The organism is Conservatibacter flavescens (assembly GCF_002795425.1).
GTDB classification, from domain to species: Bacteria; Pseudomonadota; Gammaproteobacteria; order Enterobacterales; family Pasteurellaceae; genus Conservatibacter; species Conservatibacter flavescens.
Genome location: NZ_PHHA01000002.1, coordinates 230,686 through 288,356, shown reverse-complemented (window position 1 = coordinate 288,356; position 57,671 = coordinate 230,686). Strand labels below are relative to the sequence as shown.

50 protein-coding genes, 4 tRNA genes and 2 other RNA genes (2 of these 56 only partly in view) are annotated in these 57,671 nt (G+C 38.3%); 37 read left to right on the top strand and 19 right to left on the bottom strand.

Going from position 1 to position 57,671, the window contains the following annotated elements:
• Window positions 1–1,973, top strand: the 3' portion of a protein-coding gene (locus CVP05_RS01375) for a copper-translocating P-type ATPase (protein ID WP_100287894.1). The gene continues 508 nt to the left of window position 1, outside the view; the window shows 1,973 of its 2,481 coding nt (coding positions 509–2,481); its start codon lies beyond the left edge, outside the window; its stop codon occupies window positions 1,971–1,973.
• 89 nt (window positions 1,974–2,062) lie between these two features.
• Here CVP05_RS01375 and CVP05_RS01370 read toward each other — a convergent pair whose 3' ends face one another.
• Window positions 2,063–2,605: a KdsC family phosphatase gene (locus tag CVP05_RS01370; RefSeq protein ID WP_100287759.1), complete on the bottom strand. Its 543-nt coding sequence runs from the start codon at window positions 2,603–2,605 to the stop codon at window positions 2,063–2,065.
• On the bottom strand, window positions 2,605–3,540 hold the full coding sequence (locus tag CVP05_RS01365; protein ID WP_100287758.1) for a KpsF/GutQ family sugar isomerase: 936 nt from the start codon (window positions 3,538–3,540) through the stop codon (window positions 2,605–2,607). The genes CVP05_RS01370 and CVP05_RS01365 overlap by 1 nt, the downstream gene beginning before the upstream one ends.
• A 98-nt stretch (window positions 3,541–3,638) precedes the next feature.
• Between CVP05_RS01365 and rnpB the strand changes: the two genes are divergently transcribed.
• The 4 genes from rnpB to CVP05_RS01345 all read left to right on the top strand — a co-directional run bounded on the left by rnpB (window position 3,639) and on the right by CVP05_RS01345 (window position 4,962).
• Window positions 3,639–4,003: RNase P RNA component class A (gene rnpB / locus CVP05_RS01360), an RNA gene on the top strand.
• 114 nt (window positions 4,004–4,117) lie between these two features.
• Window positions 4,118–4,675 (top strand): CDP-diacylglycerol--glycerol-3-phosphate 3-phosphatidyltransferase, encoded by a 558-nt coding sequence (gene pgsA, locus CVP05_RS01355; protein WP_100287757.1) that lies wholly within the window; start codon window positions 4,118–4,120, stop codon window positions 4,673–4,675.
• A gap of 120 nt (window positions 4,676–4,795) precedes the next feature.
• A tRNA-Gly gene (locus tag CVP05_RS01350) sits at window positions 4,796–4,871 on the top strand.
• Between the two features lie 4 nt (window positions 4,872–4,875).
• Window positions 4,876–4,962, top strand: a tRNA-Leu gene (locus CVP05_RS01345).
• A gap of 188 nt (window positions 4,963–5,150) precedes the next feature.
• On the opposite strand, the gene CVP05_RS01340 is transcribed toward CVP05_RS01345, so the two are convergent.
• From CVP05_RS01340 to purE, 5 genes are all read right to left on the bottom strand, one after another.
• Window positions 5,151–6,059 (bottom strand): DMT family transporter, encoded by a 909-nt coding sequence (locus CVP05_RS01340; protein ID WP_243389185.1) that lies wholly within the window; start codon window positions 6,057–6,059, stop codon window positions 5,151–5,153.
• A 37-nt stretch (window positions 6,060–6,096) separates the two neighbouring features.
• Window positions 6,097–6,170 (bottom strand) — tRNA-Cys (locus CVP05_RS01335).
• A gap of 353 nt (window positions 6,171–6,523) precedes the next feature.
• A complete protein-coding gene (locus CVP05_RS01330) occupies window positions 6,524–7,714 on the bottom strand; it encodes an amino acid aminotransferase (protein ID WP_100287755.1) in 1,191 nt (396 codons plus the stop codon).
• Between the two features lie 94 nt (window positions 7,715–7,808).
• The gene (purK, locus tag CVP05_RS01325; RefSeq protein ID WP_100287754.1) at window positions 7,809–8,888 is read right to left on the bottom strand and encodes a 5-(carboxyamino)imidazole ribonucleotide synthase; all 1,080 of its coding nucleotides are present in this window, start codon (window positions 8,886–8,888) and stop codon (window positions 7,809–7,811) included.
• A 2-nt stretch (window positions 8,889–8,890) separates the two neighbouring features.
• The gene (gene purE / locus CVP05_RS01320; RefSeq protein WP_100287753.1) at window positions 8,891–9,388 is read right to left on the bottom strand and encodes a 5-(carboxyamino)imidazole ribonucleotide mutase; all 498 of its coding nucleotides are present in this window, start codon (window positions 9,386–9,388) and stop codon (window positions 8,891–8,893) included.
• A 174-nt stretch (window positions 9,389–9,562) separates the two neighbouring features.
• Between purE and pepN the strand changes: the two genes are divergently transcribed.
• Window positions 9,563–12,172 (top strand): aminopeptidase N, encoded by a 2,610-nt coding sequence (gene pepN / locus CVP05_RS01315; protein ID WP_100287752.1) that lies wholly within the window; start codon window positions 9,563–9,565, stop codon window positions 12,170–12,172.
• A gap of 62 nt (window positions 12,173–12,234) precedes the next feature.
• A complete protein-coding gene (pyrD, locus tag CVP05_RS01310; protein ID WP_100287751.1) occupies window positions 12,235–13,254 on the top strand; it encodes a quinone-dependent dihydroorotate dehydrogenase in 1,020 nt (339 codons plus the stop codon).
• A 118-nt stretch (window positions 13,255–13,372) separates the two neighbouring features.
• Here pyrD and trpA read toward each other — a convergent pair whose 3' ends face one another.
• The 3 genes from trpA to CVP05_RS01295 form a co-directional block, all read right to left on the bottom strand.
• A complete protein-coding gene (gene trpA, locus CVP05_RS01305) occupies window positions 13,373–14,191 on the bottom strand; it encodes a tryptophan synthase subunit alpha (RefSeq protein WP_100287750.1) in 819 nt (272 codons plus the stop codon).
• Window positions 14,191–15,387 carry a tryptophan synthase subunit beta gene (trpB, locus tag CVP05_RS01300; protein WP_100287749.1) on the bottom strand — a complete coding sequence of 399 codons (1,197 nt, stop codon included), beginning with the start codon at window positions 15,385–15,387 and terminating at the stop codon, window positions 14,191–14,193. Before trpB ends, trpA begins: the two co-directional genes overlap by 1 nt.
• A gap of 174 nt (window positions 15,388–15,561) precedes the next feature.
• Window positions 15,562–16,116 (bottom strand): NAD(P)H nitroreductase, encoded by a 555-nt coding sequence (locus CVP05_RS01295; RefSeq protein WP_100287893.1) that lies wholly within the window; start codon window positions 16,114–16,116, stop codon window positions 15,562–15,564.
• 161 nt (window positions 16,117–16,277) lie between these two features.
• Here CVP05_RS01295 and sppA point away from each other — a divergent pair, with 161 nt between their 5' ends.
• The 4 genes from sppA (at window position 16,278) to CVP05_RS01275 (ending at window position 21,265) form a co-directional block, all read left to right on the top strand.
• Window positions 16,278–18,131 (top strand): signal peptide peptidase SppA, encoded by a 1,854-nt coding sequence (gene sppA, locus CVP05_RS01290; protein WP_100287748.1) that lies wholly within the window; start codon window positions 16,278–16,280, stop codon window positions 18,129–18,131.
• Between the two features lie 84 nt (window positions 18,132–18,215).
• Entirely contained in the window at window positions 18,216–19,277 is a 1,062-nt protein-coding gene (locus CVP05_RS01285) for a 3-deoxy-7-phosphoheptulonate synthase (RefSeq protein WP_100287747.1), read from the top strand.
• Window positions 19,278–19,286: 9 nt separating this feature from the next.
• A complete protein-coding gene (gene tyrA / locus CVP05_RS01280) occupies window positions 19,287–20,405 on the top strand; it encodes a bifunctional chorismate mutase/prephenate dehydrogenase (protein ID WP_100287746.1) in 1,119 nt (372 codons plus the stop codon).
• Complete coding sequence (locus tag CVP05_RS01275) at window positions 20,402–21,265, top strand: exodeoxyribonuclease III (protein WP_100287745.1); 864 nt, start codon at window positions 20,402–20,404, stop codon at window positions 21,263–21,265. Before tyrA ends, CVP05_RS01275 begins: the two co-directional genes overlap by 4 nt.
• Window positions 21,266–21,317: 52 nt before the next feature.
• Here the strand turns inward: CVP05_RS01275 and ybaK are convergent, their stop codons facing one another.
• Complete coding sequence (ybaK, locus tag CVP05_RS01270; RefSeq protein WP_100287744.1) at window positions 21,318–21,791, bottom strand: Cys-tRNA(Pro)/Cys-tRNA(Cys) deacylase YbaK; 474 nt, start codon at window positions 21,789–21,791, stop codon at window positions 21,318–21,320.
• A gap of 57 nt (window positions 21,792–21,848) precedes the next feature.
• Here ybaK and CVP05_RS01265 point away from each other — a divergent pair, with 57 nt between their 5' ends.
• From CVP05_RS01265 to recD, 5 genes are all read left to right on the top strand, one after another.
• Window positions 21,849–22,814, top strand: coding sequence for an oxidoreductase (locus CVP05_RS01265; RefSeq protein ID WP_100287743.1), 966 nt, complete (start codon window positions 21,849–21,851; stop codon window positions 22,812–22,814).
• 101 nt (window positions 22,815–22,915) lie between these two features.
• Entirely contained in the window at window positions 22,916–24,226 is a 1,311-nt protein-coding gene (locus CVP05_RS01260) for an NCS2 family permease (RefSeq protein ID WP_100287742.1), read from the top strand.
• Between the two features lies 1 nt (window position 24,227).
• The gene (locus CVP05_RS01255) at window positions 24,228–24,584 is read left to right on the top strand and encodes a DsrE/DsrF/TusD sulfur relay family protein (RefSeq protein WP_100287741.1); all 357 of its coding nucleotides are present in this window, start codon (window positions 24,228–24,230) and stop codon (window positions 24,582–24,584) included.
• Between the two features lie 48 nt (window positions 24,585–24,632).
• Entirely contained in the window at window positions 24,633–28,259 is a 3,627-nt protein-coding gene (gene recB, locus CVP05_RS01250; RefSeq protein ID WP_100287740.1) for an exodeoxyribonuclease V subunit beta, read from the top strand.
• A 10-nt stretch (window positions 28,260–28,269) separates the two neighbouring features.
• Window positions 28,270–30,201, top strand: coding sequence for an exodeoxyribonuclease V subunit alpha (gene recD / locus CVP05_RS01245; RefSeq protein ID WP_100287739.1), 1,932 nt, complete (start codon window positions 28,270–28,272; stop codon window positions 30,199–30,201).
• Window positions 30,202–30,211: 10 nt separating this feature from the next.
• Here the strand turns inward: recD and CVP05_RS01240 are convergent, their stop codons facing one another.
• A complete protein-coding gene (locus CVP05_RS01240) occupies window positions 30,212–30,829 on the bottom strand; it encodes a DedA family protein (RefSeq protein ID WP_100287738.1) in 618 nt (205 codons plus the stop codon).
• A 245-nt stretch (window positions 30,830–31,074) separates the two neighbouring features.
• Between CVP05_RS01240 and rplY the strand changes: the two genes are divergently transcribed.
• Together rplY and truA are read left to right on the top strand one after the other, a co-directional pair.
• Window positions 31,075–31,362, top strand: a complete 288-nt coding sequence (gene rplY, locus CVP05_RS01235; RefSeq protein ID WP_100287737.1) for a 50S ribosomal protein L25 — start codon at window positions 31,075–31,077, stop codon at window positions 31,360–31,362.
• Window positions 31,363–31,447: 85 nt separating this feature from the next.
• Entirely contained in the window at window positions 31,448–32,236 is a 789-nt protein-coding gene (gene truA, locus CVP05_RS01230; RefSeq protein WP_100287736.1) for a tRNA pseudouridine(38-40) synthase TruA, read from the top strand.
• Window positions 32,237–32,263: 27 nt separating this feature from the next.
• Here the strand turns inward: truA and CVP05_RS01225 are convergent, their stop codons facing one another.
• The 3 genes from CVP05_RS01225 to efeO form a co-directional block, all read right to left on the bottom strand.
• Window positions 32,264–33,952, bottom strand: a complete 1,689-nt coding sequence (locus tag CVP05_RS01225; protein WP_100287735.1) for an FTR1 family iron permease — start codon at window positions 33,950–33,952, stop codon at window positions 32,264–32,266.
• Between the two features lie 70 nt (window positions 33,953–34,022).
• Window positions 34,023–35,213 (bottom strand): iron uptake transporter deferrochelatase/peroxidase subunit, encoded by a 1,191-nt coding sequence (efeB, locus tag CVP05_RS01220; RefSeq protein WP_100287892.1) that lies wholly within the window; start codon window positions 35,211–35,213, stop codon window positions 34,023–34,025.
• Window positions 35,214–35,228: 15 nt separating this feature from the next.
• Window positions 35,229–36,041: an iron uptake system protein EfeO gene (efeO, locus tag CVP05_RS01215; protein ID WP_100287891.1), complete on the bottom strand. Its 813-nt coding sequence runs from the start codon at window positions 36,039–36,041 to the stop codon at window positions 35,229–35,231.
• A gap of 269 nt (window positions 36,042–36,310) precedes the next feature.
• Here efeO and accD point away from each other — a divergent pair, with 269 nt between their 5' ends.
• Both accD and folC read left to right on the top strand, forming a co-directional pair.
• Window positions 36,311–37,234 carry an acetyl-CoA carboxylase, carboxyltransferase subunit beta gene (gene accD, locus CVP05_RS01210; protein WP_100287734.1) on the top strand — a complete coding sequence of 308 codons (924 nt, stop codon included), beginning with the start codon at window positions 36,311–36,313 and terminating at the stop codon, window positions 37,232–37,234.
• A gap of 1 nt (window position 37,235) precedes the next feature.
• Window positions 37,236–38,549 carry a bifunctional tetrahydrofolate synthase/dihydrofolate synthase gene (folC, locus tag CVP05_RS01205; RefSeq protein ID WP_100287733.1) on the top strand — a complete coding sequence of 438 codons (1,314 nt, stop codon included), beginning with the start codon at window positions 37,236–37,238 and terminating at the stop codon, window positions 38,547–38,549.
• 53 nt (window positions 38,550–38,602) lie between these two features.
• Here the strand turns inward: folC and CVP05_RS01200 are convergent, their stop codons facing one another.
• Both CVP05_RS01200 and cls read right to left on the bottom strand, forming a co-directional pair.
• Complete coding sequence (locus tag CVP05_RS01200) at window positions 38,603–39,235, bottom strand: histidine phosphatase family protein (RefSeq protein ID WP_100287732.1); 633 nt, start codon at window positions 39,233–39,235, stop codon at window positions 38,603–38,605.
• A gap of 43 nt (window positions 39,236–39,278) precedes the next feature.
• The gene (gene cls / locus CVP05_RS01195) at window positions 39,279–40,745 is read right to left on the bottom strand and encodes a cardiolipin synthase (protein WP_100287731.1); all 1,467 of its coding nucleotides are present in this window, start codon (window positions 40,743–40,745) and stop codon (window positions 39,279–39,281) included.
• 43 nt (window positions 40,746–40,788) lie between these two features.
• Here cls and CVP05_RS01190 point away from each other — a divergent pair, with 43 nt between their 5' ends.
• From CVP05_RS01190 to CVP05_RS01170, 5 genes are all read left to right on the top strand, one after another.
• Complete coding sequence (locus CVP05_RS01190) at window positions 40,789–41,439, top strand: TIGR01621 family pseudouridine synthase (RefSeq protein WP_100287730.1); 651 nt, start codon at window positions 40,789–40,791, stop codon at window positions 41,437–41,439.
• A 234-nt stretch (window positions 41,440–41,673) separates the two neighbouring features.
• Window positions 41,674–42,663 carry a phenylalanine--tRNA ligase subunit alpha gene (gene pheS / locus CVP05_RS01185; RefSeq protein WP_100287729.1) on the top strand — a complete coding sequence of 330 codons (990 nt, stop codon included), beginning with the start codon at window positions 41,674–41,676 and terminating at the stop codon, window positions 42,661–42,663.
• A 54-nt stretch (window positions 42,664–42,717) separates the two neighbouring features.
• On the top strand, window positions 42,718–45,105 hold the full coding sequence (pheT, locus tag CVP05_RS01180; RefSeq protein ID WP_100287728.1) for a phenylalanine--tRNA ligase subunit beta: 2,388 nt from the start codon (window positions 42,718–42,720) through the stop codon (window positions 45,103–45,105).
• Between the two features lie 3 nt (window positions 45,106–45,108).
• Window positions 45,109–45,405: an integration host factor subunit alpha gene (locus CVP05_RS01175; RefSeq protein WP_100287727.1), complete on the top strand. Its 297-nt coding sequence runs from the start codon at window positions 45,109–45,111 to the stop codon at window positions 45,403–45,405.
• 94 nt (window positions 45,406–45,499) lie between these two features.
• A complete protein-coding gene (locus tag CVP05_RS01170) occupies window positions 45,500–45,997 on the top strand; it encodes an NlpC/P60 family protein (protein WP_100287726.1) in 498 nt (165 codons plus the stop codon).
• A gap of 109 nt (window positions 45,998–46,106) precedes the next feature.
• Here CVP05_RS01170 and ycaO read toward each other — a convergent pair whose 3' ends face one another.
• Window positions 46,107–47,867, bottom strand: a complete 1,761-nt coding sequence (gene ycaO, locus CVP05_RS01165; RefSeq protein ID WP_100287725.1) for a 30S ribosomal protein S12 methylthiotransferase accessory factor YcaO — start codon at window positions 47,865–47,867, stop codon at window positions 46,107–46,109.
• A 129-nt stretch (window positions 47,868–47,996) separates the two neighbouring features.
• Here ycaO and CVP05_RS01160 point away from each other — a divergent pair, with 129 nt between their 5' ends.
• Together CVP05_RS01160 and CVP05_RS01155 are read left to right on the top strand one after the other, a co-directional pair.
• Window positions 47,997–48,338 (top strand): YegP family protein, encoded by a 342-nt coding sequence (locus CVP05_RS01160; protein WP_100287724.1) that lies wholly within the window; start codon window positions 47,997–47,999, stop codon window positions 48,336–48,338.
• 26 nt (window positions 48,339–48,364) lie between these two features.
• Complete coding sequence (locus tag CVP05_RS01155; RefSeq protein WP_100287723.1) at window positions 48,365–48,937, top strand: cysteine hydrolase family protein; 573 nt, start codon at window positions 48,365–48,367, stop codon at window positions 48,935–48,937.
• Window positions 48,938–48,992: 55 nt separating this feature from the next.
• Here CVP05_RS01155 and CVP05_RS01150 read toward each other — a convergent pair whose 3' ends face one another.
• Complete coding sequence (locus CVP05_RS01150) at window positions 48,993–49,700, bottom strand: class I SAM-dependent methyltransferase (protein WP_100287722.1); 708 nt, start codon at window positions 49,698–49,700, stop codon at window positions 48,993–48,995.
• Between the two features lie 19 nt (window positions 49,701–49,719).
• Between CVP05_RS01150 and gloB the strand changes: the two genes are divergently transcribed.
• The 10 genes from gloB to CVP05_RS01100 form a co-directional block, all read left to right on the top strand.
• The gene (gene gloB, locus CVP05_RS01145) at window positions 49,720–50,421 is read left to right on the top strand and encodes a hydroxyacylglutathione hydrolase (RefSeq protein ID WP_100287721.1); all 702 of its coding nucleotides are present in this window, start codon (window positions 49,720–49,722) and stop codon (window positions 50,419–50,421) included.
• Window positions 50,422–50,456: 35 nt separating this feature from the next.
• Window positions 50,457–51,677 (top strand): Bcr/CflA family multidrug efflux MFS transporter, encoded by a 1,221-nt coding sequence (locus CVP05_RS01140; RefSeq protein WP_100287720.1) that lies wholly within the window; start codon window positions 50,457–50,459, stop codon window positions 51,675–51,677.
• Between the two features lie 151 nt (window positions 51,678–51,828).
• Window positions 51,829–53,142, top strand: coding sequence for a glutamyl-tRNA reductase (hemA, locus tag CVP05_RS01135; protein WP_100287890.1), 1,314 nt, complete (start codon window positions 51,829–51,831; stop codon window positions 53,140–53,142).
• A 90-nt stretch (window positions 53,143–53,232) separates the two neighbouring features.
• A tRNA-Val gene (locus CVP05_RS01130) sits at window positions 53,233–53,309 on the top strand.
• A 133-nt stretch (window positions 53,310–53,442) separates the two neighbouring features.
• Window positions 53,443–54,387 (top strand): tRNA 2-thiocytidine(32) synthetase TtcA, encoded by a 945-nt coding sequence (ttcA, locus tag CVP05_RS01125; RefSeq protein ID WP_100287719.1) that lies wholly within the window; start codon window positions 53,443–53,445, stop codon window positions 54,385–54,387.
• Between the two features lie 267 nt (window positions 54,388–54,654).
• The gene (locus CVP05_RS01120; RefSeq protein ID WP_100287718.1) at window positions 54,655–54,963 is read left to right on the top strand and encodes a c-type cytochrome; all 309 of its coding nucleotides are present in this window, start codon (window positions 54,655–54,657) and stop codon (window positions 54,961–54,963) included.
• Between the two features lie 47 nt (window positions 54,964–55,010).
• Window positions 55,011–55,377, top strand: a transfer-messenger RNA (tmRNA) gene (gene ssrA / locus CVP05_RS01115).
• Between the two features lie 281 nt (window positions 55,378–55,658).
• Window positions 55,659–56,909, top strand: a complete 1,251-nt coding sequence (locus CVP05_RS01110; RefSeq protein WP_100287717.1) for an integrase arm-type DNA-binding domain-containing protein — start codon at window positions 55,659–55,661, stop codon at window positions 56,907–56,909.
• A 384-nt stretch (window positions 56,910–57,293) separates the two neighbouring features.
• Entirely contained in the window at window positions 57,294–57,626 is a 333-nt protein-coding gene (locus tag CVP05_RS01105; RefSeq protein ID WP_100287716.1) for a toxin, read from the top strand.
• 11 nt (window positions 57,627–57,637) lie between these two features.
• On the top strand, window positions 57,638–57,671 hold the start of the coding sequence (locus CVP05_RS01100) for a helix-turn-helix domain-containing protein (RefSeq protein WP_100287715.1). Its footprint extends 287 nt past the window's final position; the window shows 34 of its 321 coding nt (coding positions 1–34); its start codon is at window positions 57,638–57,640; the stop codon falls past the right edge of the window.

Genomic DNA, 57,671 nt, shown 5'->3' with positions numbered 1-57,671 from the left:
AACAAGTTCAGGTTCAAGCAGAGATTCAGCAACGTAAGCGTCAAGCGGGAGTCGCGCTCATCGTCGGCTTTGGCTTAATGTTTTGGGGATTATTGAGCGGTGAAATGTTTGTCACAGAGGATAACCGTGCTTTTTGGCTCATCGCAGGCATTGTCACTTTTATCACCATGATCTATGCCGGTGGCCATTTTTATCAGCGTGCATGGAAAAGCCTGTTAAATAAAAATTTCACAATGGACAGCCTAGTTGCACTAGGAACGGGCGTTGCTTGGCTATATTCTTTTACCATTGTACTTCAACCTAATTGGTTTCCAGAGGGATTACGTCATTTGTATTTTGAAGCAAGTACGATGATCATTGGCTTAATCAATCTCGGTAAAATGCTAGAGGCAAAAGCTAAACAGCGTTCATCTAAAGCGCTTGAACGTTTATTGGATTTGACGCCAACCATGGCACGTGTCATCGAAAGTGATGGCGAGCGAGAGCTTCCTTTACAACAAGTTATACAAGGCATGAAACTGCGTTTACAGACTGGGGATAGGGTGTCTGTAGATGGCCAGATTACACAAGGAAGCGTGTGGGTTGACGAGTCTATGCTGACTGGCGAGCCTTTGGCTGTACAAAAACATCTGGGGGAGAGTGTAAGTGCAGGGACATTAGTAACAGATGGAACGGCGATTATTGTTGCCCAAGAGGTTGGGCGAAATACGCGTTTAGCCAATATCATTAAATTAGTGCGCCAAGCACAAAGCTCAAAACCCCAAATAGGCCAATTAGCGGATAAAGTGGCCAGTGTATTTGTGCCAGTGGTGATTATGATTGCGCTAATTAGTGCGATCATTTGGTATTTTGTTAATCCAGCCTATACGCTTGTGACCTTTACAACCGTTCTCATTATTGCGTGTCCATGTGCGCTAGGTTTGGCAACACCTATGTCTATTATTGCGGGGATTGGGCGTGCTGCAGAGTTAGGTATTTTAGTCCGAGATGCAGATGCATTACAAAAAGCCGCGAATGTCGATACGATAGTATTTGATAAGACAGGTACATTGACAAAAGGTGAGCCAAAAGTCACCGCACTTTTTCCGTTTAATGGCTATGCTGAAACTGAAGTAACGAAAATAGCAGCAAGTTTAGAACAACATGCAAATCACCCTTTAGCAAAAGCAATATTGGATTGTGCGGCCGAAAAACAAATACCGCTACAAGATGTCACCGCATTTCATACTTTAAAAGGCTTGGGCGTAAAGGCGAAACTTAGCGATCAATCTGTGCTACTAGGCAATATTACATTGTTGCAACAAGAACAAATTGATACTCAATTCGCCCAAGAGATTGCCCATGCAGAACAAGCGAAAGGTGCGACAGTGGTTTATTTGGCAATTGAACAACAGCTAGCCGCCCTGTTTGTGATTCGAGATCCTTTGCGTGAAGATAGTTCTACAGCTTTGCAACGTTTGCATCAGCAAGGCTATCAAGTCATTATGCTAACGGGGGATCAGGAAAAAACCGCGCAAGCAGTAGCAAAAGAAGTTAATATTGATAGGGTCATTGCAGGTGCATTGCCTGAGGGAAAAGCTCAAGCTATTCAACGTTTGCAACAGCAGGGACATAATGTTTTAATGGTTGGAGATGGTATTAATGACGCACCGGCATTAGCGCAAGCAAATGTGGGCACTGCTATGGGAGGTGGAACAGATATTGCAATTGAAACTGCCGAATTAACATTAATGCGCCACAGTATACATAGTGTTGTTGATGCCTTAGCGTTATCAAAAGGCACATTAAAAAACATGAAACAAAACTTATTTGGTGCATTTGTTTATAATTCATTAGGTATTCCAATTGCGGCTGGCGTGCTGTATCCGTTTTGGGGAATACTGCTAAACCCAATGTTTGCGGGTGTGGCAATGGCGTTATCATCAATTACTGTCGCAACAAATGCAAATAGATTGTTACGCTTTAAGCCTTAAAATTAAGGTATAGATTGAGTAAGAGCGGTCAAAAATAAAAAAGTTTTTTGACCGCTCTTTTGTATTATTTCGGGGTATGCATATAATATTTATTGCGCCATGCCTTTTACTGTTTTTAAAAAGCCTTGAGCTGAAGCATAAATATCAGATTTGCCTTGCGCTTGTAAAATCATATCTGATAATTCACGAAATGCTCCCTGTCCTCCCGCAAGCTGTAAAACAAAGTCTGCTTGGGCTTTCACATAATGTGGGGCATCAGAGACAGCGAAAGATAAACCACAGACGGCAAAGGCAGGCAAATCAACGCTATCATCGCCAATATAAACGGTTTCCTCAGGACATACGCCTACGGCTTCCATGAGTGCAAGGCAGGCGCTTTGTTTTTCTAATTTGCCTAAAAGCCCATGTTTAATGCCTAAATCGCTCATCCGTTTGCGTAAAATAGGGGAGTCACGACCAGAAAGTATCGCGACTTCTATGCCGTTTTCAATTAACATTCTGATCCCTAATCCATCGCGCACATGAAAACTTTTGATGGCTTCGCCTTGAGCATTGTAATGTAATAAACCATCGGTTAATACGCCATCAACATCCGTTATGACGAGTTTAATATTGGCTAATTTTTTGTCCATCAACTTGAAAACTCCACTAATCCAACAACTTGATTTTGTTCATTAACAACAATTAACGAATGGATTTTATGTTCTTTCATAAACGCTTCGGCTTTCGATAAAAACTCATTCTGATTAATGGTTTTTGGTGATGCGGTCATTAATTCTTCTGCTGTTCGATTAAAAGTTTCTGCGCCATTCGCTGCTAAGGCTCGGCGAATATCGCCATCTGTAATAATGCCTTTTAATTGTTGTTTATCCATTACAAGGGCAACGCCCATACGCCCTTTATTCATGACCGTTAAGCAATCAGCAAAACTCGCCGCTAAATTAACAATTGGCAATTTGGTTTGCATTTGATCTTTTACTCGAGATAACAACCGACGTCCTAAACTTCCTCCCGGGTGAAATTTGGCAAAATCTTCTGGTTGAAAGTCTCGTGCAGTGATTAAGGAGACAGCTAATGCATCACCTAATGCTAATGTCACTAGGGCTGACGTGGTAGGTGCTAAGTTATTTGGGCAGACTTCGCGCTCTACGCTAATATCTAAAATATAATCAGCATGATGAGCAAGGGTGGAATGAGGATTTGCGGTTAATGCAATGATTTTATTTCCAAAGTTTTTAAGACTTGGTATCAACTTATTAACATCATCGGTCTCTCCACTGTAGGAGATTAACATGACAATATCAATAGGTTTGAGCATACCTAAATCACCATGAAAAGCTTCTGTTGGGTGTAAAAAAAAGCTAGGGGTCCCCGTTGAGGCAAAGGTCGCAACCATTTTTTTACCAATTAATCCCGATTTGCCAATACCTCCAATGACTAAACGTCCCTCGCACCGTAAGATTAACTCAACCACTTCATTAAATTGGTTGTCTAGGTGGCGACTTAAACGTGCAAGAGCCAATTCTTCTACCTGTAAAGTTTGTTGAGCAATATTAAGATAATTCATTGGAATACCTTATAATCAGATAAAAAATGTAGGGGTATTCTAACGGATATTCGGTCTTTTCTCTATATCTTTCAAAAAATTTCCGCTATACTACGTCCTGAGTTGGTCAGACAATCGCTGGTTTATTGAAGCCCTTAAAATGAGTGGGACAAATAGACGAGAGGAAAGTCCGAGCTACATAGGGCAGAGTGCCAGATAACGTCTGGGCGGCGTGAGCCGACGACAAGTGCAACAGAGAGCAGACCGCCAGTTTTACTGGTAAGGGTGAAAGGGTGCGGTAAGAGCGCACCGCATGGCTGGTAACAGTGCATGGCAGGGTAAACTCCACTCGTAGCAAGACCAAATAGGAATCCAACGTGTGGCCCGCATGGGATTCGGGTAGGTTGCTTGAGCGACGGAGTGATTCGTCGCCTAGAGGAATGATTGTCCGCGACAGAACTCGGCTTATCGACCAACTCAATATTTTCCCTATTTGACCGCACTTTTAAAGAAATGTTATTTCTCATTAAATAACGTTTTTCAAATGCAATGATATGTTTTAAAATAAAGCAAGATTGTCAGTCTGCTTAGAGTCATTATGAAATTAAATATCCCCACCTTTTTAACATTATTTCGGGTTGTGTTGATCCCGATTTTTATTGCCTTTTTTTATCTTCCTTTTACGTGGGCTCCTTTTGCAACCGCATTTATTTTTTTCATTGCAGCACTGACAGATTGGTTAGATGGTTATCTTGCTCGAAAATGGAAGCAAACAACGCGCTTTGGTGCATTTTTAGATCCTGTTGCTGATAAAGTGATGGTAGCTGCAGCTTTAGTATTAGTTGTCGAATATCATCATTCTTTTTGGATTACGCTTCCTGCAGCTGTGATGATTGCGCGTGAAATTATAGTATCAGCCTTGCGTGAATGGATGGCTGAAATTGGAAATCGTAGCAAGGTTGCGGTATCGTGGTTAGGAAAAGTAAAAACAACTGCTCAAATGTTAGCGCTAATTGGTTTGTTGTGGCGTTATAGTCCAATGATGGAGATAATTGGTGTTATCGCATTATATATTGCGGCAATTTTAACAATTTGGTCTATGTGGCAATATTTAAAAGCTGCGAAAGGCAGTTTATTGGACGATATTGAGCTATAATATAGCAAATTGAATTATTTTTATGCAGTTAGCATAAAATTGAAAAAAATAATTTGACTGAGATAGATAAATAAGTAAAATTCTTCCTCGTTGACCTGTGACATAAACAGTAAGACTTATGCGGGAATAGCTCAGTTGGTAGAGCACGACCTTGCCAAGGTCGGGGTCGCGAGTTCGAGCCTCGTTTCCCGCTCCACTCAGCCCGAGTGGTGAAATCGGTAGACACAAGGGATTTAAAATCCCTCGACTTTCGAGTCGTGGCGGTTCAAGTCCGCCCTCGGGCACCATTTAAATATGTTGTATATTTAATAAAGCAGTCGCAATTAAGCGGCTTTTTTATCTCTCAAATTTGTCTCTTTTTGATGATGTAATGGACGAAATAGTTGCCAGTCATTCTTTTCTATGGTTATTAGCAACTCTTTTTATTTAATCCATTGTGATTATTTGATTTTCGCTTTAGTTCAATTCTTCCAATCTATTTGTGGTTTACCTCATAGTGTTTTTTTCTCAATGAAACAATACAGCCAAGTATAACGATTAAAGCCCCAAAACCTTGATAAATAGAAATCGTTTCCCCCAAAGTAAAATAACCAATCAAAGATGTGGATAAAGGGACAGTTAACTGAATAATATTAAAGACGATAACACCTTGTTTTTGCACAATATAAAATGCGAATAGCATTCCCGTTAACATGCCATACATTCCTGCAAGGATTAATCCTATTAATAATCCAGAGCTGACATCGTGAAGCTGATAAATAACGCCACTTTGGGTCGCTAAAAATAGGTAAAAAATCCCCGATAGAGTAGCAGTAGAAGCACTAATTACGATTGTATTTAATTTGTTTGAGATTTTTTTGACGAGAAGATTTTGAATAGATTGAATACTGATAGCAGTTCCGAGTAAAAGAGACCCCATGATAAAATCATTACTGCCGCTAGATTTATTGCCATAAATAACAAATATCAAAGAGCCCATTAAGGCTAATGCACTTCCTATGTAGAAGTGTGTTTGCTTGATCTTTTCCCTTTCATCTTTAAAAAAAATGGAAGCCATAAAAACAGCTAAAGGCATTGATATAATGCCAAAAATACTCCCTGCTAAAGCTGAAGTATATTTGAGGCCATTAATAAAAAAATACATATTGCAAGTCATTAAAATGGCTAACAAGATCAGATATAAAACAATAGTTGGTTCTCTTAGCAATTTCACTAACTCATTTCTGTATTTTAAAGCGCAGATAAAAATAAATAAAAAACCACCAGAGAGAAATCGAACCGCGTTATTATTTAAAGTTTCAAAATGAATACTCATATAACGCATAATTGGAAAGCCAAATCCCATTAAAACAACATAGGAAAATCTTATCAGTGAATCATTCATTATAAGAAAACCCATAGATATTAACTGGAGAATATAATGGAGGCGTGTCCCGGAGTCGAACCGAGCTACATGGATTTGCAATCCAGTGCATAACCGCTTTGCTAACACGCCGTTTGATGATTAGAATATAAATTCCGAAATGTGAACAATTAAAACAATAACATTTGGATTTTATTATAGTTTTAATCATGTTTTATTAGATTTATCGCTCTCTAAACGACGGTGGGAATAATACATAAAATAGGATTAAAGCACAAGGGCTTTTTATTAAAAAATCCTCTTTAAGTTTAGTTTAAGCTATCAAGTGAATTAAAATTAACCGTTCAGAGAAAAGGATAGGAGAGTATAGAGCTATAACGTAGTAATGTTTATATGCAATGGGACCAAATCATGTATAAAGTTTCCTTTGTTAGCAGAGAATAATTAAGATTATTTAATCCAACAAAGGAAACTTGAGCGGTCAATTAAAGCACTTTCACAATACTTTCACATAAATAGCGAATATTGTCTTCCGTAATTCCCGCTACATTAATACGACCTGAGCGCACGGCATAAATAGCGAATTCATCTTTTAGGCTATCAACTTGTTCAGGCGTTAACCCACTGAATGAAAACATACCATTTTGTTCAATGATGAAGTTAAAGTCTTGTTGTGCACCATATTCTTTTAATAATTCGACAAAACGGTGACGCATTTGTTTAATACGATCACGCATTTGTGCTAGCTCTTGCTCCCAATCGGCTTTTAGTTGTTTATCACCTAAGACTAAAGCAACAGTGGCTGCGCCATGTGATGCCGGGTTTGAATAGAGAGTGCGAACAATTGATTTCACTTGAGTTAAGGCTTTATTTGCAATATCAGCAGTACCTGCAACTAATGTAAATGCACCGACACGCTCATTGTACAAACCAAAGTTTTTAGAATATGAGCTAGAGACTAACAATTCTTTATGATTTGCAGCAAAGGTACGTAAACCAATAGCATCTTCATCTAAGCCATTAGCAAAACCTTGATAGGCAAAATCAAATAGTGGCAACCATCCTTTTTCGGCTGACATTTTCGCTAAAATTTGCCATTGTTCCGGAGTAGGATCAATCCCTGTTGGGTTGTGACAGCAACCGTGCAATAAAACGACATCACCTTGTTCTGCTAAACTTAAATCTTCTAATAGGTGTTCCCAGTCTAAGCGTTTATTTTCAGCATCATAATAACGATATTCACGAATATTAATTCCAACAGCTTTGAAAATAGCATTATGATTTGGCCAAGTTGGATTGCTGATCCAAACATTTTTAGCATTGGTTTGGCGTTTGATAAATTCTGCGGCAATACGTAATGCACCTGTACCACCTAAGCTTTGTACCGTTTTAGCGCGCTCTTGTTTGAGTATGTCCGAATCTGCTCCAAATAAAAGCTCTTTAGTACGGGCGTTAAACTCTGCGACACCATCAATTGCTAGATAGTTTTTGGTGGTTTCTAATTCAAATAGGCGACGCTCAGCTTCTTTTACCGCTCTCATAATTGGGGTATCGCCTTGATTATTTTTATAAACACCAATACCTAGATTAATTTTGTTTTGACGGGTTTCTGCTTTAAATGCTTCACCTAGCCCTAGAATCGGATCAGCTGGCGCAGCTTCAATATGTTCAAACATAGTTTTCCTCTTTTAGAATGTTGTGTTACGGGTTATTTATACTGCACAAAACTAGATTGTGCAAGTCTTGTGCAAAAATAAAACTGCGGTGGAATTATGTTAATTTTTTTATTGCCCAGTCTAAACCAGATTGGTAGTCTTCAGGCAATTGCTCGCGTAAGTGATTTAACTGTGTAATTAGCACCGCTTTGTCAATATGGGTTAAATTAATATGTCCTACCTTACGGCCTGGACGAATGGCTTTGCCATACCAATGTAATTGGGTAAAAGGCGTATTGAGCCAATTCGCATTATGCTCAGTGCCAATTAAATTTACCATGACACTTGGAGCAAAGGTATGTAAAGGTGGCGTTGGTAAATCCAATAAAGCACGCAAATGTAATTCAAATTGGCTAATGGCGCAGCCTAATTGTGTCCAGTGTCCACTGTTGTGTACGCGTGGCGCTAATTCATTAATCAGGAGCTTATCGCCTACGACGAAGCATTCCATAGCCATGACACCCACATAATTTAACTTATCCATAATTTTGGCTAGCATATTTTCTGCTTGTTGCTGAAATGGATTATCTGTTGGAAAAGCGACACTGTAACGAAGAATGCCATTTTGTTGTAAGTTGTGCGTCGTTGGATAAAAACGGGTATCGCCATTTCTAAATCGAGCGCCAACAATAGAAATTTCATAATCAAAAGGTATGAAAGCTTCAGCAATCGTTTCTCCGAATAGGTCTTCGGTGATAACTGACTGATTTTCTGCATCAACTATCCATTGTCCACGACCGTCATATCCTCCCATACGACGTTTGACAACGACTTTAGGGTTAATTTGGGAAAAAATATCGGAAAAATCTACCGCACTTTCAAGGAGTCGCCAAGGGGACGTGGGTAAGTTTAATTCATCTAGTAATGATTTTTGCGAAAGACGATCAGCCAAAATACCAAATACATTTTTATTCACAAACTTCTCATGTTTGCCTAGCATATTTGTTAATGGAGTGGATTCCCAGCGTTCAATTTCTGCGGTAATTAATGCATTTTCGGGGAGATCAAATAACGGTGCATCAAAAGCAAGGGGTTGAACCTCAATATCTAAGGGCGCACCAGCATAACGAAGCATTCGTCCTAACTGCCCATTGCCGAGTACATAAACTGTTGGGTAAAGAGTACTTTTTTGCATAATTATATTCTCGGATCAGGGTTGTCTAATACGATATCTGTTTGTGCTTGTCTAAAAGCACGCAAACGATTGGTTATTTCTGCATTAAAAGCCCCTAAAATTTGAGCAGCAAGTAAGCCGGCATTTGCCGCACCTGCAGGTCCAATGGCTAATGTACCTACGGGGATGCCTTTTGGCATCTGAACAATAGAATATAAACTATCTACGCCACTGAGCATTGAACTTTTTACCGGTACGCCTAATACAGGGATCAGTGTTTTGGCCGCAATCATACCGGGTAAGTGCGCGGCTCCGCCTGCGCCGGCTATAATCACTTTATAGCCCATGCTTTCTGCGCTTTCGGCAAATTGAAAGAGTTTATCTGGGGTACGATGTGCCGATACGATTTCGACATGATAAGGAAGTTGTAATTGATCAAGTACTTGTGTTGCTTCGCTCATGGTAGTCCAATCACTTTTTGAACCCATCACAATTGCAATTTGAGGTTTATTTGTTGACATAAAATGATGTTCCAAGCTAAATAATCTATAGATAAAGAGAGAATAGAATATCATGAAATAAAGAGAAAGTGCGGTGTGTTTTGAATAAATTTTTTAATTGTTGCAAGTTGATGGATAAACTCTTATCCTACTCATCGTTTGATAAATGTGAATATGCTCAAAATGGATAGAAACATGTTAGCCCAAGCAAAATACAGAAAAGACTATAAACATCCTGATTTTATTATCACCGATATTTTTCTTGATTTTCAATTAGATCCTCAAAGAACAATTGTCAATACTAAGAGTAAAGTAAAACGGCTTAATTCTGAGTCAGTGACATTGCGTTTAGATGGTCATAGTTTTCAATTTTCCTCGATTAAATTAAACCAAGCACCTTTTTCCAACTATCAACAAGATGCAGAAGGCTTACTATTAGATTTAAGCCATGTGGAGGCCGATGAGTTCGAATTAGAAATTGAAACTATTTTAGTGCCGGCAGAAAATAGTTCATTACAAGGATTATATCAGTCTGGAGAGGGGGTATGCACACAATGTGAAGCAGAGGGATTCCGACAAATTACTTATATGCTTGATCGTCCAGATGTGTTAGCGCGTTATACCACGCGAATTACAGCCGATAAAAGTCGCTATCCTTATTTACTTTCGAACGGTAACAAAGTGGCTTCAGGGGATTTAGATGAGGGCAAACACTGGGTAGAATGGCAAGATCCATTTCCTAAGCCAAGCTATTTATTTGCCTTAGTTGCGGGCGATTTTGATTTATTACAAGACCGTTTTATCACATGTAGTGGGCGGGAAGTCGCACTTGAATTATTTGTAGATAAAGGCAATTTAGATCGTGCTAATTGGGCAATGGAAAGCTTGAAAAAATCGATGAAATGGGACGAAGAGCGCTTTGGTCTAGAATATGATTTAGATATTTATATGATTGTCGCGGTAGATTTTTTCAACATGGGGGCAATGGAAAATAAAGGTTTAAATATCTTTAATTCAAAATTTGTATTGGCAAACCCTCAAACCGCTACTGACGAAGATTATATGGGCGTGGAAAGCGTTATTGCCCATGAATATTTCCATAATTGGACGGGGAATCGTATTACTTGTCGTGATTGGTTTCAACTTAGCTTAAAAGAGGGGTTAACGGTTTTCCGTGATCAGGAATTTTCTTCTGATACCGGTTCTCGTGCGGTAAATCGCATTCATAATGTGAAAATATTACGGACTTTGCAATTTGCTGAAGATGCGAGTCCGATGTCTCACCCTATACGTCCAGAAAAAGTCATTGAAATGAATAATTTCTATACGATGACAGTGTATGAAAAAGGTGCGGAAGTCATTCGCATGTTACATACCTTGTTAGGTGAAGAAAAGTTCCAGGCTGGAATGAAGTTATATGTTGCTGAAAATGATGGAAAAGCGGCGACTTGTGAAGATTTTGTTTCTGCAATGGAGCGCGCTTCTGGTATAGATTTAACTCAGTTTAGACGTTGGTATAGTCAATCGGGTACACCGGAGTTAACGGTGAGTGATAGTTATGACGAACGTCATCATATTTATCATTTGCATGTCTCACAAATGACCCCTCCAACAGCCGATCAAATGGAAAAAGTGAATTTGCATATTCCGTTAAAAATTGCATTATATGATGAGCAAGGACGAAAAATTTCACTTGTACATGATGGGCGTAGTGTGCATGATGTATTAGATGTCACTCAAAAAAGCCAAAGTTTTGAGTTTCATAATGTATATAAAAAGCCTGTACCGGCATTATTATGCGATTTTTCAGCGCCGGTTAAGCTAGATTATGAATATAGTATTGCACAACTTGTGACGTTGTTACAATTTGCTGAAAATGAATTTGTTCGCTGGGATGCTGCGCAGATGTTATTTGCGCGAGAGTTAAAAGAAAACCTAATTCGCTATCAACATCAGCAAGCACTAGAATTTTCTTCTGAAATTTTAACCGCACTTCAACAAGTTTTGAGTCATTATCAACACAATGTGGCGTTAACCACATTGATTTTAACCTTGCCAAAAGAAACAGAGTTTGCGGAATTGTTTAAAACCATTGATCCTGATGGTATTTCAGTTGTACGTGATTTTATGCTACGTACTATTGCGAGTGCTTTTAAAGAGTTATGGTTAAAAATTTATAACCAAATTGAACTTGATTGTTACAGGGTAACTCAAGAAGATATTGCACTACGTGGATTACGTAATTTATGTTTAAATTATCTTGCTTTTACGGAGTTCGGTAATAGCATGGTGAATAAGCATTATTTATATGCCGATAATATGACTGATACATTGGCTGCGTTAAATGCGGCAACCAAAGCGGATTTAACATGTGCAGAAAGTTTGTTGGCTGATTTTGAACAAAAATGGCAGCATGATGGGTTGGTCATGGATAAGTGGTTTGCCTTACAAGCGACACGTCCAGATGAACAGGTGTTGGCAAGAGTTATTCATTTAACCGAACATCCAAGTTTTAATTTTACTAATCCAAACCGTATACGGGCTTTAGTGGGAAGTTTTATTAATCATAATCTGCGATATTTTCATCATATTGATGGTTCTGGTTATCGTTTTTTAACGGATATTTTAATTCGTTTAAATGAAAGTAACCCACAAGTGGCAGCGCGTTTAATTGAACCGTTAATTCGTTTTGCTCGTTATGATGAGCAACGTCAAACCTTAATGAAACGGGCATTAGAGCGCTTAAATGAAGTGGAAAACTTATCGAAAGATTTGTTTGAAAAAATCGAAAAAGCACTGCAATAGCAAGCAGAGCACTATTTTTTATTCTTCTTTTTTGTTTGATGAAAGCTAAATGAGAAATCGTCATGTATCCATTAATTAAAAAAGCGCTTTTTGCCTTTGAAGCAGAAAAAGCCCATGAACTCAGTATTGCATTTTTAAAGTTAGCAGGAAATTCACCAATAAAATGTGTGATGCAAAAATGGTTAGCTTGTCCTCAAGGTGTTCCTAAAATGGTAATGGGGATTCCGTTTAAAAATCCTATTGGCTTAGCGGCAGGAGCGGATAAAAATGGCGAGGCAATTAATGGCTTTGCTGCAATGGGATTTGGTTTCATTGAAGTAGGGACAGTAACCCCCTTAGCGCAAGATGGTAACCCTCGCCCTCGTCAGTTTCGAGTATTAGAAGCAGAGGGGATTATTAATCGTAATGGATTTAATAATCATGGGGTAGATCAGTTAGTCGAGAATGTGAAAAAAGCACGCTTTGATGGCACTTTAGGCATTAACATCGGTAAGAATACTTTTACCTCTGTAGAAAACGGCAAGTCAGATTATATTTTTTGTCTAAACAAAGTATATAATTATGCAGATTATATTACGATTAATATTTCATCACCCAATTCACCAGGATTACGTCAACTACAGTATGGTGAAGCACTTGATGATTTATTAGCGGGGATAAAAGCAAGACAGCAAGAATTAGCAATACAATATAATAAATATGTTCCGCTTGCGGTTAAAATTGCACCTGATTTAACGGAAGCGGAATTAGTGCAAATTGCAGATACACTGCGCCGACATAAGATGGATGGGGTTATTGCGACGAATACGACAATATCCCGTGATAGCGTACAAGGGTTTATGCATGCTGAACAGCAAGGGGGATTAAGTGGGAAACCGTTGCAACATAAAAGCACCGAAATTATTGCGCGCTTATATCAGGAGTTGAAAGGTGAAATTCCTATTATTGGGAGTGGTGGAATTGATTCTGTTGAAAATGGACAGGAAAAAATAGCGGCAGGCGCTGAATTATTGCAATTATATTCAGGCCTTATTTATCATGGACCTGCATTGATTAAACAATTGGTGCAACAGATAAAATAGCGTGTAAGGAAGCGTACTTAAAAAAAAAGTGCGGTAACTTTTCATAGAAATTTAAACGGGTGTTTAGAGAATAGGGAATACGGAGCAATGCGATGTATTCCCTAAATTGATCTTGATGTTATTTATTTTCTCGTTTTGTAGCCGCTTTCATATTGCGAACAAATTCAGCTAAACTTTTTAAGCAATGCGTATGATTATCTAAGTTTTGTTCTATGATTTTTACGGTGGCAGAACCTGAAATAGCACCCGCAACCCCCACGTTCAACGCATCTTTAACTTGTTGAGGTTGAGCAATACCAAATCCTTGTAAAATCGGAGGTGCTTGATATTTTTTCAGGGTGTCGACTAATATATCTAAATTGGTTGCTTGATTTTGATTTTCTGCACTCGTCACACCCGCACGCGAAACCAAATAAGTATAGCCTTCACTATTTGTGGCCACGCCTTTGATGACCGCTTCGCTCGCATTAGGCGGGCAGATAAAGACGGGTTGTACTCCATGCGCTTTAGCACTCGCAATATATTTTTCACCCGCTAATAACGGGATATCAGCAACCAATACCGCATCAACACCGACTTGAGTACAACGTTGGTAGAAATTATCTAAACCTTGCGCATAAATTAAATTCGCGCAGAGTAGTAGGCTAATCGGAATGTCTGGATAGATTTCTCGCACTTTGGCTAACAACGCAAAACTTTCTTCCGTGCTACAACCCGCCTCTAATGCTCGATTATTAGCGGCTTGAATAACAGGACCGTCCAATAGGGGATCGGAAAAAGGGAATCCAAGCTCTAAAGCATCGGCCCCATTATCGACTAAGGCACAGATAATATCAAAAGAGCGCTCAAAATCAGGATCACATAACGTCACAAATGGAACAAAAGCCCCTTCATTTTTAGCCGCTAATTCAGCGAATTTTCTTTCAAAACGGCTCATTAGAATCCCCCTTTACTACGTAAAATATCATCTACAGTAAAAATATCTTTGTCACCACGTCCAGACAAATTCACAACGAGTAATTGTGTTTTATCTGGGTGTTGTTTGATTAACTTTAAGGCATAAGCGAGAGCATGAGAGCTTTCTAAAGCCGGAATAATGCCTTCATGTTTGGCGAGCGCTTGGAAAGCCTCTAGTGCTTCATCATCAGTAATCGACGGATATTCCGCACGCCCAATGCTTTGTAAATAAGCATGTTGAGGGCCAACAGAAGGAAAATCCAATCCGGCAGATATTGAATAGGACTCATGAACTTGTCCATCTTTATCTTGCATAAGTGGAGACAGCATACCTAAATAAATTCCCGGTTTGGCATGACCGAGTGGTGCGCCATGTTCACCAGTTTCAATTCCTTTACCCGCTGGTTCAACACCAATTAAGCGTACGCTGGATTCTTCAATAAAATCCGCAAACATACCGATAGCATTAGAGCCCCCTCCAACAGCGGCAATGACTGCATCAGGTAAGCGACTTTCTTTCTCTAAAATCTGGCGCTTTGTCTCTTCGCCAATCATTTTTTGAAACTCCCGCACGATGGTTGGAAAAGGGTGAGGGCCTGCGGCTGTACCAAGTAAATAATGAGTGGTGTCATAATTTGCTGACCAATCTCGCATGGCTTCACAACAAGCATCTTTTAAAGAACAAGACCCTTTTTCTACCGATTCGACTTCTGCGCCCATTAAACGCATACGAAACACATTAGGGGATTGTCGTTCGATATCTTTAGCGCCCATATAAATTTTACATGGCATATCTAACATTGCACAGGCTAAAGCCGTCGCTACACCATGTTGTCCCGCACCGGTTTCTGCAATGATACGGGTTTTCCCCATGCGTTTGGCTAAGAGTATTTGCCCCAATACTTGATTTGTTTTATGAGCACCACCGTGTAGCAAGTCTTCGCGTTTGAGATACAGTTTGGTTTTTGTGCCTTTAGTGAGATTACGACATAAAGTGAGCGCTGTCGGACGTCCGGCATAATTCTTCAGTAGCTCGTGAAATTCCTGCTGAAAAGTGGGATCATCTTTAGCTTCTACAAATGCTTTCTCAAGTTGTTGTAACACGGGGACCAGAATTTCAGGCACATACATGCCGCCAAATTCACCAAAATAAGGATTTAATAGAGTTTCTGTCATATAACGCCCTGTTATGATTTCTAAATTTAATACAATACTACTACACTAGTACAATAATGTATAGCGCTTTATGCTTTTTTATAAAATAATGGTGCAATATTGGATTGTTTGATGAGTCACTTAAAAAGTGCGGTAAAAAAATGATGATTTTTGACCGCACTTCTAAAGAGAAAATTACAAATAACGCACAATGTTTTCGGTATTAATGACCTTAGGGTCACGGGATATTTTTTCTTCTTCTGTCCCTATCATGACAAGGGCGACAATTTTATCATGCTGTTCACACCCAAATGCTTGACGTAAAGCAGAGCCATCAATCCATGGACCGGTTACCCAAACGTTAGCAAAACCTTGTGCATTTGCGGCTAATTGTAATGCATAAGTTGCACAACCTGCCGTTAACATTTGTTCCCATGCCGGAACTTTTTTGATGTCTTTATTGATTTTGGCAACCACTCCGATGATCATCGGAGCTCGAGTGGCGAAAGATTCTGCTTTTTTTAAACGTTCTTCGCCTAAATTTAATTCATTGACTGCCTCTTTAAGTAAATCAGCTAAGTAGGCAAGTCGGTCTTGTTCGATTACGACGAAATGATAAGGCTGTAATTTTCCATGATCAGGGGTATGTAAGGCAGCTTGAAACATTTTTTCTAGTTGATCTTTACTTGGCGCGGGCTCAAAGAGCTTTTTTTCTGAACGACGTGAAGTAAGTAAGTCGAGTGCTTGCATAATATTATCCTCTTCTTTGGCGTGAAAATTGCATAATGTATTTTGTTGTTTTGCAATGATGTTTCCCATGATAAATCTGTATATCATCATAACATTTATCCTAAATTTATGCTAAAGTGCGGTTATTTTTCAAGATCTTTTTGAATAAGAAGGTATAGCTTATGAAAACCTTAGTTTCCATTGTGAAATGTTTATGGCGCGGATTGAATTGTATCCGAGATGTTGTGATGAATATTGTTTTCTTGTTGTTTGTGCTTTTAGCCTTTACCGTTTTTGGATTAATGAGTGGGGTAAATCGTGACCAATCATTAATGTTAACCGGTGAACAGGGCGCATTATATCTGAACTTAGAAGGCTATTTAACGGATAATCGTGAAGAAATGGATTGGCGTACCGCATTAAAAGGTATAAATGGGTATCCGGTATCACGGCAATATTCGGTTTTCGATGTGGTCTATGTCATTGAACAAGCCGCAAAAGATGAGCGCATTCAAGGTTTAGTCATGGATTTAAATTATTTTGAGGGGGCTGATTTAGCAACGATACGCTATATTGGTAATGCCATTGCTTATTTTAAAACACAAAATAAACCCGTGATTGCTTATGCTGATTATTATGGTCAATCTCAATATTTGTTGGCAAGCTTTGCTGATGAAATTTACATGAACAAAGTGGGGCAGGTGGATATTCATGGATTTGCAGTCCAAAATTTATATTTCAAATCTTTATTAGAAAAATTAGATGTGACAGCACATGTCTTTCGAGTAGGTAGCTATAAATCTGCAGTAGAGCCGTTTTTACGCGATGATATGTCGCCAGAGGCTCGACAAAATACGGCACAATGGCTTGGCAAAATGTGGCAATCTTACCAAGAAACGATTGCACAAAATCGAAATATCCCATTACCACAAGTATTGCCTAATTCAACGCAATATTTAGCCGAATTAAAAACATTAAAAGGGGATCAGAATGCTTATACCATACAAAGAGGGTTGGTTAATCAAGCAGTGACGAAGTTAGAGTTTGAGCAAAAGCTGATGAATGTTTTTGGTGCAAACCAATCCGGCTCATTTAAATCTGTAGACTATGATACCTATCTTGCTGCCTTACCTGATCGTATGTTAGGAGAGGGAGAAAAAATTGCCGTAGTGAATGTGGAAGGCGCAATTATTGATGGCGAAAGTATGGACGGAAATGTGGGCGGTGATACTATTTCACGTTTACTACGCATAGCTCGTGATGATAATGCGGTTAAAGCGGTGATTTTGCGAGTGAATAGTCCTGGTGGTAGCGCGTTTGCTTCTGAGCTAATTCGTCAAGAGGTAGACAACTTACAAGCGGCAAATAAACCCGTTATCGTATCAATGGGGAATATGGCAGCTTCCGGTGGATATTGGATTGCGAGTACTGCAGATTATATTATTGCTGATTCAAACACACTGACGGGCTCTATTGGTATTTTTGGCATGTTTCCAACCTTTGAAAATACGATCAAAAAAGCAGGGGTTTATAGTGATGAAGTCGCAACCTCGCCATTAAGTCAAGGGAGTAGTATTACCGCGCTATCGAATGAAGTATCAGAAACCATCCAACTATCTATCGAGCATGGTTATACACAATTTTTATCAATTGTTAGTCAGGGGCGAGGCCTAACTATAGCTGAAGTAGATAGTGTAGCACAAGGCCGAGTGTGGCTAGGTGAAGAGGCTTATCAACATAAATTAGTTGATGAAATTGGTGATTTTTCTACTGCAGTAAGAAAAGCAAAAGAATTATCCGGCCATGAGGAGTTATCCTTAGAGTGGGTTGTGGATTCAAAAGGCAGCTTATGGCAATCTTTACTCAATGATTTTAATCAAGGCACGAAAACAACCATACAACATGCTATTGCAGAGTTTATAGGTATCCCATCGCAAACCTATCAGCAAATTAAGCAACAAGCTGGCATTTTAACACAGTATAATGATCCTAAAGGGCAGTATTTATATTGTTTGACATGCAGTATTGTAAAATAGGATTGCACTTTTTATTTTAAAGTGTATTATATTTGTTACATGTAATGTACACAAAATAATACACTTGATATTTTAGGAAATATTATGAATAAAGACAGCCTTCATAACGTCCATATTGTCGACGAAAAAGTATTAATTACCCCTCAGGCATTAAAAGAAAAATTGCCACTTTCGACCGCACTTCGCACGCAAATTGAGCAGTCAAGAAAAGATATTGCGGATATTATTCATAAACAAAATGATAAACTGCTGGTTGTTATTGGTCCTTGTTCTATTCATGATCCACATGCTGCGCTAGAGTATGCACAAAAGTTGAAAAAACTTTCTGATGAACTGTCAGATAATCTTTACATTGTTATGCGCGTATATTTTGAAAAACCTCGTACAACGGTTGGTTGGAAAGGATTGATTAATGATCCGAAAATTGATGGTTCTTTTGATGTGGAGCATGGTTTGCATATTGCCAGAGCCTTGTTAATTGAGCTAGCAGAACTTGGATTACCTCTTGCTACAGAAGCCCTTGACCCGATTACTCCTCAATATATGGCGGATTTATTTAGCTGGTCAGCTATTGGGGCGAGAACGACAGAATCTCAGACCCACAGAGAATTAGCTTCAGGCTTATCAATGGCTGTAGGTTTTAAAAATGGAACAGATGGTAGCTTGGCGACGGCAATTAATGCGATGAAAGCGGCTTCAATGGGACACAGTTTTATCGGCATTAATCAGCAAGGGCAAGTTAATTTATTACATACGGAAGGTAATCCCGATGGCCATGTGATTTTACGTGGGGGGAAAGTACCAAATTATCAAGCAGAGTTTGTGGCACAATGTGAAATTGAGCTGGAAAATGCAGGATTAGAAACGGCAATTATGATCGATTGCAGCCATGGCAACTCAAATAAAGATTATCGTCGTCAACCAGCGGTTGCTGAAGATGCGGTGCAGCAAATTGTGAATGGAAATCGTTCGATTATTGGTTTAATGTTAGAAAGCCATTTATTTGCAGGCAATCAAAGCGCCGAGCAACCCGTTTCACAAATGAAATACGGTGTTTCAATCACAGATGCTTGTATTGATTGGGAAACAACCGAACAATTATTACGTCAAATTTCTACCGCACTTGCGAAAAAATCAGGGAAATAAAGGTTAAAAATGGATGCACTGAAGGAACTTCGAACAGAGATAGATCATACTGATCAAGCATTGTTGCAGTTACTCGCCAAACGTCTAGCATTAGTCGCCAAAGTGGGAGAGGTGAAGCATCAACATGGCTTACCCATTTATGTGCCTGAACGTGAAGCGGATATGCTTGCTGCTCGACGTAAGGAAGCGGAGAAAATGGGCGTACCCGCAGATTTAATCGAAGATGTGTTACGTCGCATAATGCGAGAATCCTATACAAGTGAAAATCGTTTTGGCTTTAAAACAGTCAACCCAGCTATCCAAAAAATAGTAATTGTAGGCGGGCGTGGTAAATTAGGGGGACTATTTGCCCATTATTTGTCTGCCTCAGGCTATTCAGTGGAAGTATTGGGCCGGGAGGATTGGGAACAGGCAGATAAGATCATGGCGAATGCTGATGTAGTGATGGTATCTGTTCCTATTGCCAATACCCTAGAAACCATTGAGCGCTTACAGCCTTATTTGTCCGAAAATATGTTATTGACGGATTTAACCTCCGTGAAACGTGCGCCATTAGAAAAAATGTTGGCAGTACACAAAGGGGCTGTAGTAGGGCTACATCCAATGTTTGGCCCTGATATTCCCAGCATGGCAAAACAGGTCGTCGCGCGTTGTGATGGGCGTTTTGCTGATCGCTATCAGTGGTTACTGGATCAGATTGCGATTTGGGGGGCGATTATTTATCCTGTGGATGCAAGAGAGCATGATCACAGCATGACCTATATTCAAGCCTTACGCCATTTTGCCACTTTCGCTAACGGTTTGCATTTGTCGAAACAACCCGTGCAATTAGCGCAATTATTAGCCCTTTCTTCACCAATTTATCGATTAGAATTAGCGATGATTGGCCGTCTGTTCGCTCAAGATGCGGGGCTTTATGCGGATATCATTATGGACAAACCGGAAAATTTAGCCGTAATTAAATCATTAAAAGAAACCTATGCTGAAAGTTTGGCTTTTTTTGAAAATAATGATAAACAAGGCTTTATTGATGCATTTGAAAAAGTACACCACTGGTTTGGTGATTATTCGGAACTCTTTATGAAAGAAAGCCGTCAATTATTAAAACAAGCGAATGATTTAAGATGACACCCTATACTATTTTGCCAAAATCTCATTATTTACACACAGAACATCATGATAAATCTATCTTGAGGGTCGTTTCCATTAATGTAAATGGTTTAAGGGCGGCAGAGAAAAAAGGATTTATGCACTGGCTGGCTCAAAGTGAAGCCGATGTGGTTTGTTTACAAGAAACGCGTCTAACCCATGAGCAATGGGATGATAAATTTAAATTGGAAGGTTGGTTTGCTCATTTGTTTCCCGCAGAAAAAGCAGGCTATGCCGGCACATCAATTTATAGTCGTCTGCCTTTTGTATCCGTTAAAAATGGATTGGGTTTTGACCTTGCGGATACGCAAGGCCGATTTGTTGAAGCGGAATTTGATTTAGGCATCGGATACCCTATTTATATTGCCTCATTGTATTTACCTTCCGGATCGTCAGGTGAAGAGGCTCAAGCTCGCAAAGATTTATTTTTAGCACAATATCAAACTATTTTGGCAACATGGCGCAAAGAAAATAAATCTGTTATTGTTTGTGGCGATTACAACATCGTACATAAGCGTATTGATATTAAAAATTGGTCAGGTAATCAAAAATCCTCTGGCTGTTTACCTCATGAACGAGCCTGGTTAGATAGCCTTTATGACGAACTCGGTTATGTGGACACCTTTCGTGAAGTTCGTCAGGAGTCAGATGTCTATTCGTGGTGGTCAAATCGTGGGCAAGCCCGCGCAAAAAATGTGGGTTGGCGTATTGATTATCAAGTTTGTTCTCCTGATTGGAAGGATCGGACTGTTAATGCTTGGGTATATAAAGCGCAATGGTTCAGTGATCATGCTCCGGTCGTCATTGATTATGTGATTAACCCTAAGCAAGGGGAATAATATTAGGGTTCGCGCATATCAGTTTAGAAATAGCCTGTTATTAGGGCTATTTTTATTCTAAGATATCTTCAAATTTTGCATTTAATAACGTAGCCAAATCTTGTGGTGCAAGCTCAATATCTAATCCACGTTTACCGCCCGAGACAAAAATTGTGGGAAAATCGACCGCACTTTGATCGATAACTGTAGGTAAACGTTTTTTTTGGCCTAAAGGACTGATCCCGCCGAGCAAATACCCCGTCGTTTTTTGCGCAATATTTTTATCTGCCATATCAGCTTTTTTTACACCTAAAGCCTTTGCCGCCTTTTTTAAACTTAAATGATGAGAAACTGGCACAATCATGACCGCCAGTTTTTTCTGATCGCCATTTTCTGCAATGAGTAATGTTTTAAAGGTTTGATTTGGGTCGATACCTAATTTTTCGACAGCTTCTTCACCAAAGTTTGTATTATTTGGATCGTGTTCGTAAGGGTGGAGCATAAAATTAATTTTGTGTTTTTTTAGTAGATCGACAGCAGGTGTCATAGCCTCTTACTCCTTTTTCTCGTAAAATATGCGAATTATTTTACAATGGAGAATAAGATGAGTTCAAATATAAATATTGTGATTGCAGCAGAGTTTTCCCTTGCTGAGAAAATAGCGGATTTTTTGGCGCAAAGTGAATTGGATATCGCGCAATTGACGGTAGCAGAAATTTACCCATTTAATGAAGAACAAGGTTTACGCTTTAAAGGAAAAACTGTCATGCAACAAAGTATGGATGACATTGATTGGACTTGTGTAAACTATTTGTTATTTGCTGGAGAGGTTTCACATGCTTCACATCTAGCGAAAGTGACAGAACAAGGTGTGGTTGTTATTGATGTGAAAGGTGTTTGTTCTATTTTATCTGATGTACCAGTGGTGGTGCCTAGCGTAAATGAACAACAACTGATTAATTTGAGACAACGTCACATTGTGTCATTGCCAGACCCGCAAACCACGCAATTGGCGTTAGCATTGGCCGATCTGGCAGATGAAAATGTTCAGCAAGTTATCGTCACAAGCTTGTTACCGGCAGCTTATATAAGTAATGAAACCGTTGGTAAATTAGTTGGTCAGACTGCACAGTTATTAAACGGTATTCCCCTTGATGAAGATCAACAACGTTTAGCTTTTGATGTATTCCCTAGCCATAATGGAAATTTAACCTTACAGTTACAAAAAATCTTTCCACAGTTAAATAATGTGATTTTTCACCAAGTGCAAACACCGGTATTTTACGGTTTGGCTCAAATGGTCACCGTATTGTCTGATTATGAATTGACAGCCAATACGCTCATGGAAAACTGGAAAATGCATGATTTTATTGAATATCATGACACGCTTATTACACCGGTTACTAATGGTGAAGTGGAGAATTATGAAGAGACCGTTGCTTTACATATTAGTCAGTTAAGTGCGGTGGAAAATGGACTGAGTTTTTGGTCAGTGAGTGATGAACAACGTTTTGCACAAGCGTTTATCGCGGTAAAATTATTAGAAGCGATTTATCAACAAGGTTATTAAAAATTGATCGCATATCCCTTAGGTTTTTGTTAGAATCTGAGGGAAAAACACCCTTCTTAGATGTTTTTCATTTGTCTTTCTTTAACCTAATGGAAAAAACAATGGAAAATTCTTCATTTCTTAATAAATTCTTTAAACTGCAAGAAAAAAATACATCAGTGAAAACGGAAGTAATTGCGGGCATTACGACGTTTTTCACAATGGTCTATATTGTATTTGTCAATCCGTCAATTTTAGGCGTAACCGGTATGGATACCCAAGTTGTATTTGTGACCACCTGTTTAATCGCAGCATTTGGTACTATTGCGATGGGATTATTCAGTAATTTACCTATTGCTCTTGCGCCTGCGATGGGATTAAATGCCTTTTTTGCTTATGTGGTGGTATCCAAATTAGGCTATTCATGGCAAGTGGGTATGGGGACAATTTTTTGGGGCTCTATAGGACTATTCATCTTAACTTTACTCCAAATTCGCTATTGGTTAATGTCTTCTATTCCACTGGGATTACGTGTAGGAATTGGCGCTGGAATCGGCTTATTTATTGCCTTAATTGGTTTTAAAAATATGGGATTGGTTGTGGCAAATGCGGCAACATTAGTGACGGTTGGCGACTTACATTCTCCACAATTACTCATGGGCGTGTTAGGCTTCTTTATTATTGTTGCAATGGCGGCAAAAGGTTATCACTCCGGTGTTTTAGTGTCTATTGTAGTTGTGACAGCCCTTGCATTGCAATTTGACCCAGCTGTACAATTTAATGGTGTTATTTCTATGCCGCCGAGTCTTGGAGCGGTTGTTGGTGAAGTTGATGTGGCAGGCGCGTTGGATACTGCATTAATTGGGATTATTTTCTCTTTTATGTTAGTAAATTTATTTGACTCATCTGGTACGCTAATTGCAGTAACGGACAAGGCTGGTATCGTAGATGAAAAAGGGCGTTTCCCAAAAATGAAACAGGCATTATTGGTGGATAGTACGAGTGCGGTTGTCGGATCCTATATGGGAACATCAGCCATCAGTACTTATATTGAAAGTGGTTCAGGCGTGTCTGTAGGTGGTCGCACGGGATTAACAGCAGTAGTTGTTGGCGTTTTATTTCTTCTAACTATTTTCTTTTCACCACTTGCAGCAGTTGTGCCACCTTATGCAACGGCCGGTTCTCTAGTATTCGTGGGTATTTTAATGGCATCAAGTTTAATCAAAGTGGAATGGAACGATTTGACTGAAGCCACTCCCGCCTTTATCACGGCAGCTATGATGCCATTTACTTATTCCATCACAGAAGGTATTGCATTTGGTTTTATTTCTTATTGCGTGATGAAAGCTGCAACAGGACGTTTTAAAGAAATTAATGCGCCTGTTGCTGTCGTGTCTATCTTATTTTTAATTAAATTTATTTGGGTAGGTTAATATGCAAAAGTTGCTATTTATTTTAAATGAATCGCCTTATGGTTCAGAAAAAAGTTTTAATGGATTGCGTCTTGCAGTCAATTTGCAAGAGGAATATGGTAAAGAAATTGCATTAAAAATTTTTTGTTTTTCTGACTCTGTATTAGCTGGATTGGCTGGACAAGATCCTAAAGATGGCGCCAATATTCAGCAGATAATGGAAATATTAACGGCGCAAGGCGCAGAAGTTAAGCTATGTACAACTTGTACTAAAGCGCGAGGTATCGCGCAGCTTCCTCTCGCAGAGGGTGTGACACTTGGCACACTGGACGATGTGTCGGCCTGGACATTGTGGGCAGATAAAGTAATCAATTTTTAATGATTCTAATGGAAATGGGGGAGGAAAACTGCCCCCTTTAATAAAATAATGACAAAAACGACCGCACTTAATCCCATTTCTTTACCGCTCAACTCCGTATGTTTGGTCGAAGCATCAGCCGGCACAGGTAAAACTTATACGATGGTTTCTTTATATTTGCGTTTATTATTGCAAGTAGGAGAGAATAATTTTCCTGAAGCGCTTAATGTTGAGCAAATCTTAGTGGTAACTTTTACAGAAGCCTCGACAGAAGAACTGAAAAAAAATATTCGTGAACGTGTTACAGAAGCGAAGCAAAAATTTGTTCACTACCAACAACACCAAGATATTACTCTTTTTGATGATAGTCCTTTTTTAGCTCAACTCGTTAATCAAATAACTGACTTACCGTTAGCCATTCAGCGTTTAACGTTGGCAGAGCAAAATATGGATATGGCGGCTATTTATACGATTCATGGCTTTTGTCGCCGTATTCTTATGCAATATGCGGTTCATTCAGGGGTACATTTTAATTTAGAGTTAAATAAAGATGAATCCGATTTAAAGACAAAGTACGCTAATGATTATTGGCGTAAGCATTACTATGGTTTATCTTTAAATGCGAGTCAATTTATCCATGAACACTTAGTGTCACCTCAACATGTATTAAAAAAAATCAACGCCCATCTTACAGGCGAGCCGTTAAAACTTTCCTCAAATCAACCGCACTTATTTAATTTAACGCTAGATGAGTTTATCGCGCAGTATATTGAGCCGTTATTTGGTAAAACCAGTCAGTTAAAACAGCAGTGGAAAGAACATTTTACAGAGGTTGAAACCATCATTCTTACGGAAATTCAACGAGATTATAAAAAAGGGATACCAAAACGTTTAAAGCGAACTTCCTTTAAAGCGAATTTAGTACCGAATTGGTTAAAACAAATTCAGACATGGGCGAATTCTGAAGAAATGTCTTTGCCTGAAGCATTAACGAAATATTTTAGTCAAAAACAACTGCGTGAATATTATACCGAAGAAGGCGCAGCTCCAATAGAACATCCAATTTTTGAATTAGTCGATGAGGTCATCGAAAATCAACAATACCTCCCCCTATATGTACAAGTTTTGTATTGGCATTATTTAAATGGCGTGCGCCAAGCTTTATTGGATTACAAGTTAAATCACCAGCAAAAGAATTTTGATGATTTATTAATGATTCTATATCATGCTTTATTGTCTGAGCAGGGTAAGATGTTGGCCGAGCTTATTCAAAAGCAATATCCTTTTGCAATGATTGATGAGTTTCAAGATACGGATAATATTCAATACCAAATTTTTGCCAAAATTTATTTGGAAAATCCGCCGGAAAGTTGTGGATTTATTATGATAGGGGATCCTAAGCAGGCCATTTATAAATTTCGTGGCGCAGATATTTTTACCTATTTAAATGCGGCTCATCAAGCAAAAGAGCGGTTTAATTTAAATAAAAATTGGCGCTCGAGTGCGGCATTAGTGCAAACGGTGAATCAATTGTTTGCCTTCCCAAATGCTTTTTTATATTCCGAGATTGATTTTATTCCTGTGGAAGCGCAGCGAGAGCTGAATTTTACAATCAATGGCCATATCCAGTCTCCATGGGTGTGTTATTTAGCGGACAGCCATGATAAAGCAAACTTTGCTCAAGCATGTGCCACTTCTATTCAGCATTGGTTGTATTATGGCGAGCAACAAAGCGCATTATTAAATCAAACGCCGATTACGGGTAAAAATATCGCGGTTTTAGTGCGTAACTGGCGTGAGGCGGAGCTAATTAAAGAGGCGTTGGGCCAATTGGGTATAGCATCAGTATATTTATCTGATGATAAAAATGTATTCCACACCAAAGAAGCGAAAGAAATGGCTTTAATTTTAACCGCTTGTTTGAATCCGTTTCATGAGCGCCATATTCTAAATGCCATTTCCACCTCGTTATTTGCTCTGACATCAGCTGAAATTCAACGTATAAAATTCCACGAAAATACTTGGGAACTATGGGTTGAGCGTTTTCTAAAATATCAACGGGTTTGGCAATATCAAGGCGTATTGGCTATGCTTCATCAACTTTTTTTGCAGGAGAATATTTCTGCAAAATTGTTGAGTCAAAGTAACGGCGAAAGAAGATTGACCAATATTTTGCATCTAGCAGAATTATTGCAACAAACTTCCCCATTAAATGAAAATGAGATGGCATTATTGCGTTGGTTTGAACGGCAATTAAGAGAAGATGAGAGTCAAGATGAACGCCAAATTCGATTGGAAAGCGAACAGGATTTAGTGAAAATTGTGACGTTTCATAAATCAAAAGGTTTAGAGTATGATCTTGTTTGGCTACCGTTTGTTGGGCAGGGAATGAGAAATTCAGAGAGCGTGATTTCTACCTATCATTCCAATGAGAAAAAACAAATACTTTGGGATATTGAGCAGCAGCATTCTGAGCAAATTTTACATGAAAATATGGCTGAAGAAATGCGTTTATTATATGTTGCGCTCACCCGTGCTAAATATCAAATAGCAATGACATTGCCGAGAGAGTTTATACACAAAGGCAAAGGGGCGGATAAGTGGAGTGCATTCTTATATACGCTGACCCAAGGAGAGATTGGAGAAAAATATCTCTTATCCCAAGATATTCAAACACAAGACTATTTACAACATTTTGTTGCGCCACAAGATATTATGTCTATTGATGATCTGCAGCCCTTAGCATGGATTCCCAAACCGGTGATTTCAGATCTGCAGCCTCGTTATTTTCATGGCAAAATCGAAAGACATTGGCAAATTAGTAGTTTTACGGCATTAAGTCGTCAACATGAAAGATTAAAATCGACTTTTATCCGACAAAATGTTCGACATACGGATTTTTATGATGAAGCACAAGATCATGATATGGCCCAAGGGGAAAGCCTTATTTCATTATCTCTTCATTTAGAAAAAGAATCTGTGTGGGATTATCCTGAGCAGCATTCGCCTTTTGATTTTCCTCAAGGCGCACAAACCGGTATCGCGCTACACAATTATTTTGAACATTGCCAATTTGAACAAAAAGTGAGTGAGGAAGCTGTAGAACAGATTTGTGATGAGTTAAAATTAAATCCTGAGGATTGGTCTTTCCCTGTAAAACAGTGGTTACAACGTATTGTTGAAACACCATTAAATAAAAAAGGACTAAATTTATCACAGATTACGCAACAAAATACGCTACGAGAATTACAATTTTATCTTAAATTGAAACAAGATTTTAATTTATCTGTATTTAATCAATTATTACAACAATACCATCTCCCTCGTGAACCGTTTTGCTTTGATAGCTTACAAGGAATGGTGCGTGGCTTTATAGATTTAGTCTTTCGTCATAATGGTCAATACTATATTGTAGATTATAAATCTAATTATCTTGGCCATGCACCGCAACATTATGAGCAGGCGGCATTAGAACGTTATATGCTTGATGAGCATTATGATTTGCAATATTTATTATATACGGTGGCATTACATCGCTATTTAACGCAGCGCGATGTCAACTATGATTATGAGCGTGATTTTGGTGGGGTATTTTATTTGTTTTTGCGAGGTATGAACGGCCTTAATGACGATTATGGTGTTTATACAGATAAACCGGATTTTGCGTTAATCAAAGCGTTAGACGCATTATTTTAAGAGGAAGGGAATGTTAACCTTACTAGATGAACTTAGACAGCAACATCTTATTGGAGATGGTGAGTTTTACTTTGCGAAATTGATTGCAGATAAACAGCAAGCGTTTAATTATCCAATAGAAATTCAACAGCTTGCAATCTTAGTCGCTGCGCTTTGTTATGCCGCGAATCAACAGGGAGATACTTGTTTTTTCTTACAGGCGCAAAATGAACACAATTTTTTTGGGCTGACTTATCGTGCTTTGGATAAAGACTATCAAGCCTTGATTCAACAAAAAATTAATTATCTTCCGATTTCTCAGTGGCAGTCAGCTTTACAAGAACATATTGCCTTTACAACCGAGCCAAAACAAAAAAAAGCGCCCTTTGTCTTTCAATTTGATGCCATTTATCTCTATCGTTATTGGCAAGATGAAGGGGTTGTGATTGATTATTTGAAAAGAGCGGTACAAAATTCTCAAGATTTTTCAGCAGATTTACCACATATTCAGCAAATTTTAGCGCAATTGTTTCCGGTACAAGAAAGCGAGGTTAACTGGCAAAAAGTCGCAGTAGCGACAGCAATTAAACAACCTTTTTGTTTGATTACAGGCGGACCCGGTACCGGCAAGACAACAACTGTCTTTCGTCTTTTAGCAGCTTTGCAGTTATTACAACAAGTAAAAGATTTACCGCTATTACGCATTCAATTAGTCGCCCCGACGGGTAAGGCTGCAGCTCGTTTAACAGAATCATTAAGACGAACGTTAGCACAAGAGTCATCGGCTATACCAGGATTACACAAGTTAATACCGGAGCAATCATCTACGCTTCATCGTTTATTAGGTGTACATCCGTTTAATGAACGAACTCATTTTCATGCCGCAAATCCATTGCCTCTTGATGTATTGGTGGTTGATGAGGCCTCCATGATTGATTTAAATATGATGGCTAAATTATTACTCGCGTTGCCCCATCATGCAAAGCTGATTTTATTAGGCGATAAAGATCAGTTGTCTTCTGTAGAGGCAGGGGCGATTTTGGGAGAATTAGGGCAGTTTTTGCAACAAGTTGAGCAAGATGGATATAGTCCATCTTTAGCGCAATATTTACAACACGCGAGTGGTGAGCATGTTCCTGTCAATAAGCATCCCGCTACAATTGGTGATTATTTATGTAGTTTACGTAAAAGTTATCGTTTCCATGAAGCTTCTGGTATTGGGCATTTAGCTAAAGCGATTAATTCTCAACAAGAAGTACGAAGTTATGCATTGTTTTCACAATATGACGATATTGAATTTATTAGTTATCAGCAAGACAGCGCCTATGGGCTAGCACAAATTATTAAAAGTGCGGTCGATACTTATCAAGAATATTTACTCAAGATTAAACAAAATAAAGTCATGTCCCCTCAAGTCGTGAGTGAAATTTTTATGCTTTTTAATCGATGCCGATTTTTAACCGCACTTCGTGGAGGCGATTTTGGCGTAGAATCGTTGAATACAAATATCGCATTTGCACTACGTCAAAAAAGATTAGTTCAGTTTACTCATGCTAGAGATTGGTTTATTGGTAAGCCAATTATGGTGACAGAAAATGATAATAATGTGGGGATTTATAATGGTGATATAGGGTTATTTTTAGTTGATGAAGAGGGGCAGGGAAGAGTGTGGTTTGAGCAAGGTGAAAAGCAATTCAGAAGCTTGCCAGCTAGCCGAGTACCTAGTCATGAAATGGCATTTGCAATGACGGTGCATAAATCGCAAGGATCTGAATTTGAACATACTTGCTTCATCTTACCAACAGAGTTTAATCCATTGTTATCAAAAGAATTAGTTTATACCGCGGTTACACGTGCAAAATCTAAATTAACTGTTTTTGGACAAGAGCAGATTTGGAAAAGTGCGGTGAAAAATAGAACTCAAAGACAAAGTGGGCTAGAAAGAGGATTGTCTACTTTCTAGCCGGAATAAACTAATCTTCTGTTTGCATATTTTGTTTACGTTTTTTCGCGCGGTACACTTTAAATACGAGATAGAGGGCGACAATGGCGATAACAATATAAACCCCCATTTGCCCTTTACGGATTTGATGTTCAATCCAATCTAAGTTTGCCGCACCATGATAGCCAAGATAAACCCAAATTGGTACAGAGATAATGGCAGCAAAGAAGTCAATTAACACAAAACGGGTATAGCTAATGCGACGAGTGATACCGGAAATCATGTAAATTGGCGCTCTTAATCCTGGAAGAAACCGCGCAATAAAGAGAACACGATTACCATATTTTTCAAATTTCTCACGTACCATTCTAAGGCGTTTTACGTTTATGAAGCGACGTACTAAACGAACACGCAAGATTTTCGCGCCATAAATTCGCCCCAACCAATACATTATACTGTCACCAAATAACACACCAAACATACTGACAGCTAACATAATATGTGGATTTGCATAACCTAAACCGGCAATAATTCCGCCTGAAACAAGCGTAATATCTTCAGGAATTGGTACGCCAAAACCACAGATAATCAATACTAATAATACCGCTAAGTAGCCATAGTCCGTAAAGAAATTAATTAATAGTTCCACACTGCTTCCAAATTATATTAAGTATTTAAATTATAGGGCTATTTTGCCTCTTTTATTGATAAAATACTAGAAAAAATTGCATAAATATTCTAGTGAAGAGTGTATCTTGTTTATTATTTGATTTTTAAGGGCAAATTGAGTATAATTCGCCACCTCAAATTGCTATTTGAGATTCATTTTAGGGAAATCGCTGGGTCGCCTGCGATTTTTATTTTTAAAATTTTACTTTTATAAGAGTGTTTAAAATGGCATTTAAATTTAACGCTGAAGTTCGTCAGTCGCAAGGTAAGGGTGCGAGCCGCCGCCTGCGTCACAATGGTCAAATTCCTGCAATCGTTTATGGTGGGAGTGAAGCACCGGTTTCAATCATCTTAAATCATGATGATTTAAACAATGCTCAAGTTCATGATAACTTTTATACCGATGTGATTACATTAGTTATTGATGGTAAAGAAGTGGCAGTAAAAGCACAAGCAATGCAACGTCACCCATTTAAGCCAAAATTAGTACACATCGACTTTAAACGCGTTTAATCAGTTGTTATGTGCAAAAACAGCAATCTTCGGATTGCTGTTTTTTTATCAAATAACGAAAGATTGTCACATTTAGGGGAAATGGATGAAGATTGCCTTAGGTATTGAATATGATGGCAAGAATTATTTTGGTTGGCAGCGACAAGAGCGAGTGGTGAGTGTTCAGGCTGAGCTTGAGCGCGCGTTATCCTTTGTAGCCAATGAAAATATTCAAGTTTTTTGTGCCGGTCGAACAGATTCTGGGGTACACGGTACGGGACAGGTAGTGCATTTTGAAACACAAGCCATTCGTCCTGAAAAAGCATGGAGTTTTGGTACAAATGCAAACTTGCCGTCCGATATTGCTGTAGTTTGGGCAAAAGAAGTCCCTGATGAATTTCATGCGCGTTTCAGTGCGACGGCTCGTCGTTATCGTTATATTATTTATAACCACAAGCTGCGTTCAGCCATATTGCCTTTTGGGATAACACATTATCATTTGCCTTTAGATCATGAGAGTATGCATCAAGCTGGCCAGTATTTATTAGGAGAGCATGATTTTAGTACATTTCGTGCAGCACAATGCCAATCCAACACCCCATGGCGTAATGTACATCATCTTAATGTCAGTCGACAGGGGAATTATGTAATCATAGATATTCAAGCCAATGCTTTTGTTCATCATATGGTACGCAATATAGTGGGAAGCTTAATTGAAGTTGGTACAGGTAATCGACCTGTAGTATGGATTCCTGAAATTTTAGAGAAAAAAGACCGCACTTTGGCAGCCCCAACTGCAAAAGCAGAGGGGCTGTATTTAGTTGATGTTATTTATCCTGATAAATTTGCCTTACCTCAAAATCAACTCGGTCCATTATTTCTTAATTTGCCTTAAACTCAATTATAATGGCCTCATCTTTATTTAACGCTTAAATAATTTTCCAACGAGGGGAATGGATAATAGATAAATGAGTTGAGCGACAATGCTTTCTACATTGGCATAAAAACCGATTACAGGAATATTTGGAATTGCTGTAACACTATGTATTTCAAGTGTTTGAGTTAATTGTAGCGCATGTATACTGACACCTAAAATTTTAAAACCAAGTAAATAAATGAGTAGGGTCATCAATTTGAATAAGGTGGGAATAGGTAAGTGATGGCTGCTTTTCGCCATACAAAAAGCGATTAAGCAAAGCAAAACAAGTGCCAACCCAATCCCCAATAATAAATCATTAAGAGAAATTAACGGCAACATACCCGCATAAAATAAGATAGTTTCTGCGCCCTCACGAAAAACAGACAGGAAGCTTAAGCTAAACATTGAAATAAGGCTGCCCGTTGCAATGGCTTGAGTGATGTGCTTATCCATAAACTTTTTCCAACCTTTTATGGAAGATTTACTATGTAGCCATCCGCCAACCAATAACATCATAATCACCGCAAAAATGCCAACAGCGCCTTCTAAAATTTCACGATTCTTCCCAGCAGAAACCGCAGGAAAAAGTTGTTGTAAAGCGACCGCACTTCCTATACTGGCAAGAATCCCTAATCCAGCGCCACCATAAATCCAGCGTTTGGCTTTAGGTTGGTTCGCCGCATTTAAAGCAGTGAGTAAGGCGATAATAATAAGTAAAGCCTCAGTGCCCTCACGGAGTAAAACGAGCATAGCATCAAGCGCAGAGTAGCTGCCCATGATATCTAAACGATAAAGATCATCAATCAAATTGCGGAATTGCACTAAATTATCGGGATCATCACCTTTTAATAAAATAAGGGGGAGATTACTTTCAATTTGAGTATAAAGGTTGCTATCACGCGTGCGTACTTCACCTTCAAAAATCGGCCATTGTTGAATAAATAGGGTAATATCTTCTTTGGCCTGAGTATTTTGACGATTTAATAAATGTTGATAACTTTTTTCTAATAATTCAATGCCTGCAGGAAGTGTTTCTGGCGCATTTGGGTGTTGCGCTGATTGTGGCTGCAGCGTTTTACCCTGTTGAAAACTCTCAAGCGCATTACCTAGATTTATGGATTGTTTTGACATTTCTGCAAAATCAGCCGGTTCAGAAAACATGGCGATACGTAATAAAGTCATTGCGGTTTCAATTTGTCCATAGTGGCCAAGACTGGTGTCTCGAACGACTTTTTCGTTTACGGTCCAAGTAGTATTAAAACGCTTATATTCGGTTTGTGCGGCGGTTAATTGCTGAGTTTGTATGGCTTGATGAAGCTTTTCATAAACCGGCATAATGCGTTTTGTAAATTGCTGGCGCTTGGCCACATAATCTATGGGATTTTGTTCTTTCTCAAAAGCATATAACGCTTTTGAAAGTTGATCTAAATGTAATTGGTTTGGTGTTAATAAGGCTTGTTCTAAGGCTTTACTGACTTGTTTTCCTTGTTCAGATTGATAAGTTGGGAGCGCTTCAAATTGTGCTTGTAAAGTGAGTAAATGCGGTTTGGCTTGTTCTACATTTTGCTGTTTTACCTGCGACATTGCATCAGATAATTCGACAAATAAATGGTTCATGCTGACTTTTGCCCAAGTTATCGGGCTGAAACACAAGACAAACCATAAGGAAATAATAGAAAAAAATATTCTCATAAAATACCCTAAATGTTTATTCTCAAAAGTGCGGTTAAATTATGAAAATTTTTTACCGCACTTTTTCTGACTACGCTTGTTCAAACAAGGCTTTGCCAAGATAATCATGCTCATCGATGACCCCAGCAAAACAAGCAAATAGGCCGGTTCCCATGTGAGTGATATACTCATTCATTTTATCAATATTACCAAACGCATTTTGAATTTTGATAAATTGTTCAGGATCTTTTTGGAAAGATATAAATAACAAACCGGCATCAAATTGCCCATGTTCATCAATCCCATCAGAATAGGAATAAGAACGGCGAAGTATGGATTGCCCTGTTTTACGCGCAATATGAACATGAGAGACTTCAGGGATAACATAATTTCCTTTATCATCTTTTTTATTAATATCCACTTCATCAAATTCATGTTTTTCACCAATTGGTGCGCCCGTATCTCGATGACGTCCAAAGGTTTGCTCTTGAGAAAATAGATTAGTACGATCCCATGTTTCTAAGAACATTTTAATACGACGTACAACCAGATAACTACCATTGTTCAGCCAATCTTGACTATTCACCCAAACCGTTTCGTCAAGTTTTTGTGGCGTTTGAGGATTACCCGTCCCATCTTTGAAAGCAAATAAATTACGTGGTGTGTCTTTGCCCTCAAATGCGTTAAAACCTGATTGGCTCCATTTCATTGAAATATGAGAGCGAGCGGCGCGCACCAAATTACGTACAGCATGGAAAGCAACTTGTGGGTCATCAGCACAAGCTTGAATACAAATATCCCCCCCACTATAGCGCTCTTGCAATTGCTCTCGTGGAAACGCAGGCAAGTCTCGGAGTTTCTCTGGTTTTAAATGGGTGAGATTGAGTTTATCAAAAAACTGGGCGCTAACTCCAAATGTTAAGGTTAAGTTGTGTGGATTTAAGCTGTCGGCCTCACCGGTATCGACTGGAGGAACATAGGCATTATTGCTATAGTTTTTAACATTTTTGCCACTTGTTAAATTCGCACTATAATTTGTCCACATTTGAAACATTGCTTTAATTTTATCTAATTCGGTAGTATGTAAATCTAACACGATAAAATAAATATGTTTTTGTGCTGGTGTGAGAATACCTTCTTGATGCTTGCCATAAAAAGGATAAATATTATGAATTTTAACGGTCTCTCGAGGTGTTAAAGCAAGTAGAGGAGTGCTAGCAAGTACGCCAGCACCCATGATAGTTGCTTTAAGAAAATGTCTACGACCGGATTCTTCGTGCATTTCCATTGTTATTCCTTACTCTTCTAATATCACGCCCATTTGAGCAAGAGGTTCACCCAGTTTATTCACAGCCTCCGCAAGCGCTTTAATATCGCTCTGACTTAATTTATCGTAGCTAACATAATCAAAACCAGTCTTAGCTTGGTTATGTTTGGCTAAAAGCGCATTAACCGCAGCAAATTTTTCCGCGATGTCTAAAGAAAGCGCTTTGTCTTTTTTCTCAAGAGTGGGTTTGAATATTTCATAGATTTTTTCCGCACCTTCAATATTGGCTTTAAAATCATAAAGATCCGTTTTAGAAAAAATTTCTTCTTCTCCGGTGACTTTTGTAGTGGAAACTTCATTAAGGAGATCAACCGCACCCGTAATCATTAATTCAGGTGTGACCTCTGCGGTTGGAATTTTTGCACGCAATTCTTTTACATCTTTTAATAATTGGTCAGCAATAGCGGCAGTGCCTTGAGTGGTATTTTCTTCCCAAAGAATTTTTTCAATTTTATGGAAGCCAGACCAGTCATTTTCTGTTTTCCCTTCTTCCGTCAAATCGGCAAGGCGTGCATCAATACGTGGATCTAAATCTCCAAAGCTTTCGGCAATTGGCTCGGAACGTTCAAAATACATTCGCGCAAGGGGATAAAGCACTTTTGCTTTTTCCAGATTACCTTGTTTTAAATAATCGACAAATTTTTCAGTATCTGTGACTAGATGGTCAATTTGTTCAATAACAAATTGATGGTAAGCTTGAGTCTCTTTATTTAAATCGGCCGCAGATACAGCGCTAGCTAAACATATTCCGGAAAGTGCGACAGTTAAAGTCTTTAGGCGCATACGCATAAATCGTCTCCTATTTTTCAGTTAATGATATTAATTATCATTTGAAATGTTAAATATCTATTTTATTGAAAGCAAGAAAATTTAATTTTTTTTGTCAGTTTTATGATCTCGCTCAAAATCTGAAAGGCTTTTAAAAAACAGACAGAATAGCTAAGATTTATGATTAATTTATCTGGTCGAGTCTTTTGTATATGGCATATTCAACAAAATTATGGTGTAATAGTGCAGATAGTCCCTAATTTCATATAAATAAAAGGTTAAATATGAGCTGGATTGAAAAAATTTTTAGTAAGACGCCAATTTCAGGTTCACGTAAAGCAAATGTGCCGGAAGGTGTTTGGACAAAATGTACTTCCTGTGAACAAGTATTATATCGTGATGAGCTAAAACGTAATTTAGAGGTTTGTCCAAAGTGTGAGCATCATATGCGTATTGATGCTAGAGAACGTTTATTAGGCCTGCTAGATCAAGATAGCGCAGTCGAGCTAAATGCCGAATTAGAGCCACAAGATATTTTGAAATTTAAAGATTTGAAAAAATATAAAGATCGTATTTCTGCCGCTCAAAAACAAACTGGGGAAAAAGATGCGCTAATTTCTTATTTTGGCACATTATATGGTATGAAAGTTGTTGCTGCAGCCTCTAACTTCAGTTTTATGGGGGGATCAATGGGGTCTGTAGTCGGCGCTAAGTTTGTAAAAGCGGCTGAAAAAGCAATTGAAGAAAACTGCCCATTTATCTGCTTTTCGGCAAGTGGTGGTGCGCGTATGCAAGAAGCGTTGTTTTCACTGATGCAAATGGCCAAAACCAGTGCCGTATTGGCGAAAATGAAAGAAAAAGGTATACCGTTTATTTCAGTATTGACCGATCCTACTTTAGGCGGCGTATCCGCAAGCTTTGCAATGCTAGGCGATATTAATATTGCAGAGCCTAAAGCGCTGATTGGATTTGCTGGCCCACGTGTTATTGAACAAACAGTACGTGAAAAACTACCCGAAGGATTCCAGCGTAGTGAGTTTCTATTAGAAAAAGGTGCAATTGATATGATCGTGAAACGTGCAGACATGCGTCACACTTTAGCCAGTTTACTCAGTAAACTCACCAATCAACCTTCACCGTTTGTTGAGCCTGAATTATTAATTGAGCAAACCGCAGTAGAAGAAACACCAATTTCTGAAAAGGCGTAGTATGTCAAATATTGCATTATCTGCAGATGAGCCACTGGAAAAGTGGCTTTCTTATTTAGAAAATAGCCATACTAAGGCTATTGATTTAGGATTAGCGAGAGTCAAAGCTGTCGCATCAGATTTGGATTTATTAAATCCAGCCCCTTTTGTGATTACCGTTGCAGGCACAAATGGCAAAGGTACGACTTGCCGATTGTTAGAGAGGTTTTTGTTAAACGCAGGGCTTCGCGTTGGTGTCTATTCCTCACCTCATCTGATTCATTATAATGAGCGCGTGAGAATTCAAAATGCAGTATTGCCTGATGAGATACATACTCAATCTTTTGCTTTTATTGAGCAACATAAACGTCAATCACTCACTTATTTTGAATTTTCCACCTTGTCAGCATTGCATTTATTTAAGCAAGCCAAGCTTGATGTTGTGATTTTAGAAGTTGGATTAGGTGGACGTCTTGATGCGACAAATATTATTGATTCAGATATTGCGGTTATCACAAGTATTGATATCGATCATGTTGAGTTTCTTGGTTCAGAGCGCCATCAAATTGGTTTGGAAAAAGCGGGTATTTTTCGTGCGGGTAAACCCGCGATTATTGGTGAGCCAGATATACCAGAAAGTGTGCTTGAGCATGGAAAAGCATTAAATTGCCAATTATTTTGTCGTAAACAAGATTGGCATTTTATACAAAGAGAAAATAGCTGGGATTGGTTAAGTGAGAAAGTACAATTAAAAAATTTACCGTTTTGTAACATACCGCTACCCAATGCGGCAACCGCATTAGCAGTATTAGCTTATTTGCCATTTAATATTTCAAATGCTGTGATTCATCGTTCATTACAAGACGTTGAGTTAACAGGCCGTTTTCAGCGTTTGAAATCGGAGGATTTAGCGCCTTTAGCGGCGAAATTACAGATAAACAAATTGCCTCAAATTATTATTGATGTCGGACATAATCCACATGCTGCACACTATTTAGCGCAAAAACTCACCGCTCTTAAAGCGCAAGAACAACGTAAAATGATTGCGGTATGTGGTATTTTAAAAGATAAAGATATTGCAGGCATTTTATCGCCCCTTTTACCCGTATTTGAGCAGTGGTATTGTGTTACATTATCTGGAAATAGAGGACAAACCGGAGAAGTATTGGCTCAACAGCTACGTGCATTAAGTGACAATGTCACGATAAAACCCACCTCATCTGTGGCGAATGCGATAAAAAGTGCGGTAGAAAATACCTCAGAAAATGATATCGTGGTGGTTTTTGGTTCATTCCATACCGTTGGCGAGTTTTTACAATTTATAGCCTCTCAATAAATAAAACCCTGTATTAATCGTTATACAGGGTTTGCGAATCTGTTTGGTTAAAATTATAAATGTTCGATATTGTTGCACTGCTCAACGGTAAAATTACCAACACAGTCTTTTTCTTCAAATTTAACGATACTAATTGACGTATTTAACAGTGCCTCACTCCGTCCTGGTTCACGATGATTTCGCCATGTTGCACCATTAAAAAGTGCGAGCAAAATGCGTAGTGTATGTCCATGTGAAACAATCAGTATATTACCTTTATCATGTACCTTAATAATATCGAGCATTGCGTTCATTGCACGTACGGCCAATGCTTCATATGTTTCCCCGCCATTACTAATTCCCTTATAGTGAGCCGGGGTTGTCAACATTTGCTGAAATTCTTCAGTTTGTCTTAATGTTTCTACAACTTGTCCTTCCCATGAACCAAAAGCATGTTCATTTAATCCTTTGTGTTGGAAAATTGGAACTGCACGATTTCCTACAATATATTTCGCAGTATCAATCGTTCGTTGTAAACAACTGGTATAAACAGCTGAAAAATCAATTGCACTTAAAGCTTTCCCTGTGCGAATAGCGCCTTGCACGCCTTGTTCGGTAAGAGGGGAGTCGCCGGAACCTTGCATGAGACCTTGCTCATTCCATTCTGTGCGACCATGACGAACTAAATAAAATGTGATCTGCTTCATATAACCTCCTAACACTTTATTTAATTTAGAGGTAGCCCCGCTGTTATAACAAAGGGCTAAATAGGAAAAAAATCTTCTCCATTATTCTTGAAAAAGTGGAACGATTTTGCCATTCATTGTAGTCTAATTTTTGAGAACTGTGTAGATAATTTTCATGTAAAATTGAAATTTCATTAGCAAAACTTTTATCTTCTACTACCATCGTCACTTCAAAGTTCAGCATAAAGCTACGCATATCCATATTAACCGTACCAACTAAAGCGAGACGATTATCAATTAATACGCTTTTAGTATGTAATAAGCCTTTTTCAAATTGATAAATTTTAACGCCTGCTGCAAGCAGATCATCAAAGAATGTGCGACTTGCCCAGCGGACCAAGAATGAGTCATTTCGCTTAGGCAAAATTAAGGTGACTTCAACGCCACGTAAAGCGGCAATTCGTAATGCTTCGGCAATATTATGGCTTGGGACGAAATAAGGCGTAGTGATAGTAATACTTTTACGTGCTGAAAAAATTGCAATAGACAAAGATTGCGCCATTAAATCATCAGGAAAACTCGGCCCTGTAGCTAAAATTTGTACCGCGTGGGAATTATTATTTTCAATGGGCAGGCTTGGGCAATCCGGCAAAACCAAAGGCAGGGCTTCATTTTTTTCGATTTCCCAATCCCAAGCGTGTAGGCTATTGAGGACAGGGGAGACAGGGCCATTGATACGAACCATCATATCAATCCATTTTCCTACATTAGCCTCTTGCTTGAAGAAACTTGGATCAACCATATTCATGCTACCCGTGTAAGCAATTTGATTATCGATCACAATAATTTTACGATGTTGGCGTAAATCAATGCGCCGTAAAAACACACGAAATAGACTAACATGCAACGCTTCTGCAATTTCAATGCCATGTTTTAGCATATAGCGATAATTCTTGCTTTTAAAAAAAGCTTTGCTACCAACGGAATCTAATAAGATTCGTACATTTACACCACGCTGCTTAGCTTCAATTAAAGCATGCATAACATCATCGACTAAACCACCGTTCCACCAAATATAAAATACCATGTTAATATCGCTTTTAGCGAGTTTGATATCTTCTATGATACGTTGAATAATCGATTCTGGGGTGTCAAAGATATGGAGTTCATTCCCTAATACACAAGGAATGCCTAGACGTTTTTGTGCTAATTCAAAAACTGGACGATAGAGCAAAGTTCCTTGACTGGTACTGACTAAATGTTCGCATTGTTGAAACTCATTGAACCAGCGCATAAATTTGGGGTGTAATGTCTTGAAATAGTTCCCTCGCCGTTTACCCAATTTAATTTCGCCAAATAATAAATATGCCAAAATTCCGACAATAGGTACAAGATAGATCACCATCAACCAAGATAAAGTAGCTGATACAGCTTGTTTTTTCGTGATAAGTCGGATAGTGATAGAAACTGTTAATGTCCATATAATAATGGGAATGAGATAAGCAATAATTTGCTCAAAAGGAATATTCATATTATTCTAACCGCACTTTTTATTACAAAACTAAGAATGCATAATGCAAATTTTTGATATAGTTTATCGACATCAGGATTTTATCATAATTGATAAACCTTGTAATATAAGTGTGCATAAAGACCAAGAAGAAATTGGTTTGACCACCGCGCTGGCGAACCAACTGGGGATACCACAGGTTTGGCTTGTTCATCGCTTAGATAAAATTACATCCGGTTTATTAATATTAGCCCTAAATGCTGAGGCCGCAGCCCATTTATCCTATTTATTTGCACACCACAAAGTCAGTAAAACTTATCTCGCGCTCTCTGATCAAAAACCGAAGAAAAAGCAAGGTATGGTAGTTGGCGACATGGAAAAATCGCGTCGGGGCGCTTGGAAATTGTGCCAAACTAAAAATAATCCCGCGATAACACGTTTTTATTCTATTCATTGTGAGCCACATTTACGCTTATTTGTGCTCATGCCACAAACCGGCAAAACCCATCAATTACGTGTTGCAATGAAGAGTTTAGGTTCCCCGATTTTAGGTGATGTGCTATATGGAAATAAATTAAAAACTGACCGCACTTATTTACATGCGTTTGCCCTCAGTTTTATCTATCAAGGAGAAGAAATTCTCGTGAAAAAGGCCCCAAAGTGCGGTATGTTTTTTGAAAAAATAAGTGTGCAATCTCAAATTGAGGTTTTATAAAATAAAGCGTGATTTTTTAACTATTTAATATTATTATTAAACAAGTTAATATCAATTTGAATATATTGTAAATATGTATTGTCATTTCCGTGTATTTTTTAGCTTTCGATTTTTCAACTAATCAATAGTTGAGGCTTTTAGTTTGCTGAAAAAGGAAATTTAAACTGTTAAGGCCTCCACATGGAGGCTTTGTTGTTTATAATATGATTATTTTCGTCATCAAAAGAGGACTGTATGCAACATTTAAAAGAGATCATTGAAAAGGCACAATCTGCGATTGAGTCCATTCAAGATAAAAATTTAGCGGCTCTTGAAGATATTCGCGTGGAATATTTTGGTAAGAAAGGACATTTTACTGCGTTAATGCAAGGTTTACGCGATATCGCAGCTGAAGAACGCCCAAAAGCAGGCGCATTAATTAATGAGGCAAAACAGAAAGTTCAAGAATTGTGGAATGCTAAAAAAACAGAATGGGAACAGGCTGAATTAAATGCCAAATTAGCAAAAGAAAAAATTGATGTGAGCCTACCGGGTCGTAAGGTTGAGATGGGCGGTTTACATCCTGTATCTATTACGATTGAACGCGTGACTAAGTTTTTTTCTGAACTGGGTTTTTCTGTTGAAGCGGGGCCTGAAATTGAAAGTGATTATTATAACTTTGATGCACTGAATATTCCAAAACATCACCCAGCCCGAGCTGATCATGATACATTTTGGTTTAACCCTGAACTTTTATTAAGAACTCAAACTTCAGGGGTTCAAATTAGAACCATGGAGAAAAAACAACCGCCTATTCGAATCATGGCACCAGGTCGCGTTTACCGAAATGACTATGATCAAACTCATACCCCAATGTTTCATCAAATTGAATTATTATTTGTTGATAAAAAAGCAAACTTTACGGAATTAAAAGGGTTATTACATGACTTTTTACGCGCTTTTTTTGAAGAAGATTTGAAAGTACGTTTCCGACCATCATATTTCCCATTTACAGAGCCATCAGCAGAAGTAGATGTGATGGGAAAAAATGGTAAATGGTTAGAGGTTTTAGGCTGTGGTATGGTCCACCCGAATGTATTACGCAATGTGGGTATTGATCCAAATGAATATTCAGGATTTGCAGTAGGAATGGGCGTGGAACGCCTCACCATGCTCCGTTACAATGTCACAGATTTGCGAGCATTTTTTGAAAATGATCTACGTTTTTTAAAGCAGTTTAAGTAATACCTACGGAAATTTTTGACGAGATAATCAATTCAGAATTAAGGGATAATAGTAATGAAATTTAGCGAATTATGGGTGCGTGAATGGGTGAATCCAGCACTGAATACAGAACAATTATGCGAACAAATTACCATGTTGGGCCTCGAAGTGGACGGTGTTGAAGCTGTGGCTGGAGAGTTTTCTAATGTGGTTGTAGGGGAAGTTGTTGAATGCGCTCAACATCCAGATGCGGATAAATTACAAGTAACAAAAGTGAATGTGGGTGGCGAACGTTTATTAGATATTGTATGTGGTGCGCCAAATTGTCGTCAAGGCTTACGGGTTGCAGTTGCTATTGAAGGGGCGATTTTACCTGGTGACTTTAAAATCAAAAAAACAAAATTACGTGGCCAACCATCTGAAGGAATGCTTTGTTCATATAGTGAACTTGGTATTTCCGATGATCATAGCGGTATTATTGAATTACCGAAAGATGCGCCAATAGGCAAGGATTTGCGTGATTATTTACAATTAGATGATAAAGAAATTGAAATTAGTTTAACCCCTAACCGTGCAGACTGTCTTAGTATCGCGGGGATAGCGCGTGAAATAGGCGTTGCGAATAAACTTGCGGTTAATTCAACACATTTTGATATTGCTAAAGTGACATCTTCAGAGCGAATTGAAATTGATGTACAAGCGCCTCAAGCATGCCCACGTTATTTACTGCGTTCAATCAAAAATGTGAATGTCAAGGTTCCTTCACCAATGTGGCTAAAAGAAAAATTGCGCCGTTGTGGTATTCGTTCCATTGATCCGATTGTGGATGTAACCAATTTTGTTTTATTGGAATTAGGGCAACCAATGCACGCCTTTGATGCAGCAAAAGTTGCGCAGCCATTCCAAGTTCGCATGGCGAAAGAAAATGAAGAATTAGTTTTATTAGATGGTACAACTGCCAAACTACAGCCTAATACCCTTGTGATAGCCGATCAGAAAGGCGCATTAGCAATGGCTGGAATTTTTGGGGGAGAATATAGCGGTGTCAATGCAGACACTAAAGATATTATTTTAGAAGCGGCATTTTTTGCGCCATTAGCAATTACAGGGCGAGCACGTCAATATGGTTTGCATACAGATTCTTCTCATCGTTTTGAACGAGGTGTCGATTTTACTCTCCAACATCATGCAATGGAGCGAGCGACAGCATTAATCGTTGAAATCTGCGGAGGAGAAGTGGGCGAAATTTGTGAAGCTGTAAATGAAACTTATTTGCCAAAAACACAAAATGTACAACTGCGTCGCAGCAAATTAGATGCATTATTAGGTCATCATATTGACAGTGACATTGTCACGGATATTCTAAACCGTCTTGGTTTTAATGCCACTTATGCTAATGATATTTGGACTGTTGTTTCTCCTAGTTGGCGTTTTGATATCGAAATTGAAGAAGATTTAATTGAGGAAATTGCCCGTATCTATGGCTATAACAGTATCCCAAATAATGCACCATTAGCACATTTAACCATGCGTGAACATCGTGAGGCTGATGTTGACCTTAGTCGTATCAAAACTGCACTGGTCAGTTGTGATTTCCATGAAGCGATTACTTATAGTTTTGTCGATCCTAAGATTCAGCAGTTACTCCACCCTGAAATCAATGCATGGATTTTACCAAACCCAATTTCTTCAGAAATGTCAGCTATGCGAGTGTCGTTGCTAACGGGGTTATTAAATGCGGTGATTTATAATCAAAATCGTCAACAAAGCCGTGTGCGTTTATTTGAAACAGGTTTGCGTTTTATGCCTGATGAAACAGCAGAATTTGGTGTACGTCAAGAATTAGTATTTTCAGCGGTCATGACGGGCGCGCGTTTAAATGAACATTGGACCGGTAAATCAGACAATGCCGACTTTTTTGATTTAAAAGGTTATTTGGAAAATTTATTATCCTTAACCAATGTAGCTGAACGCGTAAAATTTGTTGCAAAACCTTATACAGCATTTCACCCAGGACAATCAGCCGCGATTGAACTTGATGGAAAAGAAATTGGTTTTATTGGCCAAATTCATCCAACAATCGCACAAAAGATTGGTTTAAATGGCAAAGTGTATGCTTGTGAGATTTTGGTAAAAGAGATTGCAAAACGTAATATTGCGAATGCAAAAGAAATTTCTCGCTTCCCTGCAAATCGTCGTGATTTAGCTATTGTTGTGAGAGAGGATATTGCTGCAAGTGATGTGTTAGAGGTTTGCCGTCTGGTTGGAGGAGACAAACTCACGCATATCAACTTATTTGATGTGTATCAAGGCATTGGTGTTGCTGAAGGGCATAAGAGCTTAGCAGTAAGCTTAACCATTCAAGACACTGAAAAAACACTTGAAGAAGAGGATATTAATGCGGTAATCTCTGTGGTATTATCTGAATTAAAAGAACGTTTTAACGCCTATTTGAGGGATTAAATTATGACATTAACGAAAGTGGAAATAGCCGACAATTTAATGGAAAAGTTTGCTCTAAATAAACGCGAAGCGAAAGCATTAGTTGAAACTTTTTTTGAAGAAATTCGAGTGGCATTAGAATCAGGCAATGATGTGAAATTATCCGGTTTTGGAAATTTTGAATTGCGAGATAAAGCTTCTCGTCCTGGACGTAACCCGAAAACCGGTGAAAGCGTTCCTGTTTCTGCTCGTCGTGTTGTGGTATTTAAACCGGGTCAGAAATTGCGTGCTAGAGTAGAAAGCACCAAGTTAAAAGGATAATTTCAGTATAAATGAAACAACGCGGTATTTTTACTTAACAGTTTAATACCGCGCCTTGTGTTTTTCTTAATTCTCAATCAATGATGGAAATCTAGTGAAACCGCTTTTTTCATTAAAATCTTTATGTATAACCCTTGCACTTTCTACGTTGGTTGCTTGCTCTTCGAGTGTTCAAAATCCGCCTGGACGGATAAATTATCAAGGGTTGATAAATGATCCTATCATGGCAATTGCCTTGTTAAGTGAACAGCAGCATGAATGGGCCGGTACACGCTATGTATTAGGGGGTAATAGCAGACAAGGGGTGGATTGTTCGGGGTTTGTGCAACGTACCTTTAATGATCGTTTTGGCATAAAACTGCCTAGAACGACAAAAGATCAAGCCCAATATGGACAAAAAATCAATTTAAGGGATATTCGTACCGGTGATCTTGTCTTCTTTAAAACAGGGAGAGGACCGAATGGTTATCACGTTGGCATTTATGTTAAGGACGATTTGTTTTTACATGCTTCAACAAAAGGCGGGGTTATTTACTCATCTCTCAATAATCCTTATTGGAAAAAAGTGTATTGGCAGACTAGACGGGTATAAGCCATTAATATTGAAATTGAAACTAAAAAATTTATAAAAACAACCGCACTTTTCGCAAAATAATGGGCGTATTGTATACGCCCTAAAAAGAGATGGTTATCTCTTCCGATTATTTCCAATTCTCGCGTTTAGCTTTTTGTAATTTAGCATAAGCCGCTAAAAGTTTTTGATGCGCGGTAAACTTGTGCAAATGCTCATCATCAGCTAATAAATCATAGAATGGGTTGCCGCCTTGTACTGCACGCCATGCAAATTCGACAGTATCATGTCCGTACATTTTCTCAAATACCATGCGATATTCTTCTGGTTCACGGGTTTCATCTAAGAAGAGTTCTATAGACTGAATTAAACAGCGATAATAGTTCGCGCGCTCAGACGTGAATACTGAACTATTAAGGTTTAAAGTCCAATTTGCCCAATCTAAAGCTTGCTCGAGTTCACCTAACGCCAAATGCAACATGGATTTCAGCTCACCAATACGCAAGGTTGTCCAGCCTGATTTAGGCGGTGGGACAATTCCGATAAATTCACGCACACGCGTTGCATCATCAATACCTTGTTCATCAAGTTCACTCAATAATTCGGCATAAGTATCCGCCTCATGATGAAAATGTGGTAAGTCTAATAAAATTTCTCGCCAATCCATTCCCATATTATTGTTAGCATAGATTAAATCATCTTGTGGATAAATATCTGACATACTTGGTACAATAATGCGGCACGCATATACGTCTAAATGATTGTAATCCATAATATAAACTTCTTTGCCCTCTTTATGGAAGATGGACATCAAGTTGTCATATTCTTGCTGTGTTGTGCCTGAAAAATCCCAATCAGCAAATTCAAAACTTGGTGTTTTCTTGAATAAGTCCCAAGAAATTAAGCCGCTAGAATCAATAAAATGTGTCTCTAAGTTTGCATGTTCTGCAACATCTGCATTATCAAAAGATGGGGCAGTAAAGACATCTAAATCTTTTAAGCTACGGCCTTGTAGTAGCTCTGTGACAGTTCGTTCTAATGCCACTTGGAAATTAGGGTGCGCCCCAAAAGAAGCAAAACAAGTGCCGTTATTTGGATTCAATAAAATAACACAAATAACCGGATATTTACCGCCTAAAGAAGCATCATAAGCTAAAATCGGAAAACCCTCTTCCTCTAATTTTTGAATAGACGCTTGAATTGATGGGTAACGATTCATGACACTATCTGGAATAAGTGGCAAGCTAATTGCTTCGGCAATAATTTTATTTTTTACATAACGCTCAAATACTTCGGATAATCCTTGTACACGAGCTTCATTACGAGTGTTCCCCGCAGACATACCATTAGACACATATAAATTTGCAATGATACTTTGTGGAATATAGACAGTTTGCTGATCTCGCTGACGTATATAAGGCATGGCGACAATACCACGATCATAGTTACCTGATTGCAAATCTACTAATAACTCCGGTGTTAATTCACCTTCTGGATCATAATAATCCAATAAATAATCATCAAGAATACCTGCTGGGAGTTGTGTTTCATCTTCAATAGGAAACCATTTTTCCGTTGGATAATGCACAAAATCGCCCTGGGCAATATCTTCTCCCAAATAATAATCCGCGAAGAAGTAGTTTGTGGAAAGACGTTCAAAATATTCTCCTAAGGCAGATGCTAAAGCGGCTTTTTGGCTTGCACCTTTTCCATTAGAAAAACATTGTGGACAATCTACGTCACGAATATGTACTGACCATACGTTTGGTACAGGATTTAACCAAGAAGCTTCCTCAATATTAAAGCCAAGTGCGGTCAATTTTTGTTGAAATTTTGCGATACTTTCTTCCAGTGCCGCATCTTTACCAGGTATAAACGTTTGTTCAGTCATAAGGCTCTCTTTTCTTTGCAAAATGATAAAAAAATCAGTGCATAATAGGAAACTTTTGTTGCAGGAGCAAGTCAAATAGGATAAATTTTAGTAACTTATTTTCACAACACAAATAGAGGAGGCTTCAAAATGGCATTAGGTTGGTATGAATTAAAATTAGCAAAAGACGGCCAGTTTATGTTTAATTTAAAAGCGGCAAATAGCCAAGTCATTTTAACGAGTGAGTTATACAGATCACGAGCTGCTGCGGAAAACGGTATCGCCTCTGTACAAAAAAACGGGGTATTAGCAGAGCGTTTTGAGTTCAGAGAAAATAAAAACGGTGAGCCATATTTCATTTTGAAAGCCGCCAATCATCAGGAAATTGGTCGCAGTGAGTATTATTCAGCTAAAGCTGCGGCACAAAAAGGTGTAGACTCTGTGATGAAAAATGCAGCAACAACAGAAATTAAAGACAAAACAACGGCATAATGCAATCCACAAGATAAGGAAAAGTAATGTCTTTACAAGAAAAACGTCCTGCGTTGGTTTTGATTGATTTACAGCAAGGTTTCGAGGATATTGCATATTGGGGTGGGGCGCGTAATAACCCTCAGGCTGAAACCATATGCGAACAAATTTTGATAAAATGGCGTGAATTAGGGCTGCCTATTTTTCATGTGCGCCATGCTTCTACAAATCCTCGTTCACCATTAAATCCAGATCATTCAGGTTTTCAATTTATTGAAGCGACTGCGCCATTGGCTGATGAAACGGTAATTACTAAAAATGTAAACAGTGCATTTATTGGTACAGATTTAAAAGAACAACTTGATTCAAAAGCTTTAGACACACTCGTTATTATTGGATTAACCACTGATCATTGTGTATCAACCAGCTCCCGCATGGCAGGTAACTTTGGTTTTAACGTTTATCTTATTGAAGATGCTGTTGCAACATTTGATAAAATAGGCGTTCATGGCGAACACTATGCTGCACAATTATTACATTCAACTGCGCTTGCTAGCTTGAATAATGAATTTGCGCAAGTGATTTCATCTAGTCAGCTTTTTGAGCTGTTAGAAAAATAGTTAATTTAAATTGCTTATTTTATATGTGAGGCAAATGTTTTTTGCCTCTCTTTCTTTAGAGACAATTTCTAAAAGCTTCGGCTGTACGTAAAATATTTTGTTTTTTGAACCGCACTTTTTGAGGTTCTAATGTCAAAGGATATACCCGCTTTTTAGCAACAATCACCGTTAATGGCGCACCTAAAAATGATTTAGTTAATGATAGATTTTGTTGGGCTAAAATATCAAAATGGAGTAATTCCAGCCAATCAACAACACGCCATGTCATATAAGTTCGGAAAGCATATTCCTGTGATGATTTTCTATTTAAGCGACGTTTAAATCCAAGAATGCTAAGAGGGTTAAATAAACTCAAAAATAAATACCCATCGTCAGTTAAAACCCGGTTCACTTCACGTAATACTTGATGTGGATCTGAGCTGAAATTTAAGGTATTCACCAATAAACAAGCATCAATACTATGATCCACAAATGGCAGTTCGGTAATATGCGCTTGGAGTAGGGTATGATCAGGGTGAGTTTGATAAAGTTTAGCCAAATTATCATTCATTTTGGGGCTCAGGACAATCTGATGTCTAAGTGGTAAATGACAATTGATTTCACCACTTAATCCGCCTATATTTAAGATATGATAACCTAAAATTTGTGGAAACCAGTCTGCAAAATATTGTTCAAGCAATTGTTGATAGTATTCCCCTTGTTGTAATTCTTGCCAACTAGTTGGCAAATGGAGTATTGTGGACGATTTAGCTTTCCAATTCATATATCACCTCGGAGGAAATATGCTAATAGCACTACCGGCACTGAATGATAACTATATTTGGGTTTATGGACGAGAAAATTTACCTGTCATTGTAATTGACCCATCGGAATCTAAACAAGTCATTCGTTATCTAAACGAACAAAATTTATCACTTGAAGCGATTTTACTGACCCATTTGCATGATGATCATGTTGGTGGAGTAGCGGCATTAAAAGCGCACTACCCAGATGTCCCCGTATTTGGCTCAACTGAAACCGCCAATAAAGGCGCAGAATATATTGTTAATTCTGGTGTATTTTCAACGAAACATTATAATGTACAAGTCTTACCTAGCGGGGGGCATACCGCAAACCATGTCAGTTTTCTGATTGACGATCATCTATTTTGTGGAGACACGATTTTTTCAGGTGGCTGCGGTCGCGTATTTACGGGTGATTATGCTTTAATGTTTGAATCATTACAGCGTTTAAAGGCGCTACCAGATACAACGATTATTTGCCCTGCTCATGAATATACGTTGAGTAATTTGTGTTTTGCTGAACACATTATGACTGAAAAAAGTGCGGTTCAAAATCACAAAGTTTTAGTAGAACAACTACGTGCAGAACAAAAACCAAGTTTACCGACAAGCTTAGGATTAGAAAAACAAATCAATCCTTTTTTACAAGTAAATGATCTACAAACCTTTATCCAATTACGTAAAGCTAAAGATCAATTTTAACCTCAAAGCGCCTTAGGTTGAAGGAAGCCTCAATTATGCAAGAAACACAAAGAAATGTATCATTTATTTTTATTTTGGTTCTGGGAATTCTTGCCATGTTGCCACCAATGGCTATTGATATGTATTTGCCAGCCTTTCTAGATATTGCTCAGGACTTAGAGGTCAACGCAGAAAAGGTTCAGAAAACCCTCGCTTTATTTACAATGGGATTTGCTATTGGACAACTCGTATGGGGACCTGTCGCAGATAGTTTTGGACGAAAGCCCGCTATATTAATAGGCACCTTTATTTCAGCAACTAGCGCCACCTTGTTAACGCAAGTCGCTGAAATTAATCATTTCTTATTTGTTCGATTTGTACAAGGCTTTTTTGCTGCTGCACCTGCAGTCATTTTAGGCGCGTTATTACGCGATTTATTTTCAAAAAATCATTTTTCAAAAATGATGTCAATGATCATGTTAATTTCAATGATTGCACCGCTACTTGCCCCCTTAATCGGTGGGTATTTGACTTCAATTTTTCATTGGCATTCTATTTTTTATGTATTAGCCTTTGTTGGTTTTTTATCCTGTCTGTTGGTTTTTTGGAAAATTCCTGAAACATTAGCCGTTGAAAAGCGCCAGCCTTTTACCTTGCGTCGCGTTGCACAAAATTTTGTCTCTTTAGTCCGAGTAAAAGCGGTTATTGGATATGTATTATGTGGTGCCTTTTCGTTTGCTGGTTTATTTGCGTTCCTTACATCTGGTTCGATTGTGTATATTGATATTTATGGTATTGCTAAAGAAAATTTCGGCTATTTTTTCCTATTAAATATGACCGGTATGATTATCTTTACCTCCATCAATGGCAAAATAGTCATGAAAGTCGGAGCAGAAACGATGCTGCGCTTTGGATTAACCGTGCAGTTTTTAGCCGGAGTTTGGTTATTATTGGTTGCTATCCTACATTTAGGTTTTTGGCCAATGGCATTAGGTATTGCCGCTTATGTTTCTATGATGTCAATCATAGGTTCTAACGCGATGGCATGTATTCTAGATAGGTTTCCACAATATGCCGGAACCGCTAATTCTCTCGCAGGAACATTCCGTTTTGGCACGGGCGCGATTTGTGGTTTTTTACTCTCACTTGTGCCGGTAACTAGCCAGATACCAATGTTATTTAGTATGTTCTTGTGCATTTTTATTGGTGCAATAAGTTATCATTTCTTATCATCACCTAAAGCACAAAAACGTCTTACTACCAAAAATAGGTACTAAACTCGTGTTAAATCAAAAAATATTTTGTTTAATTTGCCCAAAAGTGAGGGATTGATTACAATATCCCCCATTAAAATTTTGTATTCATCATTGTGGGATTTGAGATTTTTTAACCATGCTTTGACCAAGTGTGGCTAATATCATTAATTTTATGACAATTCTAACACTCGGTATTAATCACAAAACAGCTACTGTTACGCTACGTGAGAAAGTTGCTTTTTCCCCAGAAAAGCGACAGCTCGCATTACAGCAATTACAAAATAACGGGCTGGCGGATAATGCTGTTATTTTATCGACCTGTAATCGAACTGAAATTTATTTACATAACAAAAGAATCCCCCCACAAGAAAGTGAAATTTGGGTACAACATTGTTTATATTGGTTCGCTTTAATTCACCAAATTGAATTTGAGCAATTAAAAAAACATGCTTATTTATACGAAAATCAAGAGGCGGTACAGCATTTAATGCGCGTGGCTTGCGGTTTAGATTCGCTCATATTAGGCGAACCACAAATTCTTGGGCAAGTGAAACAAGCGTATCAAGATAGCGAACTGTTTTATCAAGAAAATCAGATGGCTATGTCTAGTGAATTATCACGTTTATTTCAAAAAACCTTTTCCACCGCCAAACGTGTACGAACAGAAACCGAAATTGGTGGGAGTGCAGTATCTGTAGCATATGCCGCATGTAGCCTTGCTCGACAAATATTTGATTCATTTGGAAAGTTACATATCTTATTAGTGGGAGCAGGAGAGACGATTGAATTAGTCAGCCGCCACTTGTTACAACATGGCGCAAAAAACTTGATGATAGCTAACCGCACTTTAGCCAGAGCAGAAGCGTTAGTTGAAAAGTTATCCAATCCGCATATTCAGGTACTTTCACTCAATGCCCTTCAAATTAGATTAAATCAAGCAGATATCGTGATTAGTTCCACTGGTAGTGATCATGTTCTGATTACTAAAGATATGGTTAAAATCGCACAAAAACAACGCCGTAATCAGCCCATGCTGATCGTTGATATTGCAGTACCACGCGATGTGGACTCAAGTGTAGGAGAGTTAGCCTCAGTCTATCATTATAGTGTTGATGATTTACAACATATCATTCAGCGTAATCTTGAGCTGCGCAAAGAAGCCTCAGCCAAAGCAGAATATATTATTCAAGAGGAATGCCAAACATTTTTTGGTTGGTTAAAAGTACATCAGTTTTCAGGACTCATTCGCAATTATCGCGATAATGCAGAGCAAACACGCCAAGCCCTGTTAGACAAAGCACTTCAATCTTTACAACAAGGACAAAATGCAGAAGTTATTTTGCAAGAGCTAAGCTATAAACTAACGAATAAGCTTCTACATGCCCCAACTCAAGCTATGCAAACGATGGTAAAAAAAGGCAATGCACAAGGATTGCAAACTTTTTCTGCAGTATTAGGCATTGAACCCAAAGAGCCAATAGAGTAGTTGCTTATTTTTTTGGCAACTATTTGCAAAATAATAAAAAAATCTTGTTTTATCAAAAAAAACGCTATATTATTAGCGCACTTCAAATGTGCGACTATAGCTCAGTTGGTTAGAGCACCACCTTGACATGGTGGGGGTCACTGGTTCGAGTCCAGCTAGTCGCACCATTCCAACTACCTAGCCTTTTATTTATAAACTAACCCTCGTCAAATTGAGTAATTATTAGATTAATTCCATTGGCAACAGTATTGCAAAACGCTACTATATACTATTGAATTTTGATTAACATACGTAAATAAAATGACAGAAGCAACTTTAACTCAACAAGAAAAAAAACAAAAATATAATTTTAATAAGCTACAAAAACGCTTACGTCGCAATGTAGGGAACGCCATTGCTGACTTTAATATGATTGAAGATGGAGACAAGGTTATGGTGTGTCTTTCTGGCGGGAAAGACAGTTATACATTATTAGATATTTTATTGAATTTACGCCTAAATGCACCAATTCATTTTGACATCGTAGCGGTTAATCTGGATCAAAAACAGCCTGGTTTTCCCGAGCATATTCTACCTGATTACCTCTCTAAATTGGGGATTGAATACAAAATTGTAGAAGAAAACACCTATGGTATCGTCAAAGAAAAAATTCCTGAAGGCAAAACGACCTGTTCTCTTTGTTCACGCCTACGTCGTGGAATTTTATATCGCACAGCAACCGAATTAGGTGCAACTAAAATTGCATTAGGTCATCATCGTGATGACATGTTGGAAACCTTATTTTTAAATATGTTCTATGGTGGGAAATTAAAAGCGATGCCACCAAAATTACTTTCTGATGATGGAAAACAAATCGTGATTCGGCCTCTTGCTTACTGTAAAGAAAAAGATATTGAAAAATATTCTATTGCAAAAGAATTTCCAATTATTCCTTGCAATTTGTGTGGCTCCCAGCCGAATTTACAACGTCAAGTCGTGAAAGAAATGTTGCAAACATGGGATCGACAATATCCGGGGCGAATTGAAACAATGTTTAGCGCCATTCAAAATGTGACACCATCTCATTTATGTGACCCGAAGTTATTTAATTTTAAGCATCTTCAACAAGGGGAATTATTATCTGATATAGAAGGGGATATTGCATTTGATAAAGAAGATTTACCCGCTATCCCATTACTTGCTCATGATAATGATGAAGCGGAATTTACTGATGGTGAAATGATTAGTTTTAAAGAAGTCAACTAACATATAAAAAAAGTGCCTCATTCATGAGGCACTACTCGGAAAGCAAAATATGTTTGGCTATTTAAATAGCACTTGTTCTTTATGGAGGCAGAATAAGTGATTAAGTGAAGATATGCAAATAAAACCTTAAAAAAAGTAATTTTATTTTTCAAATTTGTGACATGGCGCAAATTTTTGCCAAATTTTATTCAAAAATCAAATAAAATCCTACACAGCATTCTATTCATGATAAACTAAAAAGGTTTCTATTTACTTACAGGGAATATTATGAATTTTTTTTCTACTTTATCACTCTCAGCTTTATTATTAAGTTCACCCGCACTTGTTATGGCGAATAGTAATCTACAAAACGGTGAGAAAATTTTCCGCCAATGTGCAATGTGTCATGGAAAGTCTGCCGAAAATTCAGCATTTAATGAGTCTCGTATTATACGTAACTTAAAAGAAACAGAAATCGTTACTGCGCTAAAAGATCGCAAAGCAGGGAAAGTAATTGGCGGTGGAAATGGCGTGAAAGCGCGTTTAAGCGAACAAGATATGCGTGATGTGGCCGCATTTATTCAAACGTTAAAATAAGTTAATTTTGATTTTTTCTCAATTTTTGTTAGAATACTTTCAATTTTGGGGCTGATCTTGGATTCGACGGGATTAGCGAAGCCCAAGGTGCACGTCGAGGTGCGGTAGGCCTCGTAAATAAACCGCAAAAAAATAGTCGCAAACGACGAACAATACGCTTTAGCAGCTTAATAACCTGCTCATAGCCTTCTCGCCCCAGCTTCCGCTCGTAAGACGGGGAGTTCGAGGAGTCAAACCCAAACGAGATCGCGTGGATGCCTCCGCTTGAGGATCGAAACGTTAAATTGAATCAAGCTAGTTTATCTATCGCGTGTCTGTCCGCAGTGGGTAAATGAACTTAAAGACTAGACTAAACGTGTAGTACTGAAGGTAGAGGAATTTCGGACGGGGGTTCAACTCCCCCCAGCTCCACCAAATCAACAACCAATACAGTCCAAAGAGATACGATAAAGCCTTGAGCCATAACGGTTTAAGGCTTTTTTCTTGTCCTATCCGTACCTATACAGTCCGATGAAATCCTAGCTTTTTAGTAACACGTTTAGTAACATAGCACACAACACACAATAAAGCCGTGTTACTAAAACAGAAATCACACACAGCCTAACCCCTTTATTTTCAAGGCTTGAGGCTGTTTTTAGTAACACGATTTTTTTTAGTAACACAGCCAATATTTTAGTAACACAACAGGGTAAGAGATGGCTAGGGTAGTAAAGAGTTTAACCAACACCGAAATAGAGAAAGCGAGACCAAGAGAAAAGGAATACAATTTATCCGATGGGCAAGGCTTATTCTTAAGAGTGAAGCCAAATGGCGGTAAAACGTGGATATTCAACTATTACAGACCGTTCACCAAAAAAAGAAATAATCTTGTTATTGGGGCATATCCTGCTATCAGCTTAAAACAGGCAAGAGAAACAAGGGAAGAATACAGAGCTTTACTTGCTCAAAAGGTTGATCCCGATTTACACCGCCAAGCCGAAGAAGAGACAAGACAGCGAGAATTAGAAACAACCTTTGAAGTGGTTGCGTGGCAGTGGCTAGAGCATAGAAAGACCAGGGCTAACTTTTCAGCCAATTATCAACGAGACGTTGAGAATCTGATTAAGCGGCATTTACTGCCCGCTTTTGGTGCATTACCTATCACACAAATAACCGCCCCTATTGCATTGAAAGCCTTTAAGCCGTTACAGGAAAGGGGAACACTAGAGGCATTAAAACGCGCTATTCAAAAGCTCAATGAGATAATGACCTTTGCGCTACATAGGGAAATGATACCCTATAACCCGACTGCCAATCTTTCTAAAGAATTTGATAGCCCGAAAGTAGAACACTTTAAGACGCTCAAACCCGAAGATTTAGGCGAGTTTCTTTACACCCTGAATAACGCTCAAATTCACTTACAGACACGTTATTTGATTTTATGGCAACTTCTCACAATGACACGCCCAAATGAAGCGGCTATGGCACGTTATGAGGATATAGACGAGCGCTCTAGGATATGGACTATCTACATAAACAAAGGTATTAAAGAGAGCGATAAGGGACGAGAGCATAAAATTACACTATCCTGGCAAGCTCTAGCATTATTACGAGAAATCAAGAAACTGAGTGGCGGAAAAGAATATCTATTCCCGAGTGTCAAAAATCCGCAGACACACACCAACACCCAAACCGCCAATTCAGCCATTAAGCGAATGGGATATAAAGGTAAGTTAGTTGCTCACGGGTTGCGAAGCATTGCTAGCACCTATCTAAATGAACAAGGCTATAACCCTGAACTCATCGAGGTGGCTCTATCACATATCAACCAGGACCGAATCAGAATGGCATACAACCGGGCGGACTATCTCAAACAGCGTTTTCAAATACTACAGGCGTGGGCGGATTTTGTAGATGAATGTTCGCAAGGCGCAATTCCCCAATATCATTTAAAAGTAGTTGCCTAATAAACGGCCAGTTTTTATCAGTTTTTACTTAGAGAGAAAGCCTAAATTACTTTCTCTTTTTTTATTTATTTTTATTGGCAAACTTTTTTTCTAAAAAAATCTTAACTTCTTAACTTCTTAACTTTTATAGCTCTTGAGGCCTTATGGAATAAGGGTTTATTGAAATCAGTATCAAAAAAATTTCTTAACTCGTTCTTAACTTCTTAACTCAAAAACTTAACTTTTGTACAGAAATAGAATAAAAAACAAACAAAAAAAAAGAAACAAGAAATGAAAAAGGCGATTAAGTAATGGTGGAGTTGTCACTTAAAAAGTCTCTATAAAATAAGTTGAACTATCCTCAATATGAGGATACAATAACTATACTCAACTATAGGATAAATCATGAAGCTAACTTTTATTGAATTGCCGCCTTTTCAACGATATAGAACAGAATTTCTAGATGATGAAGCGTATAGACTATTTCAAAATGAATTATTAGAAAATCCAGAAAAAGGCGATTTAATTCAAGGATTAGGCGGATTGAGAAAGGTAAGGATAAGCGATAATAATAGAAATAAAGGTAAGCGTGGTGGGGCAAGGGTTATCTATTATTACGTTGTAAACCGTGATCAAATCTTTCTCATTACTGCTTATGGAAAACATAAACAAACCGATTTAACCACAGAGCAGCGCAAGGCGTTATTAAGTCTTATTGAGACAATTAAAACACTATAAGGGGTTATGTAATGGCAAGTAAAAACACCGCATTATTTGATGATT

Coding starts and splice junctions, on each gene's coding strand:
- CVP05_RS01370 (WP_100287759.1), bottom strand. CDS start 2,605: ATGGACAAAAAATTAGCCAATATTAAACTCGTCATAACGGATGTTGAT.
- CVP05_RS01365 (WP_100287758.1), bottom strand. CDS start 3,540: ATGAATTATCTTAATATTGCTCAACAAACTTTACAGGTAGAAGAATTG.
- pgsA (WP_100287757.1), top strand. CDS start 4,118: ATGAAATTAAATATCCCCACCTTTTTAACATTATTTCGGGTTGTGTTG.
- CVP05_RS01340 (WP_243389185.1), bottom strand. CDS start 6,059: ATGAATGATTCACTGATAAGATTTTCCTATGTTGTTTTAATGGGATTT.
- CVP05_RS01330 (WP_100287755.1), bottom strand. CDS start 7,714: ATGTTTGAACATATTGAAGCTGCGCCAGCTGATCCGATTCTAGGGCTA.
- purK (WP_100287754.1), bottom strand. CDS start 8,888: ATGCAAAAAAGTACTCTTTACCCAACAGTTTATGTACTCGGCAATGGG.
- purE (WP_100287753.1), bottom strand. CDS start 9,388: ATGTCAACAAATAAACCTCAAATTGCAATTGTGATGGGTTCAAAAAGT.
- pepN (WP_100287752.1), top strand. CDS start 9,563: ATGTTAGCCCAAGCAAAATACAGAAAAGACTATAAACATCCTGATTTT.
- pyrD (WP_100287751.1), top strand. CDS start 12,235: ATGTATCCATTAATTAAAAAAGCGCTTTTTGCCTTTGAAGCAGAAAAA.
- trpA (WP_100287750.1), bottom strand. CDS start 14,191: ATGAGCCGTTTTGAAAGAAAATTCGCTGAATTAGCGGCTAAAAATGAA.
- trpB (WP_100287749.1), bottom strand. CDS start 15,387: ATGACAGAAACTCTATTAAATCCTTATTTTGGTGAATTTGGCGGCATG.
- CVP05_RS01295 (WP_100287893.1), bottom strand. CDS start 16,116: ATGCAAGCACTCGACTTACTTACTTCACGTCGTTCAGAAAAAAAGCTC.
- sppA (WP_100287748.1), top strand. CDS start 16,278: ATGAAAACCTTAGTTTCCATTGTGAAATGTTTATGGCGCGGATTGAAT.
- CVP05_RS01285 (WP_100287747.1), top strand. CDS start 18,216: ATGAATAAAGACAGCCTTCATAACGTCCATATTGTCGACGAAAAAGTA.
- tyrA (WP_100287746.1), top strand. CDS start 19,287: ATGGATGCACTGAAGGAACTTCGAACAGAGATAGATCATACTGATCAA.
- CVP05_RS01275 (WP_100287745.1), top strand. CDS start 20,402: ATGACACCCTATACTATTTTGCCAAAATCTCATTATTTACACACAGAA.
- ybaK (WP_100287744.1), bottom strand. CDS start 21,791: ATGACACCTGCTGTCGATCTACTAAAAAAACACAAAATTAATTTTATG.
- CVP05_RS01265 (WP_100287743.1), top strand. CDS start 21,849: ATGAGTTCAAATATAAATATTGTGATTGCAGCAGAGTTTTCCCTTGCT.
- CVP05_RS01260 (WP_100287742.1), top strand. CDS start 22,916: ATGGAAAATTCTTCATTTCTTAATAAATTCTTTAAACTGCAAGAAAAA.
- CVP05_RS01255 (WP_100287741.1), top strand. CDS start 24,228: ATGCAAAAGTTGCTATTTATTTTAAATGAATCGCCTTATGGTTCAGAA.
- recB (WP_100287740.1), top strand. CDS start 24,633: ATGACAAAAACGACCGCACTTAATCCCATTTCTTTACCGCTCAACTCC.
- recD (WP_100287739.1), top strand. CDS start 28,270: ATGTTAACCTTACTAGATGAACTTAGACAGCAACATCTTATTGGAGAT.
- rplY (WP_100287737.1), top strand. CDS start 31,075: ATGGCATTTAAATTTAACGCTGAAGTTCGTCAGTCGCAAGGTAAGGGT.
- truA (WP_100287736.1), top strand. CDS start 31,448: ATGAAGATTGCCTTAGGTATTGAATATGATGGCAAGAATTATTTTGGT.
- CVP05_RS01225 (WP_100287735.1), bottom strand. CDS start 33,952: ATGAGAATATTTTTTTCTATTATTTCCTTATGGTTTGTCTTGTGTTTC.
- efeB (WP_100287892.1), bottom strand. CDS start 35,213: ATGCACGAAGAATCCGGTCGTAGACATTTTCTTAAAGCAACTATCATG.
- efeO (WP_100287891.1), bottom strand. CDS start 36,041: ATGCGCCTAAAGACTTTAACTGTCGCACTTTCCGGAATATGTTTAGCT.
- accD (WP_100287734.1), top strand. CDS start 36,311: ATGAGCTGGATTGAAAAAATTTTTAGTAAGACGCCAATTTCAGGTTCA.
- folC (WP_100287733.1), top strand. CDS start 37,236: ATGTCAAATATTGCATTATCTGCAGATGAGCCACTGGAAAAGTGGCTT.
- CVP05_RS01200 (WP_100287732.1), bottom strand. CDS start 39,235: ATGAAGCAGATCACATTTTATTTAGTTCGTCATGGTCGCACAGAATGG.
- cls (WP_100287731.1), bottom strand. CDS start 40,745: ATGAATATTCCTTTTGAGCAAATTATTGCTTATCTCATTCCCATTATT.
- CVP05_RS01190 (WP_100287730.1), top strand. CDS start 40,789: ATGCAAATTTTTGATATAGTTTATCGACATCAGGATTTTATCATAATT.
- pheS (WP_100287729.1), top strand. CDS start 41,674: ATGCAACATTTAAAAGAGATCATTGAAAAGGCACAATCTGCGATTGAG.
- pheT (WP_100287728.1), top strand. CDS start 42,718: ATGAAATTTAGCGAATTATGGGTGCGTGAATGGGTGAATCCAGCACTG.
- CVP05_RS01175 (WP_100287727.1), top strand. CDS start 45,109: ATGACATTAACGAAAGTGGAAATAGCCGACAATTTAATGGAAAAGTTT.
- ycaO (WP_100287725.1), bottom strand. CDS start 47,867: ATGACTGAACAAACGTTTATACCTGGTAAAGATGCGGCACTGGAAGAA.
- CVP05_RS01160 (WP_100287724.1), top strand. CDS start 47,997: ATGGCATTAGGTTGGTATGAATTAAAATTAGCAAAAGACGGCCAGTTT.
- CVP05_RS01155 (WP_100287723.1), top strand. CDS start 48,365: ATGTCTTTACAAGAAAAACGTCCTGCGTTGGTTTTGATTGATTTACAG.
- CVP05_RS01150 (WP_100287722.1), bottom strand. CDS start 49,700: ATGAATTGGAAAGCTAAATCGTCCACAATACTCCATTTGCCAACTAGT.
- gloB (WP_100287721.1), top strand. CDS start 49,720: ATGCTAATAGCACTACCGGCACTGAATGATAACTATATTTGGGTTTAT.
- CVP05_RS01140 (WP_100287720.1), top strand. CDS start 50,457: ATGCAAGAAACACAAAGAAATGTATCATTTATTTTTATTTTGGTTCTG.
- hemA (WP_100287890.1), top strand. CDS start 51,829: ATGACAATTCTAACACTCGGTATTAATCACAAAACAGCTACTGTTACG.
- ttcA (WP_100287719.1), top strand. CDS start 53,443: ATGACAGAAGCAACTTTAACTCAACAAGAAAAAAAACAAAAATATAAT.
- CVP05_RS01120 (WP_100287718.1), top strand. CDS start 54,655: ATGAATTTTTTTTCTACTTTATCACTCTCAGCTTTATTATTAAGTTCA.
- CVP05_RS01110 (WP_100287717.1), top strand. CDS start 55,659: ATGGCTAGGGTAGTAAAGAGTTTAACCAACACCGAAATAGAGAAAGCG.
- CVP05_RS01105 (WP_100287716.1), top strand. CDS start 57,294: ATGAAGCTAACTTTTATTGAATTGCCGCCTTTTCAACGATATAGAACA.